Consider the following 56937-nt stretch of genomic DNA (forward strand, 5'->3'; position numbering starts at 1 on the left):
TTTCGTGTCGCCATGGCGACACGAAACCGGCGACGATCACCGGGGATGAGGGCCGAAAACCAACAACGATCACGGGTGTGGGGGGCGAGCCGGAGGACGTCGAGACGTAGGGTTCTTCCCCATGGACAGGTACGTAGCACTGCTCAGGGGCATCGCGCCGAGCCAGCCCAATATGCGCAACGACAAACTTCGCGAGGTCTTCACCGAACTCGGATTCGAGGCTGTGGGGTCGGTACTGTCCAGCGGGAACATCGTCTTCAGCACCTCGGGCGGCACCAGCGCCGCCGCCTTGGAGGACACCATCCAGAACGGGCTTCGGGAACGTCTGGGTATCGCCGGAGGCACCATCGTCCGTAGCCGTGCACAACTGGAGACGTTGTTCACCAGCACCACCGTGTTCGACGGGCTCACCCACGGCAAGGCCACCTATCTCACCGCTACGTTCCTGAAAGAACCGCCGTCCACGACGGTCACCCCCTTGCCCCAGCCACCGGACCCGGCTATGCAGGTTATGGGCTACGACGCATCCGCCAACGTGGTCTTGGCGTCGACCGACACCACCGGCTCCACCACACCCGACTTCATGAGCTGGTTGGAGTCGACCTTCGGCAAAGACATCACCACCCGCACCTGGCTCACCGTAGAGCGGATTCTCAAGAAGCTGTGATTCGGGCGTCTCCAGCAGGTGATCGTTGTTGTACGTACGCCCTGCCCCTCGGTGATCGTTGCCGCGCGATGTCTCAGGCTGGTAACACCCGCAACCATCCGGGCAGCGCCGACCGTCCCATAACACGTGATGATCTTCTGGAGCAGCTCTGGCAGCCATGGACCTTCCGGCCCCGCGGCCCACCGCCGAAGGGCCACGACACTAGTGGGCCTACTTACTGTGCTCCTTGTGGTGCCCGCCTGTACCGGTGGGGGGACGGACGACGACTCGTACGACGCCGACGTCGCGGCTCAGATGAGCGAACACCTCGAAGGTCAGGGCAGCGAGAGCTTTGCCGAGATCCTGCGCTCCGATCAGGAGACGACGATGCACCTGCACGACGTCCCGTACCTCGACGAGTGGGAGATCTATGAGGTCGTTCACCACGGCGAGATTCACACCGAGCAGTGGGACGTCGCCACCAGCGCCGATGCGACTCTCATCCTGACCAGCTTTCCCGAACGCTTCGAGTCCATGCTGACGGCGGATCCGGGGCGTATCTCCGATCCGGAGATGGCGTTGGTCGCGGCTCGGGATTACCTGACGATGACGGCGCAGGGCGGCTCGGACTACGTCACCCATCTCCTCGAGGACGTCGACGACATCGAGTTGTGGCCGGAGTTCGAGGAGGAGATGCGCCGCGTCGAGGACGAGTTCGGTCCCGTTGTTGATCCACCACATGTCGTCGAAGCCGACGGGGATTTCACGGTCACCACGTACGTGCAGTTCAACCTGAGGTTGGAGCGCCGGACCGTCACATTGCACGCCGACGGCAGCATCACCGACGAAACGGAGACCCTGGCCGAGGATCTGCTACAGATCTGAGCTGGCCGTATATCCACACTCTCCGCATGCTTAGAACCCGCGCGTTCTTAGGCAGCGGCCGGCATCCACGGGGGCGGGGGCAGGTGAAACGAAGCGAGGTTCACGAGTGCCAGTCGCGGAACCCGATGACGATCAGCCGCATCTCGCGCCTCGCCCGCTCCCTGATCCGGTGCTCGAGCCCGTCGCTGCTCACCGGAAGTTCGGCGAGTTCCTCGGCGTGGTCGACCATGTTCCGCACGAAGAGCCGGGAGGCCATCCGGACGTCGTCGCTGTGCCAGTTCTCGATGTTGGGAAGTCTGGCGAGTACCACCGCCAGTTCGCTGACGAACAGGTCGAGTTCGTGCCGGATGGCCTCGCGCACCACTGGTGAGCCACCGATACGTTCGCGGGAGACGAAGCCGAAATGGGCCTTGTTCTGTCGCACGGCTTCGACGAGGACCCGTGCGGACTCGTCGATGATGTTGTCCAACACGTGCGGGTCACGTTGTGCGTCCCGGATCATCCGGCGCAACGTGGCGAACGACTGCTCCACCAGCGTTAGGCCGAGCTGCTCCATCGACTCGAAGTGCCGGTAGAACGCGGCCGGCACGATGCCCGCATGCCGGGTCACCTGGCGGATGCTGACTTGAGCGAAGCCGAGTTCCTGGCTCAGTTCGAGCGCGGAGGCAAGGATGGCCTCGCGGGTGCGCTCCTTCTGCTCCTGCCTGGTGACGGAGCGGATGGCCTCGGACATTCCCACAGCATAGAGCTTTCGCCGACGCTATCTCGGGGCCCGCGCTGACCACCAGATATCGTTGTGCTTCGTCAGCCGAGTGAACAGATGCACCAACGTGTCGCATATCACACATACTCCGTGTTGCCTGCTGGACTCCGTATCGCGGACACTTCAAGTGAACGTCTGTTTACTGAATCGATCGGGAGGCCTCCATCGGTATCGTCCGGCGCTTGCTCGGCTCGCGTGCCGTAGCGTCCCTGACGTCGCCCCACTCGATCGACCACTTCCTTGAACAACTGCACCCGATGCTGACCGTGAATCACGTGCGGGCGAGGGTCGTCGAGGTTGTCCGCGAAACCGCCCACGCCACCACCGTCCTTCTGCGCCCCAACGGCGCATGGCGTGGCTTCGTGCCAGGACAACACGTTCAGTTCGGGGTCGAAGTCGACGGAACCCGCAAGATCCGGTGCTTCTCCGTCTCCAGCTCCCGGACCCGCCGGGACGGCCTGTTCGCCGTCTCGGTTAAAGCACATCCCGACGGTTATGTCTCACAGTTCCTCCACAACGAACTGCGGCCGAAGACTCTCGTCTACCTATCCCAGGCCGAGGGCGACTTCGTCCTACCCGACCCGGTGCCAGACTTCCTGCTGCTGATCAGCGGCGGCAGCGGGATCACACCGCTCATGTCGATGCTGCGGACGTTCCGCGACACCGGCCACTCCGGCCGGGTGGTGTTCTTGCACTACGCCCGGTCACGTGCGGACGAAATGTTCACCGACGAACTCGATCAGATCGCCTCGTCCGGGCCGTCCACTCGGGTGCTGCGCGTCTACACCAGAGAGCCCGCGGCCGGTGCCGAACTGGTCGGACGCTTCGACGCCGGGCACCTGGAGTATCTCGGGATCGACCCGGCACGGACACCCACCTATGTGTGCGGCCCGGCGGGGCTGATCGCCACCGTGAACGATCTGTACGACAAACTCGGCGCCACCGAGCAGCTTCGCACGGAGTACTTCAAGGTTCCGGCCATCGACCTCGACGCTGCCGACGCCACCGGCACACTGACGTTCGAGAAGAGCGCGACCGTCGTCGACAACTCTGGCGCGACCATCCTCGAGCAGGCCGAAACAGCCGGGCTCACACCGGAGTTCGGATGCCGGATGGGAGTGTGCAACACCTGCGCCATCCGCAAGAACCACGGTGCCGTCCGGCACGTCGTCAGCGGAGAAGTATCCGCCAACACCGACGAGACCATCAAGATCTGTGTGAACGTGCCGGTTGGCGACGTGAACGTGGCTCTGTGAGTGATTGAGAGACAACCTTGCCCAAGAAACACGCACCCATCGAGCCGCTGAGCGCGGTGAACCACAACGAGGCACCGAAACCGCTCGTCAGCGAGGACGCCGACAAACGCTCCACCATCGGGCTGGAGTACATGACCTACGAGCAGCTCGAAGAGTTCGGGCAGGAGCTCGACGAGGTGCGCCAGCGGGTGCTGAACGATATCGGGCAGGCTGATGCCAACTACATCCGCCGTGTCATCAAAGTGCAGCGCTCGTTCGAGGTTCTGGGCCGGGTCGGGCTCTTCTTCCCGTTCTTCTGGCCGGTCTTCCTGCTCGGCCTCGCCTTCCTTGCCCTCTCCAAGATCATCGAGAACATGGAGATCGGGCACAACGTCATGCACGGCCAGTACGACTGGATGAACGACCCCATGGTGGACGGCAAACGCTACGAGTGGGACATCGTCGCCCCCGCGGAAGACTGGAAGCGTAGCCACAACTACGTCCACCACACCTACACGAATATTCACGGGATGGACCGGGACATCGGCTACGACCTGTTCCGCGTCGACGAAGGCCAGCCGTGGTATCCGCGGCACCGGTTCAACTTGCCGATCGCGTTCATGCTGATGCTCGTCTTCGAGTGGGGTGTGATGCACCACGGCGTCGAACGCAGCGATTATCTCAGCGGCAAGATTTCGAAAGCCGAGTTCGAGGCCCAAAAGAAGCGGGCCTGGCGCAAGATCCGCCGCCAGGTGTTCAAGGACTACCTGCTGTTCCCGGCCCTGGCAGTGCCGCTCATCCCGCTGACGTCGTGGTGGGTACCGCTGGCCGTCCTGGGCGGCAACGTCGTGGCCAACGTCATCCGCAATGTCTGGTCGTTCAACGTGATCTTCTGCGGCCACTTCCCCGCCGACGTGCAAACCTTCACCGAGGAAGAGGCCCAGAACGAGACCCGGGGCCAGTGGTACCTGCGCCAGCTCCTCGGGTCGGCCAACATCAGCGGCACACGACTGTTCCACCTCATGACTGGCAACCTCAGCCACCAGATCGAGCATCACATCTTCCCCGACATTCCGGCCCGCCGGTACCCCGAGGTCGCCAAGGACGTCCGCCGCCTCGTAGAGAAGTACGGACTGCCCTACAACACCGGCCGGCTGTCGAAACAAGTACTCAGCGTCGCCCAGCAGCTGGCCGTGTTCGCGAAGAAGCCAGCTGATCCTTACCAGTGTGGCAACAGCCCCGAGTCGAAGGCGTTGCGCGAGGCCCAACAAGCCGCCGCTGCCCACGCTGACGTCCCGGTGCCGGAGCGGTCAGCGTCGTAGCGGTCAGCGTCGTAGCGGCCAGCGTCGTAGCGGTCAGCGTCGTCGCACCTAGTGTTCGTTGCGGCCCAGGCGGTGCGCGAACGTCGTAGCGCCCCGTGTCGACGCGTGGACGACCACCGTAAGCGTCAGCAGAATGACGGGGACGTACCAGCTCACATCGGCGCGTATGCCGGACAAGGTGTCGACAACGTCGGGGACAACCCCGACGTTGTACGCGACGCCGTGCGCTAAGAACGCGACGGCCACGACGCCGCCGGCAAGTAATGGCGAAATCAGCGCACCCAGGACATAGATCGCGCAGGCTAAGACCAACGAGTCGGCGATGAGCCACCCCCGCGCCATCTCATCCGGCCAGCGGATCAACGGACCGATGGCCGGCGCAAGTGATGCGAGTATCCCCACCACGGCTACCGCGGCAGCGGAGGTACTCGCTCTCCCCCGTGCACCGATCCGCTCCCAGCTGTACAAGCGGGGCCGGGAGATCGTCGCACCACACGCCGCAACCGCCACAGTGATCAGCGCCGAGGCGGGTAACACATGGCTTTCCACCAGCGGGTTCAGATCAATGCGGATCGTGCCGTGCGCCGAGAGCAGACCCAGCCCGGTGCCAACCACGAACAGCACGCCGAGCAGCAGGACCCGGCGGGCGAGCATCACCCGCCGCAGCACCCTCACCGAAGATCGGAATCGGACAGTGCGCACTCGCGAATACGCCCGGCGTTCGCGTCGTACCACTCGCTGAACTCGCGAGCGTTCAGCCCGGCGAAAGGACCTCGTTCGACGCGGTGGTCGTCGGTGTTCTCCGCAGTGGACACACTCACCAACGCGACGTTGAGTTCGTGTGCCAACGACTTGCTCTGGATGGTGGCGCGCTCACTCGTTGGACCTTCGCAGGAGGGAAAGCCGCTCATAAAGTAGGCAGTGTCCTCGGTGCTGCTCTGCTCGGGTGCGACATCTGAGCCCAGGTAGATCCAGACCACGCCACCAGAAGGGTCGTCGTCGGCCGAAGCTAGAGCAGCGTCGACGACGAGGACGCTGTCATCATCCGGAACACCCGTCCAAGCGAGCACACGCTCCGTCCCCGATCGCATGGCCCCGAGCTGCGAGGCCCGCGCAGGGTGAACGCAGTACGTCACCTGTCCGTCCTGTTCGCACACCCCGTCGACCGGACCGGCCCATTCGATCCGGGTGAGATCGACCTGGAACGGCAGCACGATGAACGCGGCGGTCCCGACTGTGAGAAGAGCCGTCAGAGCCGACGGACGCCGCCACCGGTTCACCCGTTTCAGCGCTCTCACCGCGATTCGAGCAGCCAAAAGTCCGATCAGTATCAGGACGGTGAGCCGATAGAGCTGGAACGCCGTGGCCTCCCGCCATTGCAGGCCCAACTCCCACGAGGTCACCGGAACCACCGCCGCCAGCCGCGGCATCTCAGCTGGCATCGCCAACACGACGAAGGCCCCGACGAGCACGAGCGGCCACACCCACGTGGACGAAACAACGATGCCGACCGTATAACCGACCACCACCGCGACGATCATGCCAACAAGGCCGGTCACCATGGGCAGGATGGCTGGGGTCGAGTTCTCCGCCAGCAGCGACGTGCGAACGAGCAACGGCGCCATCCCGACGACGAACGCGCCGACGAACGCCGCACACAACACCAGCAGCGTCCGCAGCAAAACCGAACTACCCGCACGACGTGCATAGGGCTGGCTGGTGATTCGACCCCGGGCGGAGATCCGGGTGGCGACGTAGGTTGCCCCGGCGGCAGCAACCGGCGCCGACAGCAGCAGATGCTCATGCATCAACTGCGCGGTGCTGTGCCACACCAGATGGGGCCAGCTCAGCCGGGCAACTCCGGGTGCGGCCGCCAGCACGGCGATCAACACAGCGGGAACCGCGATGGGCACGATGCCGAGCGGCAGCCAGGTGGATCGGACGATGGGCCGCAACATCAATAGGCTCCAAGTCGGGCCATCAGGGCGTCATAGGCACGCTCGAACGTCGACCCCGGTGAGTCGGCGCCGATCCCTTCCGCGGCCAGCGCGTGGAGTTCCGCCGCACCTCCGGTAAACGCGAGTCGGCCTTCCACGAGCACGCCGACGTGGCCGCAGAGATGTTCGATGTCCTCCATCAAGTGACTCGCGATCACCACCGTGCGCCCCTCGGCCAGATGCGTGATTCGCTCACGTAACCGCAGGCGGTGTCCTGGATCAAGGCCTGCCGTCGGCTCATCCAACAAGATCACCTGAGGATCATGCGCCAGCGCGGCGGCAAGGCCCACCCGCTGGCGTTGCCCACCGGAGAGCGCACGCACCCGGTCCCGGCCGCGATCGCCCAGGCCAACCTCGTCGAGGGCACGCGCGGCAGCCTCGTCACACTCGCGATCCGCTACGCCATGAATCCACGCGGCGTAGGCCACCGTGTCGTGAACCCGCATCTCGGGAGCCAGGGTGAACCGCTGCGGCACTAGCCCGAGAACCCGCCGTGCTGATTGCCGTCCGGAGGGGGTGCTGAGGTCGGCGTCGCCCAGCACGATCCGACCGCGTGACGGCTTCTGCAACGTCGCCATCAGCGACAACAACGTCGACTTTCCCGCTCCGTTCGGCCCAAGAATCCCGGTGACACCAGGTTGGATCGTCCACGTCACATCCGAGAGGACAGATTTTCGCCGATACGCATACGACACACCCTCGATCCGGAGTCCCACACTCACGCCCCTCACCCAGTAGGTCATTCAATGGTCCAGCTTGCGTCGGGTAGTACCTCCTGGCTCAGAGTTGCGAATAGACCCGGCCGACCCGCCGCTATCCGCAACTCTGAGCCAGGAGGCTCACCGGAGCTCTCATCCACACTCCTCGAGCACATCCGCCACCCGCGCCTCTGGCGTCCAGTGGAAGGCACGCCAGCCCACGCGTCGGGCGGCGACGACGTTCGGCTCGCTGTCGTCGACCAGGCAGTGTTCGGCCGGACGCAAGCCGGTACGTGACTCGATGACGCGGTAGAAGGCGGCGTCGGTCTTGCCATACCCGACGTCTGCGGCGTAGTGCATCCGGGTGAAGTGCTCGCGCAGGCTCAGGGTATCCCACAGATACCGCGCCCGGTGGTGCTCCTGGACGGTAGCCAAGTGAAGGTCGAATCCTTGGGCCTTCGCCTGCTCGAGATCACTGAGTAGCTGGTCATCCAGCGTCGCGTCCTGCGTGAACCAATAGTCGACGAGTTCACGGGACGAAACATGGCCGAGCATCGGCATCACCAGGTCGAGCCGCTCGAACAGGTCGGCGCGTCCGCACACGACGTCGTCGAAGTGCTCACCGAAGAAGAGCGTGTTGAGCATGGCTGGATCAATGCCGAGATCGGCCTGCAGGTTCACATACCATGGCCGCCCCTCTGGTCGACGAACCACCACCCCGTCGACATCGATCATGAGCACCCCTATACACATAGCGGCGCACGTTACCGGACCAACGGCGGCGCTACCATTCCCACACCCGGCACTAGAAGGGCAGGTCCATGACACGTCCAGCCACCGTCCCTCACCTCAGGATCGCGCGCCCGTCGCGGGACCTGGCAGTCGCCGAGCACTTCTGGCGGCACGGCGTCGGTATGGACGTTCTGTGGCGGACCACCCACTCCGACGAACCCCGGCCGCCACACGAGCACGACCTGGTGATGCTCGGCCTGCCCGGCGCATCGTGGCACCTCGAACTCGTCGCCGATGCCGATGCCGCGGCCAGCAGCCGGCCGTCGGCGGAGGATCTCCTCGTGCTCTACCTCGGCGACGGCCTCGATGAACGAACCACACAACGGGTCACGGACGCGGGTGGAAAGCGGGTGACGGCGCGAAATCCGTACTGGGAGCAGTGGGGCGCAACGTTCGAGGACCCTGACGGATACCTTCTTGTCCTGAGCCACCGTCAGTGGACCACGTAAACACGCGCAAGGCCCGACCTGCCGGCGGCGGTGCATCGCGGCGGCTACCCCTGACCACCAGGGCCCGCAGATCAGGGACCACTCAGGTGAATTCCTGAGGTGCTGACGGGTGCCCGCGAGGCATGCTGGACACATGAAGAAACTTACCCGTCCCCGAGACGGCCGGATGCTCGCCGGGGTGTGCGCCGCCGTCGCCGACTACTTCAAGATCGATGCCACGCTGGTTCGGTTGGGTGCCGTCGTTCTCGCCATCTGCACGCTGGGAACGGCCGCGGTGGCCTACATCGCTGGATGGCTACTGATCCCGGAGGAGCGAGACTCGTATGCCGCCTGGGACCACTAACCACCGGACGGTGGTCAGCCGCGGCGCATCAACGCGCGGATGCTGACCGCAAGGCCAACAACGCACCACACCAGCAGGACAACCAGGTCGCGCCAGCTCGCCGAGTAGGCGTCCGTCAGCAGGCCGGCACGGAGCAGATCCGCCGCGGGCCGGAACGGCAGCACATCGTGGACCGATTGGAACCAGGTGGGAAGCTGCGCCGCCGGGAACGTCACCGGCGAGAACAACATCACGAAGAAGACCAACACCTGTGAGACGAGCTGGGCCAGCAGCGGCGGCAGGCTCACCGCGATCGCGTAGCCGACCGACGTCGCCATCACCGCGATCAGGACGGCGGCGGCCACGAGCAAGGGCCAGTCGAAGGTGTACCCGAAGCCGTACCGCAACTGCGCAACGATCACCGCGACGGCGATGCTCGGCAAAGCGACCAGCAGCCACACCGTCAGGTCGGCCAGCAGCAGCAATGGGCGGGGCACCGGCAGCATACGCAGATAGGTGTACGTGCCGCTGGTGCGTGCCTGCGCTACACCCTGCGGAACGATGACCAGGCCGACGACCATCAGCAGCACCGTCGGCGCACCCGTGGCGAGGAACTGGGCGGTCGGGGTGTCGATGTCGGGGATGAGCAGCCCGAACCCGACGATGATCCCGGCGGCCAGCAGCGCCTGGACGACGATCACCAGCGGCAGCATCGCTCCGACCTGGGCTGTGGCCCAACGCAGCAAGGTCCGGTAGGTGGTCCAGTGGCCGATCCGCGGCGGAACGCCGGTGGGCACCCGGACCGGTGACGTGGACACGGTCAGCTCAGACATGGGCGGTTTCCTCCGGGGTGGTGGCTGCGTCCGCGGCGTCGCCGGTGGCGGCGAGGTAGGCGTCCTCGAGGGTGACGGGACCCAGCGCGTAGCCTTCGATCCGTCCTTCCGAGGCGAGTGTCGTCGCCCAGGCGACGGCGGCCTCCGCGTGGCGCGCGTCGATGGTGAGTAGTACCCGCCGGCTGGCCCGGACCCGCCGGGTGACCGGCACCGGGATATCAGTGAGCGGGTCGGGGTGGTGCGGATGGAGCGCGAGTTCGAGGCGCAGGTGGTGATCGTTCGCGCCGCGCAGCTGGCTGGGCGACCCGGCGGCGACGACTGTGCCGTGGTCGAGTACGACGAGCTCGTCGACTACCCGTTCGGCCTCGACGACGTTGTGGGTGACGAGCAGCACACCGGCACCGTCGTCACCGAGCCGGCGGACGACGTCCCACAGGCGGCGCCGCCGGGCGGCGTCGACGTCGTTGGTCGGCTCATCGAGGATGACCAAGGGAACGGGCGCGACGGCGGCCATGGCGAAAGCGGTCAGGCGCCGCACCCCGCCCGACAGCCCACCGCCGTCGGGCCGGGCCCGGCGGTCGAACCACTCGTGGATATCCAGCTCGTCGGCGATCTTTTCCGCCGCGCGCCGAGCATCGGCTCGGGACATGCCGCGCAGCCGGCCGGCGATCTCGATGGCGCCCCTGGGGGTCAGGCCGTCGATTGGTGCCTGCGACTGGGCTTGTAGCGCCACGCAGCGGCGCGCGGTAGCCGGATCGGCGATGGCGTCGACCCCCGCCACCTGGATCGAACCGCCGTCGGGGCGGAGCAGTCCGACCACCTGGGAGACCAACGTGGTTTTGCCCGCACCGTTGTGCCCCAGGAGCCCGACGACTTCGCCCGGCCGGATTCTCAGCCCGACCTGGTCGTTCGCAATGACCGAACCGAACCGCCTGGTGAGGTTCTCGACCTCCAACACCGCGCCGTTCACCATGACCTCGGGCCCTCCAGCAGCGTTCATACCGACGTTAGTTAGATACTAACAGTATTCAAATACTATTAGTATCTAGATGCCAACGGTACGTCAAGTTATGCTGGTGGTATGGATCCACACCGCTCGACGTCCACCCCCCGGACCCGGCGCACCCGTACCGAGCGACAACTCGAGACTCGTCATGCGCTCATCGGTGCGGCACTCGCGGCCTTCACCCGCGACGGCTATCACGGCGCGAGCTTGGACGACATCGCCAACGACGCCGGGTACTCCAAGGGCGCGGTCTACTCGAACTTCGGCGGCAAAGCCGAGCTGTTCCTCGCGGTGCTGGACCACAACCTGGAGGCCCTACGCGGCGACAGCTGGGATCCGTTCGAGGCAGTGGATTCGAGGGCCACCGAGCCGTCCGGCGCGCTGCCGCAGAGCACCCGGGAAGCGGCCGCGTACTTACACGGGTTCGGCCTGGCCACCCTGGAATTCATCGCCACCGCCGCCCGCGACGACACCCTCAGCCAGGCACTCCGCGCGCGGGTCCAGGTGATGGTCGACGCCTACCGGCGGGTCGCAGTCTCCGGCCGACGGCCGGACGACCCCCTGCCCGTCGACGACGTCGCACAGCTCATGGCCGCACTCGACCAAGGTGTTTCCATCCTCGCGCTCAGCGGCGCCGGCTCCATCGACGGCCCGCTGATGCGGGCCGGCCTGCGCCGACTCCTCACGGGCACGACGGGCGACGCCGACGAACCACCACCGGCGGGTGCCGATGGCGCCTCCCTGCTCCCGGATGTCGAACGGGTCCGACGGCTGATCAGCGACCTGCCGGAGGCCCCACCCCCGCACCACACCTCGTGACTCTGCCGCCCGCGCGGCGTCCGGGCCAGGTGATTACTCCAGCGGTTCGGCCGGGTCGAACGTGACGGCCAGGTCGAGGTGGCTGGTCTCCGGGTCGCCCGTGTCGGTGATGCCGCGGACCTCATAGGTGAGCGGGCCGTGAGTCACGGTGTCGCCGACGGCGACCTCGTCCTCGAAGGCCCGCTCGACCCGTTCGCTCGTGCCCGCGCCGTCGGCATACCAGAACAAGGTGTACCGGAAGCTAGCCCGGTCGCCATCGACGGTGGTGACACCCGTGCCGATATCCGGCCACATGCCGCGGGCCTGCAACGTGACACGTGGGGTTTCGTCACGGTCCGCCGACGACCTCGCCTGCACCGCGATGTCCTGACCGGCTGGCGGGGTCACATAGACGATGGACAGATTCGTGCCGTCGGGCGCATCGCAGGCGACGAGGGCGAACTCCGACCGGTCCTGGATGGGGTCGTCGGCGAGGTCGGGTTCACACAACTCGATAGCCGTGGTGGCCGTGGTCGGCTCGCCGTCGGGAATCTCGCCGTCGTCCACCGTACTGCCAGCGGTGGGCGCGGGATCGTCGGCGACCGTCGAATCGTCACCGCAGCCGGCCATGATCAGCGCGACGGCGGCCACCGCCGCGGCCACGGCGCCCCGAGGCCGCCCATTCCGCCTGGTCAGGGCGTGTCCTCAGTCAGCGGGATGGTGGGATCGAACCGGATCGCCAGATCGACGTGGCTGGTTGTGACGTCGCCGGTGTCGGTGATTCCGACGACGTCGTAGGTGAGTGGGCCATGCGTCACCGTGTCGCCCACCTTGACCTCGTCGGTGTAGGAAACGGCGACCTTGGAGCCGCGCTGAAGCGACCGCTTGGGGGTGGGGCTCCACGCCAGTCGGTAGGTGATCGTGGCGGTATCACCGGCCACCCGCACGTCGTCCCACAGGCCGGACGTGGTGAGATGCGCCCATGGTGCGGTCTCCCGGTCGGCCGCCGAGCCCACCTGAATCGATGGTTTCTGACTCGGTGGCGCCGTGATGTGGATAATCGACAGATTCGTGCCCTCAGGCGCCCCCGCCGCCACCCGGGCCATGCTGGTACGCGTGTGAACGGTCGGATCATCCACCGGCGGGTCGAGGAGCTCGACTGCCACCGACGGCGCGCCGCCGCCCTCCCGTTGTTGTTCAGCCATCACGTCACCGCCACGTATGTGAAGTCGGGCCATCTGTCGCCTGGTGGAGGGAACTCACCGGAGTTGAACTGTTCTTCCGTTAGCGCGATGACACTGCCATCACCGCCCCACGGGTTCATCACCAACACCCGGCCGTCCTCGAAGCCGACTACAGCATAGGCATGACCGCCACCGCCCATGATGACCGGCTGACCGTTCTCGAACGCCTCCTGCATCTCGCCGAACACCCCGTCGGCGGGCAGGTCGGTACGTTCGTTTCCGTTGCCGACGGTGGTGTTGAGTCGGTCGGGAGTATAGGCGCCGTCGATGCCTTCATAGTGACCACCCTGGTACTGAGCCATTGCCTTCTCGTAGATCGACGCCCAGTTGATCTCGCCATCGAGGCCGCGGCCGTTGTAGATCGGGTTGCCGTTGTCGGCTGGGATGTGACCACTCACGGTGACGTAGACCGGCATGCCGTTCTCGTCGTAGAGCTTCACCGTGTACGTGCCGTTGGCATTCTCGGTGATGTGCCGGTCGACGAACGTCGGATCGGCGGCCACGGCAGCGGCCAGCGACGCCAACGTCGCGCAGTCTCCGAGGCTGCCCTGATCGATCTGCGCGATACCGGAGCCGCCGTCGGTGATGTCGAAGTCCACGCCCATCTCCACCTCGCCATCGACCCAGCCGTTGGCGTCGCCCCAGAGGGTCGGTTCGAGGTTGGGGATGTCGTTGTGGAACTCGTCGATCTGGTCGGCCCGCATGTTCTGCCAGAGGAACGACGTCAACCCCTGAGCCGGCGAGTTCGGGTACGTCGCGTCGTTCTCGAGGTCACCCTTGTTGTCCGCGAGCCACTGATCCAGCGCGGCGCGCTCAGCGGCGTCGAGTTCATCGAGTGCCGCCGCGACCTCTTCCGGCCGGTAGCCGTTCTCTCGGGCCCACGCGTTCCAGTCCTCCGGTGGCTGCTCTCCGTCGGGCAACCCGGTGAAGGCGTCCTTGATCTCCGAGACGTGTTCGGGGTCGATCAAGTGGCCGGTCTCGAAGTATTCGTTCGCCGCGTCATCGTCCAGTTGCTCGCCGAGGTACGGGCCGCCGGGCACCTGAATGGGGCCAAACAGGAAGTCCAGTGGGTCGCCACGGTCGATCACGGGCTGCAAGGAGGATGCCCGGTCGGCCAGAACGGCACGCGCCCTGGCGGTATTGGAGTCGAACTGCTGGCGGACTTCTTCAGCGGCAGCAGCGACGGCCAACCGCGCGAACCCGCTACCCGCCTCGTCCCAGTCATCACCGAGGTCGGCTATCGCGGCAGCAGCCTGGTCAGCCTCATGGGCGATTCGATCAGAGGCCTGAGCCATCTCGGCACAGGCGTCGGCGACACCAAAGGCGTCCCGGGCCTGTTCTTCCATCCGAGCCAGCCGCTCGTCCGGCATCGGCCCTTTCCAGACGGCTTCGCTGGCGGCGGTGTTGGTATCGCGGGCGATCGCCGCCGCGGCATCGGCAGCGCTCACAAATCCGCGCGCCTGTTCTCGCCACACTTCGGGGTCGTGCTCGAACGCTGGTTTTTCGGAAGACAGGCCGAACATCACGTCAAATGTCCTTGTACTGCTCGTACGCGGCCAGGTCGAGTTTGCCCTGGTGTTCAGCTCGGCTGCGGAGAACCTGGAGGACTTCGACGGCTTTGACCCGCCCGTCGATCACGGCCTCATCGCTGTTCATGCCATCCAGGTCGGGTTTGTAGATATCTGGTATCGCGTGCTCGGCCTCTGGGGCGACGCCAGTGAGCCGGGTGCCTGCCGCCTCGATGGTAGGCGGATCGATTTCGTTCGGTGGTGCCACGTCGAAACCCTATCCAGCCGGGACCGGTAAGATCAAATAACAGGTCTAGACCTTTGCGGTGCGACGTGACCGCGCACCCCGGCTCCCCCATAGAGTGTCTCGCACCTGACTCCTAGGCGGGTTGGCGTACCGCCGTGATGGCGCCAAGTGGCGGGATATCCGGCTCGCTGCGAACGTGCCGCTCCCGCACGGAGAAGCCCGCATCCTCGACCCGGTGCGCCAGTTCATCGACCGGCCACCGATAGGCCGTCGTCACCGCATGCGCGAACGGCTCCAGCTGAGGCCATTCGAAGAACCCGAGGAGAAGACCGCCACCCGGGCGCACGCACCGGGCGAACTCCTGGAGCACCGGCCCGACGTGTTCGGGTTCGGTGTGGATCAACGAATACCAGGAGAGCACCCCCGACAGCGCCCCGTCCTCCACCCCCAGCGCCTCCAGCCGGGCCCGCCGAAACGTCGCCTCGGGGAACCTGTCCGTCGCCAGGGCGAGGAACTCCGGGACAACGTCGATCCCTTCGACGTCGACCCCCGAACGCCGCAGAAAGTCGGTCCACTGCCCAGGCCCGCAGCCGGCATCGATCAGCGGCCCTTCACACCCACGCGCCCAGCGCAGCACCAGATCGCGGTCGGCGGCATGCACGACGTCCATAGTCCCTACTTTGTCCCTGTACTCGGCCGCACGTGCACCGTAGGCCGCCTTCACCACATCCGTCGTCACCATGCGCCCACGCTACCCGTGCCGGACCCGCCGCCAGGCGGGCGTCCCGCCCGGGATCCATCACACCGCGACGACGAGCAGGGCACCGGTGAACAGGGCCAGGCAGCCGACCAGGAAGACGTTCAGCCGAACGTGCTCACGCATCACCGCCACGAACTCCCGCAGGAAGGCACTCGGCACGTAATACGCGGCCGTCCGGGCGCCCCGGACGCGGGCGTTGAGGCCCACCGACCGGGTGAGCATCGCGGTGCGGAAGACGTGGTAGCCGGTGGTGACGACCACCGTCGCCGCGTCGGGATCGTCCATCAAGTCCCGGCTGTACAGCAGGTTCTCGCGGGTGTTGCGGGCGTTGTCCTCGATGCGGATCGTGTCGTCCGGTACCCCGTGATTGCGAAGGTAGGCCGCCATGGCCACCCCTTCCGCCACGTCTTCGTCAGCGCCACGCCCCCCGCTCGGGATGATCACCGGGCGCGACGGCTGACTGGCTGCCACCTCGATGGCTTTGTCGAGACGGGCCGCCAGCAGGGGCGGCACCCGTCCCCCGATCAGCCCCGAGCCGAGCACGACGACGTACCTCGGCCGGAAACGTTTGGGCACCCGCCGGTAAGCGATAGCGGCCAACAAGAACGCGAGGAAGCAGAACCCGACATACGCGGTGAAGCTCATGAGGAAGAACACGATGGCCACCCACACCGCCGCACCGGACTCGCCCTGATCGAACCAGCCGCCAAGGCGGATGAGAAAAGGAGGAACGATCAACATCGCCAACCCGAGGGCGAGCGACAGTAGGTTGCCCAGGCTGCGCGACTCCCGCCGCCACATCATGACGCCGTTGGCGATGAGGAAGATCATCAGAACCGGATAACCCAGAAGCAAGATCACCACCGTGCCGGCCACCAGCATCATCGGCGCCGCCCCGAACCAGCCGTTGGCATCGAAGATGATCAGCCCCGACAACGCCGCCAGCCCGAACCCGACCAGGAAGAACACCGTGTTCCGCAGCCGTCGGCGTTCACGGACGAAAGCGACGATTCCTGCCATCATCAAGGTGATGCCAGCAGCGAAGCTGACATAGGTCGGCAACATGAGTTTCTCCCCGTCAACATGTTCATCGAGCCCGCGGGTGTCGAGCCGCCAGCGGCTTTCGCCCAGCCGACAGCTGCAACACGCCCGATGCAATGTATCGGTTTCAGCGCCGATCGGAGGGGCACTTGGCCACGTGGCCACACGCCCCTCTGCCGTCAATCCGAACTCATGGGGAGGGGACCCTGTTGTACCTGACCCGTCGCGCTACAGGCCGACGGCGTCAGCAAGCTTGTCGACCTGATCCGGGTCGGCGTCGTTGCCCATAAAAAGCAGCTCGTCGCATCCGGCCCGCTCGAACTCATCGACGGCGCCGGCAACACGCTGTTCCGTGGTGTAAGCAATGTCGATGCCGTAATCGACGTACTCCTGGCCTCCAAACGCGTAGTAGGCGTTCAGCGCCGTCGCGACCGCGTCGCGCGCCTGCGGCCCGAGCGCGTACATCACCGAGGCGATCACCGTAGGCTCGGCGTCGCGCCCGGCGTCGGCCCAGGCCTTGCCGAGCGTGGGGACGAAACCATCAAGGTCGGCCGTCGTCGCATCACCAGCGATCCACCCATTGCCCCGGGAGACGATCCGGCGCAGCGCCGCGTCTGATGTCCCACCGAACAACAACGGCGGACCACCGGGAGTGGCCGGCGCCGGACCAACACCTTCGGCGGTGGACCACACCTCATCCAAACGCTTGATCAGCGCAACCAACTGCCGGCCGCGGGATCGGTAGTCCACGCCGCTCACCTCGAAGTCATCCTCGCGCAGCCCGGGTGCGAGGCCGAGCCGCAGGCGACCGGCGCCGGCCAGCTGATCCAGGGTGGCCAGTTGTTTGGCAAACAGGGTGTGGTTGGTCCGCAGCGGCGCCAGCATGACACTCGTCAGCAGGCCGATCCGCGAGGTAGCGCCGGCCACCGCGGCCAACGTCACCAGAGGTTCCGGCGTCGCCCACACGAGGCGATCGCTGACGCTGATCGTAGAAAATCCGCGCCGTTCAGCCCGGCGCGCCCATTCCACGATCATCCGCCCAGATACACCCTCGAGGTGGCTCGGCAGGCCGATACCGACATCCATGACCGGCTCCATTTCTTCTCGGAAGTCAACGGCACCCTCAGTCTCGTATGTCAACCGAACTTGAGGTCAAGGCGGACGCAGACCCCTGCGACGCTCCAGGACTTCCTGGCTTCTAATGACGCATCGCCGCACACTTCGGCGCCTTATCCGGCATAGAAAGCCAGGAAGTCCGGTCACCTTCGGGGATCGCGGCTCAGGCGATTTAAACAAGGTTCCTTTGTATATGCCGTTATGATCAAACAGTGAGCCCGACACCGATCGAGGATCAGGCGCGCGGCACCGGGCGTCTTCGACTCATGAACACCCGGCACGTGTTGTGGGCGCTGCGACACGTGGGCCGACCGGCGCGGATCGTCGAGCTCACCGAGCTGACCTCCCTGACCAGGCCGACGGTCGCGCAGATCATCGCCGCTCTCGAAGGCCGTGGCTGGCTGCAACGGTACGAGCCGATCGGCGCCGCCGGCCGGCCCGCGGTCCGCTACGGCATCGCACCGAGCACCTTCGCGGTCTTCGGCGCCGACGCCGGCGGACACCGGGCCGTCGTGGAGATCGCCAGCCTGGACGGCGAAACTCAGGCGAGACGAGAACGGTGGCACGAACAGCCGCTGGGCGAGCGCATGCTGGATCTGCTCGGCACGATGGTGCATGAGTGCCTCGACGAACTAGGCCTCCCGCCAACGGCCGTCGTCACGGGTACCGTGGCGAGCCCGGGAATCGTCGAACCACGGTCCGGGCAGATTACGCTCCGGAGCAGCCTCGGCCGCTGGAACGGCGCGCAGGTCGCCACTGCTCTGAGCGGACATATCGGCGGTGCGGTCGCCGTCGACAACGACGCGAATCTCGCTGCCAGGGCGATGTGCACGGTGGACGACGTGCCACAGACGTTCCTCGGCCTGCAATGGGGTCAGCGGATCGGCGCGGGCATCGTGCTCAACGGTCAGGTGTACCGCGGCCGGACTGGAGCGGCCGGCGAGCTGGGATCACTGCTCCTACCCGATCCTGTCACCGGGGAGATCCGGCAACTGGAAGAGGTGGTGCCGGCCAGCCGGCTGCCGCTGCTCGGAGGTGCGCCCGACGTCTCGACCGAAGAGCTCATCGCCCGGGCCGAAGCCGGCGACGATCGATCCGCCGAAGCCCTCCGACGCGGCGTCGACCCGTTGGCGGCCGCCATCGCCCCGATCTGTGTCGGGCTGGATCTACACACGGTGACGATCTCGGGCGCCATCGCCCGCTCCGGGCCAGCGCTGATCGCCGCGTTCGTCGAACGTCTCGCCGCTCATGGCGCCGTCGACGTCGACTGTAGGCTCTCGCCCTTCCTCGAAGACACGGTCTTGCGAGGTGCGGTGGGCGACGCCGTCGACGCGGGCTGGGAGTGGCTACTCGAAGAGTCCGGGTCGCAAGAGCCGGCGTCCGCGAACCAGCCTTCATAGTCAGCACTCGGCCTACCCGGCCAGATCAGGACTGCCCCCTCCCATGATCATGAACACTTTCCCGGGCGATAGCCCGGGAAAGTGTTCATGATCATGGGAGGGGGAGCCTCTAGAGGAGGGACCCCGCACCGCCTGTCACATCGGCCCAGGTGGCAGCTAGCGCCTGCTGGAAGGCAACAACGGCGTGATTGTCCTCGGAACCGACACGAATGCTTGTTTGCAGCTCGCGGTAGCTCGGCGGTGTGAGATCGTAAAGCTCGACCTGACACGGAATACATGACCAGAGCAGGTCGGGCAAGATGGCCACGATGAGGCCTGCCTCGACAAAACGGGCCTGGGCGATCATGTCGGCAGTGGTCACCACGACGTGCGGCACGAAGCCCGCTTTCCGGCAGGCGTAGCGCACCCAATCGTGCGCCGGCGTTCCTTCAGGCTCGATGCCCCACGACGTGGCGGTGAGGTCGTGCAGGCCGGTGAAACCTCCGGCCGGCAGCAGCGGCTCGGCGATGGCCAGCCGGAGCTGGTCCGTGCCGAACGTCTGCACCGAGACACCAGGTGTCTGGATGTTCGGCCATGAGGGGTACGACTCGTTGATCACCAGGTCGAAGTCGCCCACCAGCAGCCGCGGAATCGCGGTGTCGGGTTCTGCTTGAGTGACCGTCACCGTGAGCTTCGGATGCTCCTGCTTCAAGCGGCCGAGAATGGTCGGGAGGACGGCGAGGGTCATCGTCTGCATCGAAGCCACGTTGAGCGTGCCGGTTACCTCGTCGTACGTGGAACTGATCTCCGCCTCGGCCTGTTCGAGTTCACCGAGGATACGTTCCGTGTGTTTGACGATGATCAGTGCTTCGCGCGTCAGCCGGACGCGCCGTCCGTCCCGCACGAAGAGCGACACGCCAAGCTCATTCTCCAGGGTGGCCAACTGCTGGGACACCGCCGACGTGCTGTAAGACAGCGCCTCGGCGACAGCGGCCATCGTGCCGCGATGGTGTAGCTCTCGCAGAACACGCATCCGCTGGAGGTCGAATCGCACGATAGTCCACCTCTGCTTAACTATATTGTCCTATTCTCTTCGCTTTACCTGAGCGTTTCAATGTTCCACGCTTGTCACGCATGGAGGCGTCTCCGGACAACGCACAGTGCCCCATGCCACTCACGACCTCCGAGAACCCACGCCAGGATCGTCGCTGGCCGGCCCGCAACGCCACCCCGGGAGTGGTGGAGGACCGGCGCCGGAACCGCTGCTCTGACCCAAGGAGTCGCCATGCGTATCACGTCGATGATCGGAACTACCGGCATGCTGGCCTTGTTGCTCGTCTCGGCATGTGCCTCAGCCGCTGGCGACGGCGGAGACGGGAACGGGGGCGCCACTCATGACGGCGAGTTCGTCGTCAACGGAACCTTCACCACGTCGGTCGCGGGTGATGCGGGCAACCTGCATCCGCACCTCACCACGGACTCGAACTCACGAACGGTGATCGCCTTCGCACACGACAAGCTGGTGTACTTCACCCAGGATGGAGACGCGCTGCCCTGGCTCGCCGACTCGTGGGACGTCACGCCCACATCGGTCACCTATACCATCCGCGACGGCGTGACCTGTTCGGATGGCACGGCGCTGGCGGCCAGCCAGGTGGCCGCGAACTTCGAGTTCATCGTCGACCCCGCCAATGGATCCCCCATTCGCGGCGTGTTCGTTCCGCACGACCTGGAAGTCACCGCCGACGACGACGCCCGGACGGTCACCATCACCGTGGAGCAGCCCGACCCTTTCCTGTTCCACAGCACCGGAGAACTGTTCATCGCGTGTGAAGCCGGTCTGACCGACCCGGAACTCCTGACCAGCGCATCGATCAGCTCCGGCATGTATCAGGTGGCCGACGTCGCGACGGGCGACTCCTACACCTTGGAACGGCGCGACGATTACGCGTGGGGGCCGGAGGAGACCACCGCTTCCGTACCCGGAACACCAAAAACAATCGTCCTGCGCGTCGTCGAGGACGAAGCTACCGCCGTCAACCTGTTTCTCGCTGGTGAGCTTGACGCGGTGACGGTCACCGGGGTCGACCGCCAGCGGTTCGAGTCGCAGGACTTCGACCAGCTGACGAGTCGGGGTGTCGTCGGTGAGCTGTATTTCAATCAAACAAGCGGAGAGCCCGGCGCTGATCAAGAGGTCCGGCGCGCGCTGACGCAGGCGTTGGACGTCCATGAGCTGATGGCGGTGATGACGAGTGGCACCGGCGAGATGTCGCGATCGGTATCGGCGCTCGAACCGGCCGCGTGTGACTACGACGCGGTCAGCGACTATCTCCTGGAACGCGACGTCGAGGCCGCACGCCGAACGTTGGACGCGGCCGGATGGACCGAAGGCACCGACGGTGTCCGGCAGAAAGACGGGCGGCGGCTGGAAATGACCGTGATTCATCAGAACACCCCGCCGGGCAACACGTCCGCGGCAGAGCTGATCACCCAGCAATGGCGCGAGGTCGGGGTAGACGCGACCAGCAGGAGCACGACTCCCGTCGCGTTCAACTCGGTGGTGTTCGACACGGGCGGCACCTGGCACGCCGCACTCGTCTCGCTGAACACCCGGATGCCCAGCCAACTCGTCCCCTTCTTCTCCGGCGCCACACCTCCGGACGGCACCAACTTCTCCCACATCGACAACGACGCCTATCTCTCAGCCGTCGCCGAAGCGATGCAACTGCCCGGTACCGACAGTTGCCCGAAGTGGAAAGAAGCGGAACAAGCCCTGTTCGCCGCGTATGACGTCGTCATGTTCGCCGACGACTACGTGCCGACATACCTCGACGGGGTGTCCGCCGCGCGCGGCCAGGACGGAATCGTCGCCCCCACCATTCGCCTCCGCGCAAACTGACCTGCCGGCCGCTCAACATCATCGCCACCCGAAGGAGACGATATGAGCGTAGCGACGCTCGACCAGCGGCATTGGCAGCATCGGCTGGCCGACTTGGCTCGGAGATACGCCGTCCCCGGCTCCGTGCTCGGCATCGCGTACGGAGATCAGACCGTGACGGCGGTCCACGGAGTCACGAACGTCCACACCGGCGTCGAGGTCACCACCGACACTCTGTTCCAGATCGGATCGATCACCAAAGTGTTGACGGCGTCACTGGTCATGACCCTGGTCGACGAGGGCACCCTCGATCTCGACGAACCAGTGATGACGTACCTACCCGAGCTCAGGCTCAGTGATGCCGAGGCGACCGCCCGGATCACGATGCGGCACCTCCTGACCCATACCAGTGGGATCGCCGGTGACTTCTTCCACGACACCGGCCGCGGCGACGACTGCGTCGAACGTTATGTGTCCGCCCTCGCCGGGCTGCCGATGACCCACCCACCCGCCGCGACATGGTCCTACAGCAACGGCGGATTCGTCGTCGCCGGCCGCGTCATCGAAAAGCTCACCGGCCGGTGCTGGGACGATGCGATGCGACAGCGGTTGCTGGGCCCGGCCGGACTCGCCGACACCGTCACGCTGCCCGAAGATGCCCTGCTGCGCCGCGCGGCGGTCGGACATGTCCACATGGGCGACGAAGATCCACGCCCGACCGAGGTGTGGCTGATGCCACGGTCGATCGGCCCCGCGGGGGCGACGATGTGCTCGACCGCCCGCGACCTCCTCACCTTCGCGCGGCTTCAGTCGGCGCGGGGCCTGGCCGTCGACGGCACTCCCCTGCTCACCGCGGACTCCGTCGCGTCAATGCACCAAGAACAGGCCAAGCTGCCGGATCCGCATTCGAAGACCCCCTCCATCGGCATCGCCTGGTTCCTGGACGACTGGAATGGACGACGGGTGATCGGGCACGACGGCGGAACCATCGGCCAATCGGCGTTCCTGCGATGCCTGCCCGACCTGGAGCTGGCCGTGGTCCTCCTCACCAACGGTGGGCGGACGCTGGAGCTCGACGACACCATCACCCGCGAGGTGTTCCGGGAGGTCGCCGGGCTCGACATGCCGCCCAAACTCACGCCGCCGGCACAACCCGCCGACGTCGACGTCGCCCCGCACGTGGGGACATACCAACGAAGCGGTGCTCGAGTGGAGATCATGAATGGTGCGCCGGGACCGCGGCTACGGCTCACGGACACCCAGCAGGTGCCCGGGCTGGCTCATGAACCCGTCGAACTCGATCTCGTGCCGGTCACCGACGACCTGTTCGTCGTCCGGATCCCGGGTATGGACGCGTGGGCCCCGGTCACCTTCTATTCGTTGCCGGACGGCACGCCGTATCTGCACTTCGGAATCCGCGCGACGCCCCGGGTCGCCTAACAACACCATCCTGTGTGAAGGACGAAGAGATGCTGATTCTGGACGCCGACGACATCAACCGCACCTTGAGCTGGACAACCGCGATCGACGCCATGGACGACGCGTTCCGCGCCTACGCGGCGGGTCGGATACCCCCGCCGGAACGGCTCGACAGCTATCTGCCGGACGGTGAGTTCCACGTCAAAGCCGGGCACACCGCTGGGTTCTTCGCCGTCAAGGCGAACAGTGCGTTCTTCGCCAACCCGCCGGTTAGGCCGGCCATCCAAGGCGTCATAGTGCTGTTCGACAGCTCCAGCGGCGAACCGGTGGCCGCACTCGACTCCAGCGCTCTCACCGCGGTGCGTACGGCGGCCGCGAGTGCGGTCGCCACGGGCCTGCTCGCACCGCCCGACGCGCACACAATCGGTCTCGTGGGTGCTGGTGCACAGGCGTGGCACCATGCCCGGGCACTCGCGGCGATTCGTCCGTTGTCCCAGTTCGTGGTGTGGAGCCGTACCCGAGCCGCCAGCCGGCGGCTGGCCCATCGGATCGAGAGCGAACTTGCCCGCCGATGTGCCGTCGTCGACCGGCCACGCGACGTGTGCCGGGCCGAGATCGTCGTCACCTGTACCCCATCGACGTCGCCCATTCTCGAGGTGGGCGACGTCGAGCCAGGTACGCTCATCGTCGCCGTCGGCTGCGACAGCCCGCACAAACAGGAGTTGTCGAGCGCGTTGACGGCCAGCAGCGTCGTCGTCCCCGATGTCCTCGATCAGTGTCTGACCGCTGGCGAGCTACACCACGCCGTACGGGACGAGCTGATGAGCGTCGCCGACGTAGGCGACGACCTGGGCACCCTTCTGTTGCGCGACGCCCCACCGGTGTCCGGCGGCGGCCGGCCAGTGGTCTTCGACTCCACCGGCACCGGTTTCCAGGATGCCGCCGCGGCCAAGGCCGTCTACAGCGCTACCCTGCCGTCGCCCTCCCCCGGCATCGCCAGCGCACGATGACGTCCTCCACTCCACCCGAGCTGACGCTCGATCTCATCCGCTCGGCCGCCGCCGGGCTGGCCGGCGTGGCACATCACACCCCTACCGTGCGCTCGCGCACGTTGGACGCCCAGGTTTCGGCTGAGGTGTTGGTCAAGTGCGAGTCCTTCCAGCGTGGCGGCTCGTTCAAGTTTCGCGGCGCCTACACCTATGTCGCGGCGCATCTCGACGAGGTCCGACAACGCGGAGTCTGCACCGTCAGCTCCGGCAACCACGCACAGGCTGTCGCCATCACCGCCCGCAATCTGGGACTACGGTGCGCCGTGCTGATGCCGCATGACGCGCCCGCAGCCAAGCTGGAAGCCACGAGATCATACGGCGCCCAGGTCGAGCAGTATGATCGTTTCTCCATGCCGCAGGCCCAGGCTGGCGCGGCGTTCGCCGAGCGTACCGGGCTGACCATGGTGCCCGCGTACAACCATCCACTCATCGCCGCCGGTGCTGGCACGGCGGTACTCGAGGTCGCCGGGCAGTCATCCGCCGTGGATGTGCTGCTCGCACCGATCGGGGGTGGTGGCCTGATCAGCGGATGCGGTACCGCGGTGAAAGCGCTGTCGCCCACGGCGACCGTCATCGGCGTCGAGGCTGCCGCGTCCGCGGTGACCCAACGGTCGCTGCGGGCCGGCCAGCGCGTGGAGATCGAGCTGACTCCACACCTGGCCGACGGCCAGATGCTCACCACCCCCGGGTCCTGGACCTTCGGCATCATGCAACGTGTCGTCGACGACGTGGTGCTGGTCACCGACGACGAGATCCGGGCAGCGATGCGGTTTCTGTTCGACCGGATGAAACTCGTCGTCGAGCCGAGTGGAGCGGCCGCGTGCGCCGCACTCCTGGCGGGGAAGGTCGACGTCGCCGGCCAGCGGGTCGCGGTGATCGTGAGCGGCGGCAACATCGGCGTCGACAGGTTCGGTGACCTCATGACCGAGGAGGCCAGCGCGGCCGTCCGGGGTGTGCCTCGCCCACACCTCCGCTGACCCCTAAGCCCGGCCGCCGGGCAGTGCCTTCCCAGCACGAAGGATGACGGCGTTCCGGTGGACGCCGGTCCGCGTGGTTGAAGATCAATTGCTCCTTCGGGTAATACTTGTAGGAAAAGTATCCCTCGTAGGAGGTGTGGATGAACGTTGAGGATCTTCCACCGGCGCCAGGCAAGTTCGCCAGCACGGTCAAGGTCGGAGAGAAGGGACAGATCGTGATCCCCAAGGGGGCCCGGGATCTGTTCAACATCCGACCGGGAGACACATTGCTGCTACTCGCCGATGTCGAGCAGGGCATCGCGATCGTCCGCCAAGACCTATTCGACCGATTCATCGCCCAAGCAATGGGTCCTGCTCCGGAACCACCACCAGCTCCGGAGCGAGACACCGAACAAGAGGAGGATCGGCCGTGAACGTCGTCGTTTGCGAGGACGTCACCCGCCGGTTCGAGGACGTCACCGCGGTGGATAACGTGTCATTGCAGGTCGAGCAGGGCGAGATCTTCGGCCTGATCGGGCCCAATGGGGCAGGCAAGACGACCCTGCTGAACTGCATCGAAGGCCTGGACCGCCCAACGTCGGGAGACATCTCGGTCCTTGGCCGGCACCCCATCACCGACCGACACGAACTGACGCTCCGTACCGGTGTGCAACTGCAAAGCGCGGCACTACCGCCACGGGTCACCGTCGCCGAGGCGATGCGCCTGTATTCGGCCTTCTACGCCGACCCCACCCCCTGGCCGGACCTCCTCACCACGTTGGGTATCGCCGGCAAACAGCAGACCAGAGTCGAGCGTCTGTCCGGAGGCGAGCGCCAGCGCGTGTTCATCGCTCTTGCGCTACTGCACAACCCGGAGGTCGTCTTCCTCGACGAGCTGACCACCGCGCTGGATCCACAGGCACGCCTCGCCATGTGGGAGGTCGTGGCGGGGATCCGCGATCAAGGAACCACCGTCGTGCTGACCACGCACTACATGGAGGAAGCGGAGCATTTGTGTGACCGGGTAGGCATCATCGACCACGGTCAGATCATCGCACTCGATACCGTGCCCGCACTCGTGCGTGATCACGCCGGCGACACCACGGCACGTCTCACCCTCACCCAGCGTTCCCCTGCCGACCTGGATTTGACGACGATCGACGAGGTGACTACCGCCCAGCCGGATGGCGTGCACCTGACCGTCCAAGGTACCGGTGGCTTCCTCCAGGACGTCATGACCGAACTGACCAGCCGTGATCTGCGGGTAGCCGATCTGCGAGCCACCTCGCCGAGCCTCGAGGATGTGTTCTTGAATCTGACCGGGCGCGCCATGCGAATCGAGGAGCCAGCATGACCGGCTACCGAGTGCTTACCGTGACCTTGTTTCGTTCCCTGACGCGTGAGCCGGTCGGACTATTCTTCTCGTTCATCTTCGCTCCAGTACTGGTCCTCATCCTGGGCGGAATCTTCGGCAACGACCCCCGTCCGGAGTTCGACGGGCAAGGCTATATCGAAGCCAACCTTCCCGCGTTCACCTCCTTGGTGCTGGCCATCATCGGCGTCATGGTGCTACCGGTGAACCAGCTGACCTTGCGCGAAAGCGGCGCTCTGCGCCGGCTGCGGCTCACCCCCATGCGACCAGCGACCTTCGTCGCCGCCGATCTCACCGTCAATTTCCTGGTCGGTTTCGCCGGCATGATCGCCGCCTTGACCGTCGGGTGGCTGGCCTTCGGTGTCACGCCGTCAGGCAACGTCGTCATGGTCATGCTGGCCGCGGCCCTTGGACTCGTCGCGTTCTTAGCGCTGGGCTATACACTTGCCGGCCTGTATCCGTCCGCGGGTGCGGCCACCGGCATTGGCAATGTGCTGATGATCCTGTTGATGCTCACCTCAGGAGCCTTCGTCCCGTTGAGCGCCATGCCCGACGGTGTACGTACAGCGACGGACTTTTCGCCGATCCGGCAGTTCGTCGAACTCGTGGAAGGTCTGTGGGAGGGCGATGCGTGGTCGTCGCTGCTCCTGCCCACCGGGGTGCTCGTCGCCATGATCATCGTCTTTGGCGCCCTTGGTTCCAGACTGTTGCGATGGGAACGCACCTGAGGTGATCATGGATGCCACCGCGGCACCGCAGCCGGACGGGCCAGAGCCGGAGGTTCGTGTGACGTCGTCGAAGCTCCCCCGATGACCGGTCGGTCATGCTGCTAGAGCAACTACTCCCGCATGGTGTCTACGCCGCCGAACGCCGCGTGGACGATACCCCTGAGCCTCTGTTTCCGGAGGAACTAGCACACATAGCCCGTGCTGTGCCGAAGCGGCGCGACGAGTTCACGACGGTCCGGTACTGCGCGCGCCTCGCCCTACGTCAGCTGGGGATGGATCGCCCACCACTGGTGCCCGGCGAGGGCGGTGCGCCGACGTGGCCGCGTGGCGTCGTCGGCAGCATGACCCATTGCACCGGCTATCGCGCCGCGGTCGTCGCCGACGGTGCGAACGTAGTGTCGATCGGCATAGACGCCGAGCCCGACGAACCTCTGCCCGAGGGCGTCGAGCAGGCCGTCATGCTGCCGACCGAACGTCGACATGTTGCCGAGCTGGCGGTGGCCGAGCCTGGCCCACACTGGGACCGCCTCCTCTTCAGCGCCAAGGAGAGCGTCTACAAGACCTGGTATCCGCTCGCCGGCACCTGGCTGGACTTCGAGGATGCCGAGGTCCGGTTCCATCCCGACGGGACGTTCGCCGTCAAGCTGCTCATCGACCACCCGCCGGCCGCCAGCCAGCCGCTCACACAGGTGGAGGGCCGCTGGCTCAGCGCCGACGGGTTACTGCTGACTGTTGTGGTCCTGAACGCCCACGCGAATGGTGGCGCCGGATAGTCAGCGGGGTCAGGCGTCAGCCCCACACCTCGTCGATCGACACCGGGCGGATCTCCGCCTCCGCAGGCAGCAGCCGCGGGCCTCGCCATTCACGACCAGCCTTGCCGTCGGTCGGGTAATGCACGCAGAACGCCTCCATGTCCTCGCCGACGTCGAAGGCGCCGCGCACCCCGGCGGGCATGTACAGCGACTCACCGACCTTCGCCGTCATGACCGCGGCCCCGAACCGCACGGTCAGGCTCCCCCTCGTCACGACGGCCACCTCGTCGTAGGCCCACAGGAAGTCGAAAGCCACACCCTTACGGAAGCGGATGTAAGCCAAGCCGAGGTTGGAGCCCTCCTCCTCGTCGGCGATGTAACCGACGTAGGCCTCGTGGTCACCAACCTGAAGCCAGTCGGACACATCTCGGGCGCTGAACGTCTGGATGGCCGTGGGCTCGAATGTCATCGCGGTGCCTCCGTTGTCTCTGGTCACGGCACTAGGCTGCCCGCGGACACTTACCGCTTTCTTACGGCACTCTGCCGGCCGACCTATGCTGCTCTTAGCCGAGCAGCGGTGTCTCCCGACGACCGCCGCGAGAGGAGAACGCAGGTGACGGACGCCGCCACGGTCGAGTCGGCCATCGTCTGCGTTCATCGTGAGGAGTGGGCCCGGGTGGTGGCCTTGCTGGCGCGCCGGTTCGGCGATCTCGACCTGGCGGAGGAGATGGCCGCCGAGGCGTTCGCGACCGCCGTCGAGCGGTGGCCCCACGACGGCGTGCCTCCGAATCCGGGCGCGTGGCTCACCACTACCGCCACCCGCAAAACGATCGATCGGCTACGACGGGAAGCACGGCGCGCCCCAAAACAGCAGGAAGCGCTCCGGCTCTACGACAACAGCCCACCCGAGCCGATCGGCGTGGTCGAAGACGACCGGCTCCGGCTGCTCTTCACCTGCTGCCATCCGGCGCTCTCCATGGAGGCTCGGGTGGCCCTGACCTTGCGCATGGTCGGCGGCCTCAGCCTTCCCGAGATCGCCGACGCCTTCCTGGTGCAGGAAGCTACGATGGGCCGGCGCATCACCCGTGCGAAGAGCAAGATCAAGGCCGCGAGGATCCCCTACCGGATGCCGGAGGCCGAGGATCTGCCCGCCCGGGTAGCTGGAGTGCTCGCGGTGCTCTACCTCGTCTTCAATGAGGGTTATCTCGCCTCGCGCGAGGATTCCGAGCCGATCCGTCGCGACCTCACCTCCGAGGCGATCCGACTGACACGCCTGGTCAAGAACCTGATGCCGCACGATGGCGAGGTGGCCGGCCTGCTCGCCCTCATGCTGCTCACCGAGGCACGAGCCGCCGCGCGTGTCTCGCCATCGGGTGAGCTGATGCGGTTCGACGAGCAGGACCGAGGCGTATGGGACCAGGCACTGATCGCCGAGGGCTTGGCACTCGTGCGCCAGCGTCTGGCCGTGGTCGCCCGCGGCGACGCCGTACCCGGCCGTTACCAGATTCTCGCCGCCATCAGCGCCGTCCACACATCCGCGCCCGACGCGCACGCCACCGACTGGTCGCAGGTCGTCGCCCTCTACGACCAGCTGGCTGCGATCGACCCGAGCCCGATCGTCGCGCTGAACCGGGCGGTCGCCGTCGCCAAACTCCACGGCCCCGACGTCGGCCTGGATGCGGTCGAGCGGTTCGGCGAAGCGCTGGCTGACTACCACGCCTTCCACGCCACCCGTGCCGACCTGTTGCGGCAGCTCGGCCGCTCGGCCGACGCCCGGGCGGCGTACGACCGGGCGATCGAGCTGGCCGGTAACTCCGCCGAGATCGCGTATCTCACCCGGTGCCGCGGCCAGCTCGACGACTGACGATCAGCAGCCGGCACCGCGTTGTCAATCTGCGGTGACGACGGCGCTCGCTCCTATGCTCAGGTCGCATACCGCGGGCGTCCGGCCGGCCGGTAGGTCTGGAGCGTGATGCCGTCGGTGAAGGCTCGGAAGTCGGCCAGGTCGAGCGCGGTGTCCGGGCCGGCGTCGGGGAACAGGCGGGTGCCCTGGCCGACGACGACGGGAAAGGTGAACAGCGTGATTTCATCGACCAGGTGATGCTCCAGGAGCCAGCGCACCAGGGTGCCGCTCCCGTGAACCTGCAGCTCACCCTCTCGGTTGGCCTTCAACTCGCTGACGGCGGCCGCTAGGTCGCCGGCGAGGACGGTGGTGCCGTCCCATTGCGGGTCGGTGAGCGTGGCCGATGCCACGTACTTGGGGCGGGCGTTCAAGGCACGTCCGATGGGCGCGTTCGCCATCTCGTCGATCGCGCCCCACGAGCGGGCGAAAATCTCATAGGTCCGCCGGCCGAACAGGAACGCGTCGGCACGCTGATAGACCTGACCAAGGAACGTCTCCACGTCTGCGCCCCACAGCGGCAAGGCCCAGCCGCCGCGCTCGAACCCGCCTCGGCGGTCCTCGTCCGACCCGCCGAGGCCCTGCATCACTCCGTCGACGGAAACGTTCGTGACCGTGGTCAGTTTCATGATCCTGTTGCCTTTCGTCCGGGGCGCCCCTGGTGGGCGGCCTTACCCCCACAACGAACACCTCTGCCCTGATCCGACACTTCCTCTCGGATTCCATCGGTGGAAAAATCTATGCGTTTTGCATATATTTTTGGGATGGAGTCAACCCTGGAAGCAGCGATCAACGAGTGGCACACGAGCGTGAACGACGGCGACCTGGTCCGGTCAGCGAGCGCAGTCGGTGATCCGATCGTTGTTATGGGCCCGAAAGGCGCCGGCCCGATCACACCCGCACAATTCGCGGACTGGGTGAAACGCTCGGGGATCACGTTGACGCCCCGGTCGTGGCATCCGGTCAGTGAGCGCCTGATGGTCGTCGAACAAGACGCCACCTGGCCAGCGAGTGCGGAGCCTACCCGGGTCGCCACGGTGTTCCGGGTGGCCGGAGGGAAGGTCACTGCCGCTCTCCGACTACCCGACCTGACCTCGGCGCTGGAGCTGGCATACGTCTACGGCGAGATGGCAGCCACCGAATGAGCCACCCGGGACCAGGCCAGGCCCTGTTCGCGTTCGTCCGGCACTGGGCACGTAGAACGTCACCCAGCGACGACACCATCGCTGAGCAAGGTCGGCTCGTGCTCGCCACCGAGGCCGTCCACTCCCTCACCCGGCGCGGGGTAGCGGCGACGGTCAACGCCATCGCGCACGAGATCGGCATCGACCAGAGCGGAGCATCACGACTGGTCAAGAACGCGGCGGAGGCCGGGTACCTCACCTTGCAGGCATCGGAAACAGACGGACGCCGACGCCAGGCAGCAGTCACCGCATCCGGGCACACCATGCTCGAACAAGCACATGACTGGCAAGAGCAGGTCTTCGAACGGTTGACGGAAGGCTGGACCGAGCAGCAGCGCCGCGACTTCCAGCAGTCGATCACTGATCTGATCGACCGGTCGTACGCCTTGGACTCATGACCCGCTCGCCGTTCCGCGCCGCCCGGAGCCGACCGGCCCCACCCGCCGCGGCATCATCAACTTGGCCTAGTCGTCGCTGGCCCGACGCCTTCGTTTCGTCTCGCCGCGGCGGCGCTTGGCCGCAAGCCGGCGTTCGACCGAACCACGGCTGGGTTTGGTTGGCCGGCGCACCCGCGGCCCAGGCGCGATGGCCTTCTCCAATAGCTGGACGAGACGTGCCTCGGCCGCTTCCCTGTTGCGCAACTGGGAACGATGCTCCGAAGCAGCCACCGTGACCACACCACCAGTGAGGCGGCCAGCCAACCGCCGCAACACCCGGTCCTTCAGCGCTGGACTCAGGGCCGTCGATGCGGCCACGTCATAGCTTAGTTCGACCCTGCTGTCCGTCGTGTTCACCGACTGGCCACCAGGCCCCGCCGACCGAGAGAAACGCCAACGCAGCTCGGCCTCCGGAATAACAACCGATCCACCCACACGCAATGGACCCGGCATGTCACTCATTTTGCCAGATCGCAATAGGAGGCCCAGGGCCGTCCTAGCGTCGTGCACCCGGATCATCCGGTCCGGCAAGGATCAGTCCACTTTGACCACCGGCACCAAGAGGTCTATGGCCTCAGCCGTGAGGGCCGCGCTGTGGCTGGGTCAAGTCCCCGGTAGTGGTGTAGCGCGGTGTCCTTCGATCTGGTGTTGGTCGCTGAGAACTCGAGGGCGAGTTCGGTGGCCAACTTGGGCGGAAGATCCATCCGAGCCTGTGGCCAACCGCGCCCTCGGGAAGCAGCAACCTCGTTCGACGGTCACGACCAGTACGACAACGACTGGATACCCAACCCCACGACCGGTCGCCCCGGGGCTAGGTCGGCGGTAATTCACCGGCCCCGCGGGCGGGCCAGCCCTTCACCACAGCACCGGACCGGGTCACACTCTGGGCATGGCTATGTCGCGCAAGTCCGCGTCGTACCGTGAGGTCTTCGCGGTCGTTGAGTTCCGGCGGCTCTGGACGGCCCATGCGCTCTCCGTCATCGGTGACCAGCTCGCGCGGGTCGCGATCACGCTCCTGGTCTACGACCGGACCAAATCCGCTGGGCTCACCGCCTTGACTTATGCGCTGACCTTCGTTCCCGATCTGCTCGGCGGTGCCGCGCTTGCCGGGTTTGCTGATCGCTGGCCGCGGCGCCGGGTCATGGTGGTAAGCGACCTGGCCCGGGCAGGATTGGTCGCAGTCATGGCTATCCCCGGCATCCCGCTGGCTGTGCAGGCCGGGCTGTTGTTCCTGGTACAGCTCCTGGTGTCGCCGTTCGGTGCGGCACGGCAGACGATCCTGGCCGATATCCTCCCCGGCGATCAGCTGACACTCGGGCTCTCCGCTATCTCGACGACGTATCAAGGCGCATTGGTGATCGGGTTCGGCGCAGGAGCTGCCCTGGTTGCGCAGCTCGGGGTGACTAGCGCGCTACTCGTCGACGTAGTCACCTTCCTGGTGTCCGCAGCCATCATCCAACACGGCATCCGCCTACATCGGCCAGCGGCGTCGGCTGCGGGTGCCCAGCCACCGGGGCAGTGGGAGACCATCCGAGCAGGCTGCTCCATCGTGGCCAGAAACCCGATGCTGCGGATCACGCTGGCGATTGCCTGCTGCTCCGGGTTCTACGTCGTCCCCGAGGGGCTAGCCGTCCCGTATGCGGCCGAGACGGACATGCGCACCGCAGCCGTCGGACTGTTGCTGGCCGCCGGCCCAGCCGGCACGGTGGCCGGGATGTTACTGATCCGCGTCCTGGGACCCGAACGCCGCCTCGCGCTACTCGGCCCGGCAGCCGTCGCATCAAGTCTGGTGCTCATCCCGACTGGCTGGGCCCCAGGCCTAGCGATCATCCTGGTGCTCTGGACACTGAGTGGGCTGTTCTCAGCGCATCAGGTCGTCGCTCAGGCCACGTATGTGCGGGCTGCACCCCCACCTCACCGAGGTCAGGCAGTCGGCGTCGCAATGGCAGCGATGCGGGCGGCGCAAGGCGCGGGCATCATCGCGGCGGGTCTGCTCGCTCAGGTGCTCACGCCTGCGCTGATTATCGCCCTCGCCGCCGCGGTGGGGACGCTCGTCACTGCCTGGGCAGCACGACGCTGGGCACGGACGGTCTCATCCCGCCCTGATCCCCTAAGGCCAGGATGAGACCGACAACGCCTAGACGCTAGCGGCTACAATCGCTTCAGATTCTATTTGCTACCAGTTCCAGTGAGCGTCACGCATCACAGGCACCCCCTCTCGGTGTGACAAGCGCGGACGGGTAAACGACATTGATCATGATTCCCAGTGCGCGTCACGCATGGCTCGGCCCTCCTTTCGCAGCACCAGCGGAATCCGACAGGACAGCCGATCCGGGAGGCATGGCCAAGTCGTACGACTTGGGTGTAGTGCACACGCATAGAAACGACCCCCGCAGGTCAGCGACCGCGCGCTTCGTTCTGCTGAAAGGCCGCGCGGCTGATTCGATCCTATTGTCCCTCTTTATGTGCTTGTGCTTGCCTAAATGATTGCCCTGAGCGACACTTGCTAACCAGGCGAGTGGGGGAGGGCTGGATTCCACCGGCGGAGGCCAACCAATGCAACTCACGCGATGGGTTCAGGGGTGGGCGTTATGGCGGCTACCCCGTCCAGTCCTTGTCCTAGTCCTGACTGTTGAGGCTCTCGCTGTCGGCGTCGCCAGCGCCACAGCGGCCCTCGTGGAGATCACAACCGATGATCTGGCGCGTTTCAGCGCACTCATCGTTAGTGCATGGCTAGCGATCGAGCTGACGCGCCAGGCCGAGCGGCGGCGTGCGAGCGCGCGCCCCAGCGCCCATACTGCGTACTTCGACGCGACGACGACTTGGTCCATCGCCGCAATCATCATCCTGCCGCCAGCGTTGGCAACCGTCACCGTGGTCACCATTCACCTCCTGCTGTGGTTTCGCGTCAAACTACGCCAAGCCGTGCCCTACCGCTGGGTGTACTCCGGCGCAGCTGCGTTATTGGCCACGCAAGTCGCCGTCCTTGTGCTAGCCGCCTCAGTGCCGCACTACCCTGGGCTACCAGACGTCACCAGCGGACGAGGACTACTGGCACTGGGCGCCATCATCCTGGCCGGCGCGCTGCGGTGGGCGATCGACGTTGGCCTCGTCATGCTTGCTATTGCGTTGTTCACTCCCACTCAACAAATCAGGAAACTGTTCGCGGGTTTCTGCGATAATTTGCTGGAAGCCGCCGGAGTGGGTCTGGGACTCGTGGCCGCAGCTCTGCTCGTCCACTACCCGGCGGCACTCCCGGGGCTCGTCATCGCCATGATCGTGGTTCAGCGCAGCCTCATGGTCAGCTACTACGAGCACGCAGCCCGCATCGACACGAAGACGGGACTCACCTCCGCCGGCCGATGGCACGAATTCGCCACCGACATGCTCACCCGGAGCCGCCACCAGCGCACCAACATCGGTCTACTCATGCTAGATCTGGACCACTTCAAAATCATCAATGACACACACGGGCACGTCTTCGGCGACGAGGTCCTCCGAGCGGTCGCCAATGAGTTACGCGCCGAAATCCGCGATGAGGACGCCTGCGGACGCTGGGGCGGCGAGGAGTTTTCGATCGTGCTATCCGACCTGGATAGCTCCCAAGACCTGAGCCGAGTAGCCGACCGGCTTCGGTTGCGGATCCAATCCATCGTCATGAAACCCCCCAACGGCTCCGGCGAGTCCATAAGAATCAGCACCTCGGTCGGCGGCGTCTACTACCAACCGAACAACGAGGACGACACCATCACTCTCGATGACCTCACCGTCACCGCCGACGCCGCCCTCTACGCGGCAAAACACGCCGGCCGAAACACAATCCGCATCACTACATTAGAGGGCCAAACCCAAGACGACAGCACACCAACAACTCCGAACCGTCCAACACCAGAGTCGACACAGCAGCCCGGGCGGACCAAGAGACTCGGCCAGTAGAGGGCTCAAGGGGGTGGCCGTGCGGGTCGGCTACACGGCGGAATTCGCGTTCGCCAAGGCGTTCAAACGCGGGTGCGGCATAGCCCCCGGCCGGTACCGGCGTGAACCGCAGGAGGCGATGTCATCCACGCAGGCAGCAGCGCCAAACACACCATTGTGACGACGCGGAAGGGAGCGACGAGCAAGGATTAGGGCCATGCTGGGTGGGGATAGGTCAGGCGGATCTCGCCGAGCCACGAGTAACACGCGTTCCCCCGTGGCTGACCATCGCCAGCTAGATTTTGCGCATACGCTCACGATCGACATCGGAGACGTTGATGAAGCGTGCGGAGGTACTCGACCGCACTCGCCGACGTCGCGTCCGGTCAGCATGGCTGTCCACCCGCGGCCGGGCCATCTCCGTTGGGGTCACCGACCAAATCCTTGCTACTTCCTTCGGGTCGGCGATCTCGAACGCGCGGCCAGGGACGTCTACCGATTCCGCTGCGACCTCCCAGATCCGCACGACGATGTGTGGGCGGCATGGCTGCCCGGCTTTTCGAGACGTCGCGTAATGGTTAGTGCAGTAGCCATAAGCGGGATATATTGGGCACTGCGATGACCATTAACTGCTGGAGGTCAGGATCTCGGATGCCGACTCGTCCCGTATCCAGCCGCTCTCGTCGAGCCGCACACACGCTCGGCGAGTACATCACGACGTTCCGCAAGCTGCAGGGCCTGACAGCCGCGCAGGTAGCCGACCGTGCGGGGATCACTCGCACCACGCTACGCCGCTTAGAACGTGGCGAGCCCAACGTCGGTCTCGACGTCTTCCTGGAGGTGTGCCGCGTCCTCGGCATCCTCGACTTCGTCCTAGAAGGCATGAACCCCTACGAAACCGCGCTGGGCCAGTCTCTGGCTGAACAGAACCTCACGTTGCCCAAACGGGTGCGCCAATGAGCCGCGCGGTTGACGTCTTCCTGAGCACGGCCGGAGCCGATGTCCTGGTCGGTCGGGCGTTCTTCGCCACCAACCGGCGCGGAATCTCAACCACTTTCCGCTACGACGACGCATACCTGACCCGCCGCGCCGCCTACGCCCTAGATCCGGCACTCCCCCTGTTCAAAGGCAACCACGCGATCGCCGACGGCCTACCGTACTCCTTCGCCGACTGCACGCCGGACCGTTGGGGCCGAAACCTGATCAAGAAACGCCTTCAGGCACTCGATGTGGCCGAGAGACGCACTCGCCGCGAGGTCACCGACATCGACTTCCTCCTCGGCGTTACCGACCTAACCCGGCAAGGCGCGCTCCGGTTTACCGAGCCGGACGCCGGGTGCGATGGCCCCTTCCTGGCCGTCGATCCCAACGTGCCGAAAGTGCTCGAACTGCCGCGACTACTACGCGCTGCCGAGCAGGTCGTCCGCGACGAGAATGACATGGGTGCGATCAAGGAACTACTCGACGCCGGCACCGGCTCTCTGGGCGGCGCCCGGCCGAAGGCCTCGGTACGGGACGGCAACCGGCTCCTGATCGCCAAGTTCGCCAGTCCTCGGGACGAGTGGGACGTGATTGCCTGGGAGAAAACCGCCCTCGACCTCGCCGAGAGGGCCGGAATCCACGTCCCTACACGTCGCCTAGAGCGCATCGACGGCAAAGCCGTGCTGCTGATGGATCGGTTCGACCGGGCAGCCGATGGTTCCCGCATCGCCTATATTTCTGCGATGACGTTGCTGACCACTCGCGACGGCGGCGACGAAACCTTCGATTACACCGACCTGGCCGAGACCCTGCCCGAACACGGGAACGTCACCATCAAGGCCGACCTGATCGAACTGTGGCGGCGGATCGCGTTCTCGGTAGCCATCCACAACACCGATGACCACCTTCGCAACCACGGGTTTCTGCGCGGCAAAGCCGGCTGGGGGCTCTCACCGCTCTTCGACGTAAACCCGAACCCCGACGTATCAGTCAAGCGGGAAACGACCATTGGATTCGCCGACGGACGCGACGACGAGATCAGCGGCCTCATGGACTCCGCCCCAGTGTTCGGACTCGACGCCGACCAGGCCAAGAGAATCCTGACTGACGTGTTCTCCGCGACCGAGGCCTGGCGGCGAGTCGCGAAGGCCAACGGCATCACCGAGCGGCAGGTTGGCCACATGAAGGACGCTTTCGAAGGGCTGCGCCACGAGATCGGCTGACCAGCATGCCTCCGCAACCCTGCACACTGCGATCACTTCCGATCCGCCGACGCCGTTGGCTCGGATCTACCAACCGTCGCAACCACTCTTGAGGCCAGCGCCTGCGGCCCAGAGGAGCCCCGGCGTCGTCTACCAGGCATCGGACGCCTACGCCAACACCTACCAGGGATTCGACTCCAGCCACGAAAAGGAGTCTGAGACTAGTCGTAGGATGAAATCGGAGCTTGTATGCTCCGCCGAGACCTCCAAGAGTCCAATGTCGTCGGGACCAATCCACCGGTAGTCATCATGTTTCTCTGATTCCAGCCGGGGGTTATCTAAGTCGCCAGCAACACGCACGATGAAATCCGCTTCCACGTGAGTTCGAGACCCGCCAGACCACTCCCTGGCGGAGAATTCATGAAGCACCTCGGCCAAGGTCCACCCTGTCTCTTCTACGATTTCACGGCTCAGAGCATCTATAGCGCTCTCGCCCTCTTCAACCGCTCCCCCAGCAATGTCCCAAGCGCCCGGGAACAATCCCCGGGACTTGGAGCGTCGTTGGACGAACACCCGTCCGTCATCATTAACGATCAGCGCACCAACCTCGGTCAAGGTGGAATTTCTGTTCCTGTCAAAGATGGCTTCGCTTGCCATGTATCACCCTCCATGATTCGAGGCCGGCCGCAGCCGAGCGAGCCTCGATCCGGCGCCACTGACCCAGGCCTTACTGGCCTGATTCGACGGGCCCGCCTTCGACGGCAAACTCACCACAACCGAAACCGCCACCATCTGCCACTAGCGGCTTCATGTGGCGCCCGACTCACCTGCGGTCAAGAAACCTGGTTTACGGGACACTAGCCTCATACGACTGAGTTCGTCACCTCTGCTTCCACCGCCCAGGAACACTAGCGCTCACCTACACGCGGGTGGGTTCAAGGATAGAAGAGAAGCACGCTCTCCCAGAGAGTAACGAACCTGCATCACACCAACCGGAAACTGGCCGATGCCAAGACCGGATCCACCGTTAATCTGACATACCCCCAGGGAATCAGTTGTCAAAGGCTGCGTATCGAGGAGTGTGGTCGGACTTCCCAGGTCGGCCGGTGGAGCTGATCGTTGTACACGATGATGTCGGCGAGATCGGTTGGGCCGACAGTGTCGAAGTAGAGCTGTTGGGAGGGGATATAGCGGTTGCGCCAGACCCGTTCGATGTCGGCGGCGTCGGCGATGGATCCGGCCAGCGCTGTGCCTCGGCCCCGAGCGCGATCTACCGTCCGCTCGAGTGGGACGGACACGAAGATGCGCAGGTCCCACCGGTCGATGAGTTCTGGGCGCAGGAGGAAGACGCCGTCGAAGAGCAGTACGGCGTCTGCGGGGGCGGTCGTGGCCGGCGGCGAGAACGAGGTGTCGGTGGCTCTGTCGTAGACCGTGTGTTGGAACCGCCGATCTCCGCCTGGGCCCAGCGGATCGAGCAGGACCCGGCACATCGCGCCGCGATCATGGGCGTCGAAGTAGCACCCTTCGGCTGAGTACTGGCCGCGTCGGTAGCGCTGTGCACGGGGGAACAGGAAGTCGTCGATGCTCGCCCGGATGACGTCGCGACCCTGCGCACGCAGGACAACGGCGAGTTCGTCGGCCAGCGTGGTTTTGCCGGCAGCGGGCGGCCCGTCGATGGCGACCCGTAGCGGGTGCGCGGCCGTGGCGCACCTGATCGCCTCGGCCAGCCGACTGATGAGCTCGCCGCGGGTGCCTCGACCCATCTCTGCCTCTTTCACGGTGTCTCTATTTAGCATCACGCCAGTCTGCGGTGGTCGCCGGCTCGCGTTCGACCAGGACACCGCAGAAGGACGTCGACAAGCTGATGGGAGGGGGTTTAAGCACGCCTACCAGCATTTACCGTCGCCACGATCGGTGGTCCAGCTGCCGTCGGCCCTGGTCATCATCCGCGCCTGGAGGGTTCTGGACTCGGGCCCGGCCGTCCATCGGGCACTCCGGGCGCTGTAGTGGCGGCCCCTCGCGATGCCGCGCCAGGAGCGGTACTCATCAACAGACTCGGTGAGGCCGTAATACCTCCACCCAACAACCCTGGCGAAGCTCGTCGTACTCTGGCTCCAGTCGTGTGAGACGTTGCGCACCGTCGAGCCGTTACCTTGCCAGTACTTTTCGACAGTTAGTCGGAAGAGCCGATGTCCGAACACATTGTTGTAGTCCCGCCGAGCCGTCAGCGTGCATCCCCGGAACGCCGCAGCCGTACTTGGCGATTCGACGGTCTCGCTTTCCACAGTGTCTTCAGCGACGACCTCCACCGGCACCGTCAGCACCACGTCGGGATCGTGGAAGGCATCACGAGCATCAGCCTCGGACAGACCACCGACCTCCATGGCCCCAGCGACGAACTCTTCTTCACTCACCGGAAGTTGCGGCTCAGCAACATCGCCGCCTTCAACCCCCGTACTAGAGGTCGCGAGGGCAAGCACACAGGTCAAGGCCAGCAACGACGTCAACGCACTTCGTGTTATCGCGTGGGCTTTCAAGTCATCTCCATTCAACGGGATACACCGCGACCGCAAAGATGCGACCACCAACTCGGCCTCACGGGCTTCTCCACGCCAACCTTGCGTTGCTGGAGCCCTACCACCGTGCGAGCCACAACCGCCTGACTCGCCTGAAGCCTCAGTCTGCGACAAGATCAACAACGCCGCATCCGTCACGTGACTAGGGTCTGCCTTGCGGATCTTGCGGTTGCGGACGGCGATGTCGGGCGGCAACCGGCCTGGTGCGGTGAATCCTCGCTCGCTCGACCCAGATACCGGTTTCCAGCGAGCGTTCAGCGCACCACGACCCCGCTGAGATCTACCAGCGCCGCTGCCCGACGCTCCGGGATGTCTCGATCACCACGGTGGCGAGATCTCCGTCCGCCTCGGGCAGTACGGTCCGCAGATCCAACACACAGTGGCCCTGCTCGATACGTCCGAGCACTGGCATTCGTGCTGCCCGCAGTGCACCCGCGTACGCCTCGGGAAGTCTGATGGCGACGCTGGGCAGGATGACGTTGGGCGCCCCTCCCCCTCCGACTCGGGCTTCGCTGTCGATGACGGTGGCTGGGACATCGCTGCCGGTCAGCACGCGGTGCAGTCGCCCTGCTCGTTCACGCAACGACTTGTACGGTGCTTGGAGCGCGGCCACTACCGGAGGCGTCGGCCCGGTCATGGTTGCCTCCAGCGCCGCGAGGGTGAGCTTGTCGACCCGGAGGGCACGCGCCAGCGGGTGCCGGCGAAGGCTTTGGACCAGCTCCGCCCGGCCGAGGATCAAGCCGGCCTGAGGCCCGCCGAGGAGCTTGTCGCCGCTCGCGGTCACGAGCGCGGCACCAGCATCGAGGGTGCTTGACGCATCTGGCTCGTCCGGCAAGAGCGGGTGCGGCCGCAGGAGGCCGGAGCCGATGTCGACGACGACAGGAACTGGTAGGCCAGCGAGATCCCGGACCGGAACGCTCGCGGTGAATCCCGACACGACGAAGTTCGACGGATGGACCTTCAGCACGAACGCGGTGTCGGCACCGATGGCGGCCTCGTAGTCGCGCAATGCCGTGCGGTTGGTCGTCCCGACCTCGCGGATCGATGCGCCGGCGGCTTCGAGCACTTCGGGGATCCGGAAGCGGTCACCGATCTCGACCAGCTCTCCTCTGCTGACAACGATCTCGCGCCCTGCGGCGAACGTCGCTGCGCACAGCACGATCGCAGCCGCGCCGTTGTTGACGATGTGAGCGGCCTCCGCGGCCGGCACGGCGCGCGTCAGAGCGCCTACGGCGCCCAGTCCGCGGGGTCCCCGTCGCCCGGTATCCAGGTCCAGCTCCACATCGGTCGTCCCAGCGGCGAGAAGCATCGCGTCACACGCTGCGCGCGAGAGCGGGGCCCGTCCCAGGTTGGTGTGGACCACGATGCCGGTGGCGTTGATGACGGGTCGCATCGACGTCGGCGCATCCGGCAGCTCGTCGATGACCGCCGCGACGACGCACTCCGCCGAGACCTCGCCGGTGCGCACGGCCTGCAAGACGCTCCGGACGACGTCTTTGACCCGAGCCCGGCCCAAACGCTCGATCGCATCGGTGAGCCGAGGGTCGTCGAGTACGGAGTCGGTGCGCGGCACGCTGCGTGGATTCACGTCATCCATCGACGTCTGCCAACTTCCTCAGCTCGGGTGTAAGCCGGATCGTCCGGCGTCGCCGGTCGAGGTGCTCTAGGAGCGGGACGGCGACCCGCCTGGTCGTGTCCAGCGCCTGCCTCGCCGCGGACAACGTGAACGGCGCCGGCAACCGCGCCAGGACCCGAACGGCGGCGTCCTCGGCGTCCGGAGGCAGTACGACGCCGCGAGTGACGACGAGTAGGCGACCGGCCCGCGCGGCGGCCGCGATCTCATGGGTACCGATACCGAGCTCGTCGAGCTCTCGCGCCTTCGGAGCGTGGAAGGGGTGGTCGGCCCACCCGACGGCCAGCGTGCTGATCGCGTCGAGTACATGGTCCGGCAACGCGACCCTACCGGGGGAGTCGATTCTCCCGCCCGCCACGATCAGCGAGGTCCGCCGGGCCGCTGCCTCGACGATGGCAGGAGAGGGGACGTCCAGCATGCGGCAAGCCGCGCGCACCGGAACGCCGGCCTCGAGCGGGCGCTGGCGGAGCCACTCCGACGCTGCCGCTTCGAGACGAGCTGGCAATGCCTCCCAAACGTCGGCGTCGACATACCAGCCACCCGTGATCGTCTCGACAGCCGGATCCAGTCGCGGCCGATCAACCTCCGACTCATGGATGAACTGCCGTCTCCGCAGTTCAGCGCGCCAGCGCCGACCGGCGGAGTGCTCCTCGATTTCCTCTGCCCGGGACCGCGCCGCCCCACGACCGGCGAGCGGGGGTGGGCAGGCGTCGAGGACTAGCAGACCGGTGAGGATCGCGTGTTCGTCGGGTCGTCGAAGCAGGCCGACGTCGCCCTCCGCCAACGGCAGCGGACGACCAAGCGTCAGCCGGACGATGTGGGGTGCCAGGATGCGCACCCGTGCCGGCACGGCAGCCGATCCGAAGTGCACCGTGGCGTGGCCCGGCGCACGCGCCGGAAGCTGTGACGTCGCCCGCACGTCGATCTCGGCGGTGGGCCGCCACGGACCGTCGCCGACCAAGGCATCACCGCGTCGAACGTCCTCGCGCGGAACGCGCCGCAGGTTCACCGCAACCCGCGCCACCCCACTGACCGACATCACCTGGCGTTTGAGGGTCTGCAACGACCGCACTCGAACGATCGGGCCCGAGCCGTTGATGGCCAACTGGTCACCGACTCGGAGGGTTCCCTGCGTCAGCGTGCCGGTCACCACGGTTCCGGCGCCTCGTATCACGAACGATCGGTCGATCCACAAACGCACGGGGGCATCGGTCGCCGGCGCAGGCAACGTCCTGACCATCGCCTCGAGTTCACCTCGGAGCCGGTCCATGCCCAATCCCCGCGCCGCGCTTACCTCGACCAGTGCTGCACCGGCCAGGGACGTGCCGGCGAGCCGCCGCTGCGTGTCGGTGACGACGGCGCCGGGGTCGGCGAGGTCACACCGGGTGACGGCCACCACGCCGTGCCGGATCTCCAGGGCGTCGATTGCGGCGAGGTGCTCTTCGGACTGCGGCATCCACCCGCCGTCAGCCGCCACGACGAAGAGAACAGCTGGGACAGGCCCCACCCCGGCGAGCATGTTGGTCACGAACCGTTCGTGGCCCGGGACGTCCACGAACGCGACCTCGGTGCCGGACGGCAGCGTCGCCCAGGCGAATCCGAGGTCGATCGTCAGACCTCGATCCTTCTCCTCCGCCCATCGATCCGGATCCGTGCCGGTGAGCTCACGGACTACGGTGGATTTGCCGTGGTCGACGTGTCCGGCGGTGGCGATGACGTGCACCTGCGTTCCTCGACTCAGCGCACGACGATGGGCGCGTCGCCGCAGGCGACGAGGTGCCCGATGACAGGTGCACCCGGGACCTCACCGGCAACGAGCAAGCCGCCGGAGGTCTGGGCATCGGCCAAGAGGAGTCGATCCTCGGCCGAGATGCCGCTCAGGTCGGCGTGCGGCAGAACCCAATCAAGGTTGCGACGGGTTCCGCCGCTCACGAAGCCCTGCTCCACAGATTCGCGCGCTCCCTCCAGATACGGCACCGCGGAGGAGTCGATGATCGCGGAGACACCGCTGGCTTGCACCAGCTTGAGCAGGTGCCCGAGCAGACCGAACCCGGTGACGTCGGTTGCGCACTCTACGCCCGCCGAGACCGCGGCGATCGACGCCTCACGGTTCAACGCGGCCATGGTCTCAACCGCCTCCGCGAACACCTCGCCGGTGCGTTTGTGCCGGGCGTTCAGGACACCGGAGCCCAGCGGTTTGGTCAGCGACAGCGGCAAGCCGGGTTTGCCGGCGCTGTTCCGCATCAGTCGTGTGGGGTCGATGACGCCGGTGACGGCCATGCCGTACTTCGGTGAGTCATCGTCGATGCTGTGCCCGCCGGCGAGATGGCATCCGGCCTCGGTGGCCGCCTGGAGTCCACCGCGCAACACCTCTGCGGCGAGGTCGGCCGGAAGGACGTCGACGGGCCAGGCGAGAAGATTGACGGCCACGACGGGTGTGCCGCCCATGGCGTAGACGTCGGACAACGCATTCGCTCCCGCGATCCGGCCCCAGTCGAACGCGTCATCCACCACCGGGGTGAAGAAGTCGGCCGTCGCGACGACGGCTATCGACTCGGCGATCCGCACGACTGCGGCATCGTCGCCACCCTCCAACCCCACCAGGAGATCAGGGTCGCGCTGCTCCGGGGCAGGCAGGAGGGTCGACACGAGAGTGTCAAGCAATCCGGGCGGAATCTTGCACGCGCAGCCACCGCCACGAGCGTGTTCGGTCAATCGGGTTACCGGCATTCAGGCGTTCCTCTGTTGACATGGCGGAGGCGGACAGGAATCGAACCCGCCAGACCCGAAGATTCGGGTCTCTACGGTTTTGAAGACCGCGCCGGCCACCAGACCGGATACGCCTCCCCGACGGCCGACCAAGCATGAGCTCGACCTTCGTCAACCGCCCGCCCATTCGGGCCGGACCCCAACTGGGTGTGCTCCACAGTATGGGTGCACCGCTGACGAAGATCAAGACCGCGACGGGACTCACGAAAATGCCCGCGTAACGGTGAGGGACAGATGACCCGTTCAAATCGGCTCGGGCTGATTCAGTATTCCTGACTCTGCGATCTGGTAGCCGAGCTGAGCACGGCTGGTGGTTCCGAGGCGCTTTGAGAGTTTGGCAATGTGCGCGCGGCAGGCGCGCACGCTCAACCCGATCCGCCGCGCTATTGCCTCATCCAAATATCCCGCAACCAACAGTCGGGCAATGGCCAGTTCGGTTTGCGAGGCGGGTGCCTCGTGTGATCCGCGCGACACACCTGGAGTAGATCGGTCCCATACCTCGACGAAAACCTGCTCCATTGCGGAGAGCAGCGTCGGGTCGTGAATCTCGATCGCCGAATGCTCGTCAACCGGGCTGCTGATGTACGCACGCACGGAATCAATGATGATCAGGCGAAGCCCGACTGTGGTCGTGGTGCGTATCTCCACCCCCGCCTCTGCGAGTGCGCTGACGTGTGGCCGCACGGCCATGTCAGCCCGGATTTTGTGAGAGCAGATCATCTTTATGAGGACGCCGCTCTTGGGAGTCAGTGTGATCCATCGAAGCCAATCCTCGAATGTCGGCTCGGCCACCTGACCGCCCGGATGCATGACACGCACCTCGGAATTGGCAGCTGCATAGGCGCGTTCAGCCGCGGACTTCAGGGAGGAGAACGTCTTCATCGGTGCCGTTCTATTGTCGTCGCCTGGCGACTCCGGCCAGGGGATGTCCATGAGGGGCTCGAGGACTCGCAACATTGCACGAATCTCTCGCTGTGCTGGTTCGGCGAGCCGGGCGAAGGCCACCTCTGGATGCACCGGACGCATAAGTTCCCCCTCGTCTGGGGAACGGAGTAGCCCGAGATCGATGAGGCACCGTCCAGCAGCTTCGCGGGGCACGGCGCCTCGACGCAACGCTACGAGATAGGTCTGTTCGCAGCGTAAACACAGTTGACGAGGCAACAACTCTGCGGCGGCATGGCCGCAGAGTTCAGTGTCGGCTCTCATGTGGTCCTTTCGTCAACGAGGCGTTGAAGTCATCTATAGCCCATGATCGTTCCTCTTTGTATCCCTTCGGAGGGCAAGCAAGGAGACCGTGGCCACCCTCCTGGCCTCAACCAACGCGACAACGTCCGTGGGGCCAACTATTTGGCTACAAGATCCTGCACTCGCAGGACCTGTAGCAGCCGATCGATTGAACGGCCCGGCGCGCGATGCGATCTTCAAGATCAATCCCTCGCAGGTCAGATTCGAGGGGGTCGAGCGAAGGAGAAGCCGGGTGGAAACGGTACGCATCGCGCCGGACGGCGCTCATGTCACGTTCGTTACACCCGAGCGAGAGCAGGCCGTGGTGTGGTCTGGGGGCGTCAAAATCATGGGCCACAACGTCAACATGCACATCGACCTGGCGCCAGTCGGCGAGCACGAGTTCGTCGTCAAGCACGAGATACCCGGTGCGCACATACAGACCTTCCGCCGCAGCGGCTTCGACCTCAAGCTGATTGAGGCCGCGGACAGGTCGGACAGTCGTTTGTTTTGGGCCGGTCCGTTCAATGAGGCGAGCACGAGCTTCCCCGGGCCCGCACCGCGTGAGCAGGTGCTGAACCGAGTGGTGTCGATGGTCACGTTCAAGGATTCCCCCGACGGCGCTACGGTCATACCAGTAGAGGGCGCCAACCTGCAGCAAGTCGACACGATGGTGGTCGCAGCGACCGATAACATGGTGATCTTCGCCCGCAGCGCGGCCGGCGCGCCCGGCCAGCTGCCCCACTGGCGAGGCACCTCCCGCGGCGCTGAGGAGGTCTGGAAACAAGCCCTCGACCTGGACGAAGAGCAGGCGCAGCGGCTGTCGGGGACGCCGCATCAGTGGCGCTACACCTTCGCCAATGACACCACACTGTTCGACGTGGTCTTCCCCGACCAAGCTGTGGGGCTAGAGGCGAGGAACGCTCGCTCGCTCGAGTGGGCCGAAGACATTCTGTCCACTGTCCGCGTCACCTGGGCTGGTTGAGTAGAAGTGACGACAGCTTCGGCGATCGCGCTGCTTTCCCTCCTGGTGTCGGTGCTTGCGCTCGCCACTGCGGTGGCCGTATACGCCAGGCTGAGGCTCCTGGAGCGAACAGCGCTCGCGCCGGGGGCGGTGGCGATGACCGACGAGCAGATTCTCGCTCCGGCCCAGTTGTGGCCGGGCGACGCCGGCCGAGTATCGCGGGTTCTCCTGCTCGACGGCACGTGCCCGATCTGCCGGGCGCTAGCGGAAGCTGGCGCCCAGCACCCCGTCGACACGGTACGCACAGTGGCCCTCTTCGCGACGGCGGAGGCCGCCGACACCATAAGCGACCTCACGGAGCTGGAAGCGCTTGTCGACCCGGACGCGTGGGCTGCGCTGTCCGAAGGCTACAGCCCATGTTTGTTCATCGTCGGTGACGACGGCCGCGTGCTGGAGCGCCGATTCGTCTACGCCGACACCGACATGCCGGAAATGCTGGCCGAACTGACTCCATCCAATCTGACCCGCTAGGCCAACGTCAGGAGCACCACGTGCGCATCGCCGAGATCACCTCGTTCGACCAAGCCCCGACTGACGCAGAGCCGACCAAGATCCGTCCACGCAAAACGTCCACGTCGTCTATGTCTCGCCGGGCCGTGGTCAAGGCGTTGGCAGTCGGAGCGGTTGCGGCCACTCTGGTGCCCCTCGACTGGGCGCTGGCCCGACGCGAAGCGGCGGCGGCCGGTCCGACGTCGTCATGGAACCATCCGCGGTGTGGCGATTACATGAGCTACACCACCGAAGCTAACAACTGGCCATCGTCCGGTTACCGGGCATGTTATGGCGGCAGTTTGCGCGGCACGTTTCCATGTAACTCCAACAAGTTCCATTTCGAGGGATGGAAGCAGCAAGGCTCGACAAGTAAGCACTACTCGTACCGCGTGGCGACGTGCAAGGGAAAGAATGCGTGGCGGTGGACCACCCAGGGCAATGTCTACCGTTGCTCAGACGCGCGGACCCAGAGCTGCTATTGGGAGCCTCACTACGGCTGGTCCTGTAATAATACGTACCGTCTCACGATCGCGCGTTGCTACCTGTGGAAGGCATGATCAACCGTCTTCGGCGGCTGCTGCATCCGCTTGCGGCAACGGCGCCAGTACTCGTCGCCGCGGCCGTCATCGCGGTACTCAGCGTCGGGATAGCAGGCGAGCCTGGTTGGCCGGTTGCTGTGGCCGCGCTGGTGTGGGCGGGGTTTGCCGCAGGTTTCGCCAACTCCGGTTCCACTTGAAGTAACAACTCGGCGTTTCTGCTGAGCGCGCCAGTTTGGCGCGGCCTCAAACCACTGTTGAGCTTTGGGCTGGGTTTACAAATCGGCGCGGTTCTCGTTGCCCTCGTCGCGGCGGTCATCGGGGCGGTGGTCCAGGTGTTCCTTCCACTGTGGATTCGGCTGCCCGTGTTCGGCGTACTGGCGATCTCCGTCGTCCTGCGCGAACTGGGGCTGATCAAGCTCCCAGTGCCAGAAAACCGTCGGCTGGTTCCCGAGGACGTTCAGAAGCGTGGCCGGGTATGGGGGCCCGTGCAATTCGGCTTTGAGATGGGTACCGGGATGCGCACGTATTCGCCGTCTGCTCAGCCACATCTAGCGCTGCTGGCGATCGTCTTGGTCGTCCCCTTTGCTGGCTCTCTGGCTATGGGCGTGGGATTCGGCGCTGCCCGCCTACTCATGCCAGTGATCAACAACGCCTACAGCGACGACGGCGCGTGGGGCGACGCATGGGCAGCACATGCACGGCTGCTGGCGGCGTTGACCTGCTTCTCGACGATGGCCGCCCTGACCGCCGGGCTGATCGCATGGTGAGCCGGGTGATCGTAATCTACGACGGCGCATGTGGCTCTTGCTCCGCGATCGCCGCGCGCCTGAACGTCGTGCTAACACCGGAGGTCGTGACCCGATCGTGCCGCGATCCGCACCTTCAGCGTGAGTTCGCGGAGCTAGCTGGCCACCTCGAGGCCCAGCCGTGCCGGCATCCCCGCATGGTTGTCATGGAGCCGGACGGGCCAGTCGTCCTTTCCGGTATCGCCATGATGGTGCGGGCCGCTCGACTGATAGGTCCAGGTCAACGCCGCGCAGCCATACATCTCGGGTTCCGGCTGGTATGGCGTCGAGTGGTCGGGCGCCGACCCTGATCTACGTGGCCAGGCAGGTCACCGCCGGTCATCATCCAGTGCGTCCCCGAGAAGCGTCCGGAAGATTCGCGGGTAGGCATTGAGTACATCGTGCAGCGGCAGCATCATGAGGTTGCCTGGCCGAGCTCCTCTGCCCAGCGGCGCCAATTGTCGGTGTCGCCGACAACCCCTCGCGTTGACTCATCTGAGGATGCCCGCGTGGGATCTGTGATGGATGGAGCTCACGTTGGGTGCGCGGAAGCAGATCACGAAGGCTCAGTTGGATCGGTGGAAGAAGGCCACTCGCGCGGAGAAGACGGCGATTGTGGACGCGGTCTGTGAGGTGACGGGCCGGCATCGTGATCACCCGCGTAAGGCGATCCGGACCGCGGTGGCGCAGCGCGCCAGTGGCGGCCCGCGGCCACGAAAGCAGCGCAGCCCCGTCCGGATGTACGGCGACGAAGCGGTCGAGCTGTTGACTCGCTGTTGGGCGGTGCTGGACGGCCCGACCGGGAAACGGCTGCACTCCGCGATCAGCGACGTACTGGACAACCTGGCCCGTCACGGCCATCTCGATGATGTCGATCCCGCGATCATCGATCTGGTCGGCCACGAAGGCGGCGACAACAACGGCGCCTTCTACTACACCCTGGACGCCACCGACGTGGCCACCGGCTGGACCGAAACCATCACCGCGCGTCCAAGGTCGAACGGATCGCCGCCGCCGGGCTCGAACAGGTACAACCGAGGTTCCCATTCCACATCGCCGGCATCCACTCCGACAACGGCTCGGAGTTCATCAACCACCACCTCGCCCGCTGGTACAACGCACGCAAGATCACCTTCACCCGCGGCCGCGCCAGCCACAAGAACGACCAAACCCACGTCGAACCTCCAAGCCCTCCGCCGGGCGTTCAAGATCGAGACCAAGATCCACCACGTTTCCGGACAGACCAGGCTCAGAACGTTCCGCCCTTGCCTGCCCTCCCTATACGGCCCGCACTATATGGGCCGTTACGCCGTTTCTTGTCAATTCAGATAACTGTTCCTGTCTTTTGCGTCGCGGCCCTATCTTCCGGCCATGGAAACCGTCACTTCCGGCAAAATTCTAGCCACTAGAGCGCCTGTGACGCCCGCGGCAAGAATCATGGCCATCTGCGCCGAGCTTGGAACAAACTCGGCGACCGAAATAACCGGAACACCCACGGTAGTTACTATCGCCATGACCGCTGTTCTGCCAATTGACACCCTAGTAACTGGAACATCTCGGCCGAAACATCCACACGAATAGCCACGGCGCTTCCGATAAAGTATCGTTTCGTAAATCAAGAAGATCCACAACATAGCCGCTAGCAGTGCGCCAAACAGAGCTAAGATCCCTCGCCCGGCCAACAGCGCCGTTATGACACCGCAACTAACCCCTATCTGGGACAACAAGAGTACATGCGGCATGACCCGACGCCAGCGCTGGGGCACGAGCGCATGCCTCGCAATTGTCGCCCGCAAGTCCGCGAATCTGCGGACATGACCGGAACCCGCACTCAACACGAACAAGGCCGCACTCATGACCCACGCCGAAAAGACAACAGTTGCCGTACCCATAATCCGGCCATGCTGCCTATAGCGGGTATATACACGTACTCTTGAAGGAGTAGCGGGACCAGATACAGCCAGATTCGGGAATCATGTAAATCCTCCCGTCTGAGCACGACACATCAGGCTTGACTCCGCCCAGTTGCCCGCGCCTCCAGCGCCAGGCATTAATGGTTGTACCAGAATTTCCTGTGCACCTATTGTCTCGCCTGTAGTCGCGCACATAACGACACTCACCCCGAAACGTCTCGTCGTCGGTACGATGCCGCCACTTATTGGTCGAAGATACCTCGGCTCGGCAATGCTTGGACCTTACACTCGCCTTATCAGGGTTACATACCCTCCACGCATCGCCCCGTCTGGTGTAGTCGCCGCAGGCACTCCAGTATTGCCACGGCGACGTACCCCTCAGCGCTGCCGAAGCGTTCCTCGCGGTACCGAGAAGGCCTAATGCGCTGAGCCCTAGGACCATCCCCGTGCCGGCAACGAGCTTAAAAATGCTACGCCTTGAAATGAAACGCTTTTCCAGTAGCCGCCGACCATGGCTGACTTTCGCACGCTCAGGTCGAACGCTTGTATTAGGAATGTTGTTTATCGACAATGCCATTGCCACTACCCCCTCATCCATCAACCGATGCCGCTGAAGCCGAACTCCAAGAGACTCTCGTGATCTTCTCGACAAATGGAAGGACCGCTTCGTTGCCATCCATGCCAGAACCACAAACCCTTGTCACCGCCGTCTCGCTTACATGCAGGACAGTTAGTTTGTCGTCATCATCGATGGGCTCATCCTCGATCCATACCTCACCCGAGGCCACCGGGGCGCCGGACCAGCGCGGAACGAGGTCTATTCCACTCGTGGGCGGCATGATCGTTAGATACCCGGCGCCAGGCACATATGTGTCAACGTCTGCGACTTCCACCTTGTCGACGGCAGGTCGTGTGCTTTCAATCAGTAGTCCGCCGGCGGTATCCGTAAATCGCAGGTTCTCAAACCGCCGCGCAGCTAGCTCCGGCGCCATCTTCGGGTCTGCGAGCCACGTCGCAACCTCGTGCCACCTGCCGCGCCAAATAGCGATTCCTTGATCTGCGGAGTCCGCGTGCCCAATCATGAGATGCCCGCCTTGCGCCTCCAAGGTGTACGCCCAGTATCCGTTGAGCTCATGCCGCAAAACAAGGTCGTAGTTGCCTTTTGGCGTGACGTGCAACTCGCGTCGGCCTGGCCCCTCGGCCACCCCAGCGTATGGTCGTTGCCGAGTGACTACGACGGAGGCGGTCCAGTGCCGCCCTGCTGGGTAGTCTGGAGCCTCAACTGTCACAACGCTGCCATCCGGTGCAGTGAAGGACGTTACCCCGGTATTCGCTTTCTCTGACGTACTCATCTTCTCTCCTACGAGCGAGACTTTAGGCGAGCATCCGGTTGATAATCGCCACAACGCAGACTGCGGTGCTCGCCAGAGCTATGATCTTTATCCTCCTTTCTGCCTGTGCCAAGTTCGAGTCCCATGCCATGTCGTCTGCCCTGGCTCGTCGGCTTGCAGGCATCAAGGATCGGCCGGCGCCGAATGCTAGTCCGGCAACCAGCGCATCTGGCCACGAAGCAGCAAGAAGAATGCCAGCAGCCAGGGCATGGGGAAGGCTGGTCGTCATGTATGTGCGCACGCCTGTACCCATTTCGAAGCCAAAGTGCAAGGCACCATAAGTGGGACCATCGTTAACTATCGACTCGGGTACCTGACGAGCATTCTGCGGTAACGGCAGCCGAACTATCCCTAGTTCGTGACCGGCAGCGATCGAATAGGTGACGATAAGCACCGTCACCACAACAGTGCTGGGCGCGAACGGATCGACAAGAAGACCACCGACCGCCTGAACGACAATTGCGATCGCCACTCCACCGAGCAACAAGCCCAGCGTGAACCACCAGAACGACTTTCCTCGCCAGACCGACGAGATCAGCATCGCTGAGTTGAAACTTCAAACGGATCCAGAGATGGAGTAGCCGGCGGACATGGCGATCACCACCCACGCCAAGATGATCGGCATTGTTCCCCACAACGACCAACCCGCAACCACAACAGCGCAGGTCCCGATAGCCGCGACCGGCACCTCAGGATGGCCGGCAACCCGCCGCACGCTGGCCACTGGGCGCACCATACTCACACGCCGTGCGGCGCCAGAGCGCTGACGTGTTCAACAGCAACTCGAGCGGCCTCGAACGAGTCGGCAGGCTTGATAGCTACCGCTCGCCCCGACCTGTTCACGGCGATTATCGCCGGACTCCAGCCAGGATCGAGGAGGTGATATGCTCCAGCGTCAACCACATACTCAGGACCGTCAAACATCTCGACCTGATCGTCGACGCTAAGGACAACGAAGTTAAGGGTGTCCGTGCCGTGCTCAAGTGCCAACGCCGCGAACGCAGGGGCGACCTCGGTACACAGCGGGCACGATGCAGATGCCAAAAAAACCACCGAGTGTGTCGCAACGTCGCCAGGACGTACGCTCGATGGCAGGCCCCCATCTGGCTCTAACACATTCATCGCACCACTAATTGCACCGCCCTGCGCGCTTTGCAGATCACGTAGCTGGCGCACGAGACCAGCTACGGCGAATGCCAGCAATATCAGGACGATCCAAGCGAGCACTAGACCTGCTGTCAGAACTTCCATGTACGACACCCTCCGGACAAGGACGACATTTCGGCGTCCAAGTGTTGCTGACGATCGCAACACAGGGCATCGGTCGAGACAAGGCGCGTGTGGTAGCAGATTCCTGCACAGTCAGGAACTGGCCGTCATTTCAACAGCGGATTCCAGCGCGACTCAGCGGAGGCTCGATGCGTCGAGGGCCGATAGTGTCGTATTGTCGCGCCGGCCGGGTGCCTAGGCACGTGGACTGGTCATGTCACTTCCCGTTCAGTTGCATCGTTGTCCGGTATCAGGGAGGGCGCGAGACAGCGAATCCGTTTGAGGGCGTCGAACGATTGCCGTTTGACCGTGCCGGGTGAGCAGTTCAGCAGACCTGCTGTGTCGGCCACGGAGAGGTCTTCGTAATACCGCAGGTAGACGATGGCGCGTTGACGCGGGGTCAGATGTTTGAGGATGGTGGCCATGTCGATCCGGTCGGCCACACCGAGTTCGGTGCCGTCGGTCGCCGCTGGTTCCGGCACCTCGTCCGTGATCACTTCATGCCGCCGGCTACGCCGGCGCCACTGCGATCGGGTCTCGTTGAGCATGACCGCGCGGAGGTATTTCTCGGGGTCGCCGTCGCGGACGAGTTTGGTCCAGCGGCTCACCGCCCGGGTCAGCGCCTCCTGAACAAGATCTTCGGCCAACCCGCGGTCTGCGGTCAGCGCCAGCGCCATCCGTAGCAAGCTTGGCCCGCGGCTTGCTACAAACTCGGTAAACCCGTCCGCGTCCACCCGCGTCAACCGCCCGTTCACTGGTCGCTCACAACAGTGCCGGGCATGATGACCTGAGCGTCAACCGGCAGCGAATGCAGCAACCGAGGCTCGCCGCCGTCAGCGGGCAGAACGAACACATCGGTGGCATCCTCGATCACGGACGTTCTGGCAACGGCAGCCCCGTCATGAGTCAGGGCCAGATACTCCCACGTCTCCTCCGACGTCGACTTGGGCAGATCAAACCGCGTGTATTCCGGCCCCAAGTGGTAACCACGCGCGATCACCCCGGTCATTCTCAGCTCACCACCATGCGGGCTGAAAACCTCAAAGCCAAACCGTGCGAGGTGATCGTCGTCGGCAAAAGAACCTGGATGCCAGACGTCTTCGTGGACCCCACGCGGACCAGCGAGAGTCTCACGCTCGCGCAGAGCCTCAGTGGTCTCCCAATCGAAATCGCCCTGGTCATACACCGTCCCTGGCGGCGCGTTGTCTACCACTTCGTTGACTGCAACCCAAATGGTGCCGAGCGGTTCAGTGATGCGCTGCCGCTTTTCAGGCGGAACAGACGTGTCGATCGGCTCGGTGAGCTCCCCACACCCTGCGGCCACCGGCGGCAGGCCGGCGTCGTCTTCAATCTCATAGAGAATTCTCGTCTGGCTGAACGCGGTCGTCTTCCCGTCAACTGTCTGAGCGACGCATAACTGCGCTGACCCCACACCCCACGACATGACCTCCCATCGTGAACCGGCCGGACCAGGCGGAAGCGTGTAAAGCGGGCTGTTAAACCCGAACTTGAACACCTCGAATCCCGTGCCAACCCGGATCCCCATCTCCTTGCCGTCGTGAGAGAGGGCCGCCCCGTCGAGCCCGTATTGCTCAATCTTCGCCACCAGGTCCGGGTTGATCTCCACCAGCGGATACTCCGCCCCGTCCGGCGTAACCAAGTTGACCACGCAGTCACCGTCGGCGCACGTACGGTAGATCAACGTGCCCACCTCCGGCGGCGTGCCCCGCATGGGCACCTCGGGCAACCAGTCCGTCACGCTGAACGACGCACCCGGCTTGGTCTCCGTCGGCACCGGCGCCGGCTCTTCGAACCCGGCAGGCCTGGGATCAGCCGAAGGTGAATCCCCACCAAAACCAACCACAGCGCCGGTCACCGCCACCCCACCCACCACCAACAACGCGGCGGCACCAGCCACCGCGACCACGCGGCGAGCACGGCGACGCCGAGCCAGAGCGATCGCCAGGCCGGCATCAACGTTGCCCAACGGCTGATCTAAGAAGCTCTCGAACTCTCGCCGAAACCGATCCATCCGCCCCACCTACCCTCCTCCGATGCGCATTCGTTCCCCTAACACGCTCCAGCGCCCCAACCCGGTTGTGTCAGCCCGAATAACGATTCGGCATCCCCCACCGCAACGGCCGGCATAGTCGGCCCTAGCTTCGATCTGGTGAGGCCGCCCGGTCGCTGCATGCCGACCTGCTAGAAGTTTGCGTCCTAGGGCCGAAGATGCCTCTGGCCTGCCACCGCCAGGAATCCTGCCCATCATGCCTTGGGCGAGTTGTTGATCATCAGCATCACCGTCTACCTCCCCCCGAATCAGGGGCATGACCACTTCTGTTCCTCGGACCCTAGCGCCGCCCCAGCGCCGCGATCCATTACCCACCCGAGGCGCCATCCTGGTGAATCTGGCACGCCCAACGCCAAAGGCAGCACAGATGCGCAGCCACAGGTCGCCATAAGTGCGACGATCTCGGCCATGCGGGACCTCGGCCGACTGCCGAACGTGGGCACCAGTAGTGGTCGAAGCATGGGCGCTGGTTGGCAACGCTCCGCCGATGTTCTTGTGCTTCTCGAGGTATATCGTATGGCCAACTGCCGCTGTGTCATCAAGCTCTCCGCCAATTGATGCCTTGCAGAATGTTGCCGTGTGGACGTGTAGACATCGGAGGCAAGTTGCCCGCAGTCTTAGTACTACACCACTGAGAGTTCGGGACTGTCATGCCCAAGAATATCGATGAACTGTTGACTCAAGCACGTCAGGCATTGTCACGTTTAGATGCCCGTGTCGCACATGAACACATCAGAGGAGGCTCAGTCATCGTCGATATTCGTTCGATGGAACAGTGTGTTCAAGACGGATTCATACCAGGCGCAGTGTGGGTCGAACGAAATGTACTTGAATGGCGCGCTGATCCGACGAGTCGTTGGAACGACCCGCGAATTGCTCGCCGCGATGTACCAGTAATCATCATGTGCAACGAGGGATATCAGTCAAGCCTCTGTGCGGCAACGTTGCGAGAATTTGGACTGCCCGCTACTGACGTCATCGGCGGGTTCCAAGCATGGATCGCCTATGGCCTGCCCACCCTACCTCGCCAGTCAACGTTTATCGGGTGAGGCAACGGGCGGTGCGCTCGGCGACATAGCAATGTCCCGTCGCCATATCGCCTTGTCGATCAAGAGGACCAAACCGCGACCATGCGGCCCGTTCAGCTACCCTGGCCTGATCTGTGCGCACACAGGTGTGCCAGCAGGTGCAGGTCGGCCTTGCTCGTCACCTCGCCTTCTGCCTGGCAGGGCATAGCGCCCGATTGCCCCCACAGCACGCCCGATTGCCTCCACAGCAGATGGCATGAAGCTGCATCGCGACTTCTTGCAGCGCCAGTTTCGACACTCTCTGCTACCATATGGGTAATTTGTGGCCCAACTCCTGTTGTCATGAGGGGATGCAGCAGTTTAGCCACAATGGGGGTGGGGAGCTGCGACTTGCTGGAACCAATCGGTC

62 protein-coding genes and 1 tRNA gene (1 of these 63 only partly in view) are annotated in these 56937 nt (G+C 65.0%); 31 read left to right on the plus strand and 32 right to left on the minus strand.

All coding sequences use genetic code 11. The annotated features are described in order from the left end of the window. Positions 1–121 precede the first annotated feature (121 nt). The gene (locus G8760_RS17045) at positions 122–667 is read left to right on the plus strand and encodes a DUF1697 domain-containing protein (protein WP_166353369.1); all 546 of its coding nucleotides are present in this window, start codon (positions 122–124) and stop codon (positions 665–667) included. 228 nt (positions 668–895) lie between these two features. After that, entirely contained in the window at positions 896–1531 is a 636-nt protein-coding gene (locus G8760_RS17050) for a hypothetical protein (protein ID WP_166353371.1), read from the plus strand. Positions 1532–1631: 100 nt separating this feature from the next. Here G8760_RS17050 and G8760_RS17055 read toward each other — a convergent pair whose 3' ends face one another. Next, the gene (locus tag G8760_RS17055; RefSeq protein ID WP_166353373.1) at positions 1632–2264 is read right to left on the minus strand and encodes a TetR family transcriptional regulator; all 633 of its coding nucleotides are present in this window, start codon (positions 2262–2264) and stop codon (positions 1632–1634) included. Positions 2265–2476: 212 nt separating this feature from the next. Here G8760_RS17055 and G8760_RS17060 point away from each other — a divergent pair, with 212 nt between their 5' ends. Further along, complete coding sequence (locus G8760_RS17060; protein WP_207782452.1) at positions 2477–3550, plus strand: ferredoxin reductase; 1074 nt, start codon at positions 2477–2479, stop codon at positions 3548–3550. Positions 3551–3681: 131 nt separating this feature from the next. Continuing rightward, entirely contained in the window at positions 3682–4851 is a 1170-nt protein-coding gene (locus G8760_RS17065; protein WP_425502350.1) for a fatty acid desaturase family protein, read from the plus strand. Positions 4852–4899: 48 nt separating this feature from the next. Here G8760_RS17065 and G8760_RS17070 read toward each other — a convergent pair whose 3' ends face one another. The 4 genes from G8760_RS17070 to G8760_RS17085 form a co-directional block, all read right to left on the minus strand. Then, the gene (locus tag G8760_RS17070; RefSeq protein ID WP_166353377.1) at positions 4900–5526 is read right to left on the minus strand and encodes a hypothetical protein; all 627 of its coding nucleotides are present in this window, start codon (positions 5524–5526) and stop codon (positions 4900–4902) included. Further along, positions 5523–6809, minus strand: coding sequence for a hypothetical protein (locus G8760_RS17075; RefSeq protein ID WP_166353379.1), 1287 nt, complete (start codon positions 6807–6809; stop codon positions 5523–5525). Before G8760_RS17075 ends, G8760_RS17070 begins: the two co-directional genes overlap by 4 nt. After that, positions 6809–7570: an ATP-binding cassette domain-containing protein gene (locus tag G8760_RS17080; protein ID WP_207782453.1), complete on the minus strand. Its 762-nt coding sequence runs from the start codon at positions 7568–7570 to the stop codon at positions 6809–6811. Before G8760_RS17080 ends, G8760_RS17075 begins: the two co-directional genes overlap by 1 nt. Before the next feature lie 129 nt (positions 7571–7699). After that, on the minus strand, positions 7700–8299 hold the full coding sequence (locus G8760_RS17085) for an HAD family hydrolase (RefSeq protein ID WP_166353381.1): 600 nt from the start codon (positions 8297–8299) through the stop codon (positions 7700–7702). A gap of 68 nt (positions 8300–8367) precedes the next feature. On the opposite strand from G8760_RS17085, the gene G8760_RS17090 reads away from it, so the two are divergent. Beyond that, positions 8368–8787: a VOC family protein gene (locus tag G8760_RS17090; RefSeq protein WP_166353383.1), complete on the plus strand. Its 420-nt coding sequence runs from the start codon at positions 8368–8370 to the stop codon at positions 8785–8787. Positions 8788–8920: 133 nt separating this feature from the next. Next, entirely contained in the window at positions 8921–9130 is a 210-nt protein-coding gene (locus tag G8760_RS17095) for a PspC domain-containing protein (RefSeq protein ID WP_166353385.1), read from the plus strand. Between the two features lie 14 nt (positions 9131–9144). Here G8760_RS17095 and G8760_RS17100 read toward each other — a convergent pair whose 3' ends face one another. Together G8760_RS17100 and G8760_RS17105 are read right to left on the minus strand one after the other, a co-directional pair. Further along, complete coding sequence (locus G8760_RS17100) at positions 9145–9942, minus strand: ABC transporter permease (RefSeq protein WP_166353387.1); 798 nt, start codon at positions 9940–9942, stop codon at positions 9145–9147. Further along, the gene (locus G8760_RS17105) at positions 9935–10942 is read right to left on the minus strand and encodes an ABC transporter ATP-binding protein (RefSeq protein ID WP_207782454.1); all 1008 of its coding nucleotides are present in this window, start codon (positions 10940–10942) and stop codon (positions 9935–9937) included. Before G8760_RS17105 ends, G8760_RS17100 begins: the two co-directional genes overlap by 8 nt. Positions 10943–11023: 81 nt before the next feature. Between G8760_RS17105 and G8760_RS17110 the strand changes: the two genes are divergently transcribed. After that, positions 11024–11767, plus strand: coding sequence for a TetR/AcrR family transcriptional regulator (locus G8760_RS17110; protein WP_166353389.1), 744 nt, complete (start codon positions 11024–11026; stop codon positions 11765–11767). 33 nt (positions 11768–11800) lie between these two features. On the opposite strand, the gene G8760_RS17115 is transcribed toward G8760_RS17110, so the two are convergent. The 7 genes from G8760_RS17115 to G8760_RS17145 all read right to left on the minus strand — a co-directional run bounded on the left by G8760_RS17115 (position 11801) and on the right by G8760_RS17145 (position 17632). Further along, on the minus strand, positions 11801–12409 hold the full coding sequence (locus G8760_RS17115; RefSeq protein WP_166353391.1) for a hypothetical protein: 609 nt from the start codon (positions 12407–12409) through the stop codon (positions 11801–11803). Positions 12410–12438: 29 nt separating this feature from the next. Continuing rightward, complete coding sequence (locus G8760_RS17120) at positions 12439–12951, minus strand: hypothetical protein (RefSeq protein WP_166353393.1); 513 nt, start codon at positions 12949–12951, stop codon at positions 12439–12441. Continuing rightward, positions 12951–14438: a C2 family cysteine protease gene (locus G8760_RS17125; protein WP_166353395.1), complete on the minus strand. Its 1488-nt coding sequence runs from the start codon at positions 14436–14438 to the stop codon at positions 12951–12953. Before G8760_RS17125 ends, G8760_RS17120 begins: the two co-directional genes overlap by 1 nt. Positions 14439–14517: 79 nt before the next feature. Further along, positions 14518–14766 carry a hypothetical protein gene (locus G8760_RS17130; protein WP_166353397.1) on the minus strand — a complete coding sequence of 83 codons (249 nt, stop codon included), beginning with the start codon at positions 14764–14766 and terminating at the stop codon, positions 14518–14520. Positions 14767–14878: 112 nt separating this feature from the next. Continuing rightward, a complete protein-coding gene (locus tag G8760_RS17135) occupies positions 14879–15487 on the minus strand; it encodes a class I SAM-dependent methyltransferase (protein ID WP_166353399.1) in 609 nt (202 codons plus the stop codon). Between the two features lie 57 nt (positions 15488–15544). Further along, positions 15545–16570 carry a YdcF family protein gene (locus G8760_RS17140; RefSeq protein ID WP_166353401.1) on the minus strand — a complete coding sequence of 342 codons (1026 nt, stop codon included), beginning with the start codon at positions 16568–16570 and terminating at the stop codon, positions 15545–15547. Between the two features lie 204 nt (positions 16571–16774). Then, complete coding sequence (locus tag G8760_RS17145) at positions 16775–17632, minus strand: LLM class flavin-dependent oxidoreductase (protein WP_166353403.1); 858 nt, start codon at positions 17630–17632, stop codon at positions 16775–16777. A 242-nt stretch (positions 17633–17874) separates the two neighbouring features. Here G8760_RS17145 and G8760_RS17150 point away from each other — a divergent pair, with 242 nt between their 5' ends. Continuing rightward, on the plus strand, positions 17875–19062 hold the full coding sequence (locus G8760_RS17150; protein ID WP_166353405.1) for an ROK family transcriptional regulator: 1188 nt from the start codon (positions 17875–17877) through the stop codon (positions 19060–19062). A gap of 109 nt (positions 19063–19171) precedes the next feature. Here G8760_RS17150 and G8760_RS17155 read toward each other — a convergent pair whose 3' ends face one another. Next, complete coding sequence (locus tag G8760_RS17155) at positions 19172–20095, minus strand: LysR family transcriptional regulator (RefSeq protein WP_166353407.1); 924 nt, start codon at positions 20093–20095, stop codon at positions 19172–19174. Positions 20096–20326: 231 nt separating this feature from the next. Between G8760_RS17155 and G8760_RS17160 the strand changes: the two genes are divergently transcribed. The 8 genes from G8760_RS17160 (at position 20327) to G8760_RS17195 (ending at position 28216) form a co-directional block, all read left to right on the plus strand. Then, positions 20327–21940, plus strand: a complete 1614-nt coding sequence (locus tag G8760_RS17160) for an ABC transporter substrate-binding protein (protein ID WP_166353409.1) — start codon at positions 20327–20329, stop codon at positions 21938–21940. A gap of 42 nt (positions 21941–21982) precedes the next feature. Continuing rightward, positions 21983–23359, plus strand: coding sequence for a serine hydrolase domain-containing protein (locus G8760_RS17165; protein WP_166353411.1), 1377 nt, complete (start codon positions 21983–21985; stop codon positions 23357–23359). A 29-nt stretch (positions 23360–23388) separates the two neighbouring features. Further along, a complete protein-coding gene (locus G8760_RS17170; protein WP_166353413.1) occupies positions 23389–24348 on the plus strand; it encodes an ornithine cyclodeaminase family protein in 960 nt (319 codons plus the stop codon). Further along, positions 24345–25364, plus strand: a complete 1020-nt coding sequence (locus tag G8760_RS17175) for a pyridoxal-phosphate dependent enzyme (protein ID WP_166353415.1) — start codon at positions 24345–24347, stop codon at positions 25362–25364. Before G8760_RS17170 ends, G8760_RS17175 begins: the two co-directional genes overlap by 4 nt. Positions 25365–25504: 140 nt before the next feature. Further along, positions 25505–25777: an AbrB/MazE/SpoVT family DNA-binding domain-containing protein gene (locus G8760_RS17180; protein WP_166353417.1), complete on the plus strand. Its 273-nt coding sequence runs from the start codon at positions 25505–25507 to the stop codon at positions 25775–25777. Next, positions 25774–26697 carry an ABC transporter ATP-binding protein gene (locus tag G8760_RS17185; protein ID WP_166353419.1) on the plus strand — a complete coding sequence of 308 codons (924 nt, stop codon included), beginning with the start codon at positions 25774–25776 and terminating at the stop codon, positions 26695–26697. The genes G8760_RS17180 and G8760_RS17185 overlap by 4 nt, the downstream gene beginning before the upstream one ends. Then, positions 26694–27443 (plus strand): ABC transporter permease, encoded by a 750-nt coding sequence (locus G8760_RS17190; RefSeq protein ID WP_166353421.1) that lies wholly within the window; start codon positions 26694–26696, stop codon positions 27441–27443. The genes G8760_RS17185 and G8760_RS17190 overlap by 4 nt, the downstream gene beginning before the upstream one ends. Before the next feature lie 95 nt (positions 27444–27538). Beyond that, positions 27539–28216: a 4'-phosphopantetheinyl transferase family protein gene (locus tag G8760_RS17195; protein WP_166353423.1), complete on the plus strand. Its 678-nt coding sequence runs from the start codon at positions 27539–27541 to the stop codon at positions 28214–28216. 16 nt (positions 28217–28232) lie between these two features. Here G8760_RS17195 and G8760_RS17200 read toward each other — a convergent pair whose 3' ends face one another. Continuing rightward, positions 28233–28691: a hypothetical protein gene (locus tag G8760_RS17200; RefSeq protein WP_166353425.1), complete on the minus strand. Its 459-nt coding sequence runs from the start codon at positions 28689–28691 to the stop codon at positions 28233–28235. Between the two features lie 117 nt (positions 28692–28808). Here G8760_RS17200 and G8760_RS17205 point away from each other — a divergent pair, with 117 nt between their 5' ends. Then, positions 28809–30059, plus strand: coding sequence for an RNA polymerase sigma factor (locus tag G8760_RS17205; protein WP_166353427.1), 1251 nt, complete (start codon positions 28809–28811; stop codon positions 30057–30059). Between the two features lie 59 nt (positions 30060–30118). Here the strand turns inward: G8760_RS17205 and G8760_RS17210 are convergent, their stop codons facing one another. Beyond that, positions 30119–30724, minus strand: a complete 606-nt coding sequence (locus G8760_RS17210; RefSeq protein ID WP_166353429.1) for a dihydrofolate reductase family protein — start codon at positions 30722–30724, stop codon at positions 30119–30121. A gap of 135 nt (positions 30725–30859) precedes the next feature. Here G8760_RS17210 and G8760_RS17215 point away from each other — a divergent pair, with 135 nt between their 5' ends. Together G8760_RS17215 and G8760_RS17220 are read left to right on the plus strand one after the other, a co-directional pair. After that, positions 30860–31240: a hypothetical protein gene (locus G8760_RS17215; protein ID WP_166353431.1), complete on the plus strand. Its 381-nt coding sequence runs from the start codon at positions 30860–30862 to the stop codon at positions 31238–31240. Then, positions 31237–31677 carry a MarR family winged helix-turn-helix transcriptional regulator gene (locus G8760_RS17220; protein ID WP_166353433.1) on the plus strand — a complete coding sequence of 147 codons (441 nt, stop codon included), beginning with the start codon at positions 31237–31239 and terminating at the stop codon, positions 31675–31677. Before G8760_RS17215 ends, G8760_RS17220 begins: the two co-directional genes overlap by 4 nt. A gap of 66 nt (positions 31678–31743) precedes the next feature. Here the strand turns inward: G8760_RS17220 and arfB are convergent, their stop codons facing one another. Next, the gene (gene arfB, locus G8760_RS17225; RefSeq protein ID WP_166353435.1) at positions 31744–32169 is read right to left on the minus strand and encodes an alternative ribosome rescue aminoacyl-tRNA hydrolase ArfB; all 426 of its coding nucleotides are present in this window, start codon (positions 32167–32169) and stop codon (positions 31744–31746) included. Positions 32170–32605: 436 nt separating this feature from the next. On the opposite strand from arfB, the gene G8760_RS17230 reads away from it, so the two are divergent. The 4 genes from G8760_RS17230 (at position 32606) to G8760_RS17245 (ending at position 37835) form a co-directional block, all read left to right on the plus strand. After that, positions 32606–33841 (plus strand): MFS transporter, encoded by a 1236-nt coding sequence (locus G8760_RS17230; protein WP_166353437.1) that lies wholly within the window; start codon positions 32606–32608, stop codon positions 33839–33841. A gap of 431 nt (positions 33842–34272) precedes the next feature. Further along, entirely contained in the window at positions 34273–35652 is a 1380-nt protein-coding gene (locus G8760_RS17235; RefSeq protein ID WP_166353439.1) for a GGDEF domain-containing protein, read from the plus strand. A gap of 630 nt (positions 35653–36282) precedes the next feature. Next, positions 36283–36591 carry a helix-turn-helix domain-containing protein gene (locus G8760_RS17240; RefSeq protein WP_166353441.1) on the plus strand — a complete coding sequence of 103 codons (309 nt, stop codon included), beginning with the start codon at positions 36283–36285 and terminating at the stop codon, positions 36589–36591. Then, positions 36588–37835, plus strand: coding sequence for a type II toxin-antitoxin system HipA family toxin (locus G8760_RS17245; protein ID WP_166353443.1), 1248 nt, complete (start codon positions 36588–36590; stop codon positions 37833–37835). The genes G8760_RS17240 and G8760_RS17245 overlap by 4 nt, the downstream gene beginning before the upstream one ends. A 159-nt stretch (positions 37836–37994) precedes the next feature. Here G8760_RS17245 and G8760_RS17250 read toward each other — a convergent pair whose 3' ends face one another. The 8 genes from G8760_RS17250 to G8760_RS17285 all read right to left on the minus strand — a co-directional run bounded on the left by G8760_RS17250 (position 37995) and on the right by G8760_RS17285 (position 45674). Next, on the minus strand, positions 37995–38471 hold the full coding sequence (locus G8760_RS17250; protein WP_166353445.1) for an NUDIX hydrolase: 477 nt from the start codon (positions 38469–38471) through the stop codon (positions 37995–37997). 401 nt (positions 38472–38872) lie between these two features. Further along, entirely contained in the window at positions 38873–39577 is a 705-nt protein-coding gene (locus G8760_RS17255; protein WP_166353447.1) for a cytidylate kinase family protein, read from the minus strand. 123 nt (positions 39578–39700) lie between these two features. Continuing rightward, positions 39701–40351 carry a hypothetical protein gene (locus G8760_RS17260; protein WP_166353449.1) on the minus strand — a complete coding sequence of 217 codons (651 nt, stop codon included), beginning with the start codon at positions 40349–40351 and terminating at the stop codon, positions 39701–39703. Positions 40352–40670: 319 nt separating this feature from the next. Continuing rightward, a complete protein-coding gene (selA, locus tag G8760_RS17265; protein ID WP_166353451.1) occupies positions 40671–41987 on the minus strand; it encodes an L-seryl-tRNA(Sec) selenium transferase in 1317 nt (438 codons plus the stop codon). After that, on the minus strand, positions 41980–43746 hold the full coding sequence (selB, locus tag G8760_RS17270) for a selenocysteine-specific translation elongation factor (protein WP_166353454.1): 1767 nt from the start codon (positions 43744–43746) through the stop codon (positions 41980–41982). Before selB ends, selA begins: the two co-directional genes overlap by 8 nt. Before the next feature lie 14 nt (positions 43747–43760). Further along, positions 43761–44753: a selenide, water dikinase SelD gene (gene selD / locus G8760_RS17275; protein ID WP_166353457.1), complete on the minus strand. Its 993-nt coding sequence runs from the start codon at positions 44751–44753 to the stop codon at positions 43761–43763. Between the two features lie 21 nt (positions 44754–44774). Beyond that, positions 44775–44870: transfer RNA gene (locus G8760_RS17280), tRNA-Sec, on the minus strand. Between the two features lie 165 nt (positions 44871–45035). Further along, complete coding sequence (locus tag G8760_RS17285; RefSeq protein WP_166353459.1) at positions 45036–45674, minus strand: helix-turn-helix transcriptional regulator; 639 nt, start codon at positions 45672–45674, stop codon at positions 45036–45038. Positions 45675–46185: 511 nt separating this feature from the next. On the opposite strand from G8760_RS17285, the gene G8760_RS17290 reads away from it, so the two are divergent. From G8760_RS17290 to G8760_RS17315, 6 genes are all read left to right on the plus strand, one after another. Next, entirely contained in the window at positions 46186–47001 is an 816-nt protein-coding gene (locus G8760_RS17290; protein ID WP_166353462.1) for a hypothetical protein, read from the plus strand. 6 nt (positions 47002–47007) lie between these two features. Further along, a complete protein-coding gene (locus tag G8760_RS17295; protein WP_166353465.1) occupies positions 47008–47511 on the plus strand; it encodes a hypothetical protein in 504 nt (167 codons plus the stop codon). 20 nt (positions 47512–47531) lie between these two features. Further along, positions 47532–48089, plus strand: coding sequence for a hypothetical protein (locus G8760_RS17300; RefSeq protein WP_166353467.1), 558 nt, complete (start codon positions 47532–47534; stop codon positions 48087–48089). Next, positions 48086–48268 carry a hypothetical protein gene (locus G8760_RS17305; RefSeq protein WP_166353470.1) on the plus strand — a complete coding sequence of 61 codons (183 nt, stop codon included), beginning with the start codon at positions 48086–48088 and terminating at the stop codon, positions 48266–48268. Before G8760_RS17300 ends, G8760_RS17305 begins: the two co-directional genes overlap by 4 nt. Before the next feature lie 57 nt (positions 48269–48325). Continuing rightward, positions 48326–48838: a hypothetical protein gene (locus tag G8760_RS17310; protein WP_166353472.1), complete on the plus strand. Its 513-nt coding sequence runs from the start codon at positions 48326–48328 to the stop codon at positions 48836–48838. 756 nt (positions 48839–49594) lie between these two features. Then, positions 49595–50188, plus strand: a complete 594-nt coding sequence (locus G8760_RS17315) for a hypothetical protein (RefSeq protein ID WP_166353474.1) — start codon at positions 49595–49597, stop codon at positions 50186–50188. A 26-nt stretch (positions 50189–50214) separates the two neighbouring features. Here the strand turns inward: G8760_RS17315 and G8760_RS31150 are convergent, their stop codons facing one another. The 6 genes from G8760_RS31150 to G8760_RS17340 form a co-directional block, all read right to left on the minus strand. After that, positions 50215–50748, minus strand: coding sequence for a MauE/DoxX family redox-associated membrane protein (locus tag G8760_RS31150; protein ID WP_425502345.1), 534 nt, complete (start codon positions 50746–50748; stop codon positions 50215–50217). A gap of 611 nt (positions 50749–51359) precedes the next feature. Continuing rightward, the gene (locus tag G8760_RS17320) at positions 51360–51974 is read right to left on the minus strand and encodes a hypothetical protein (protein ID WP_166353476.1); all 615 of its coding nucleotides are present in this window, start codon (positions 51972–51974) and stop codon (positions 51360–51362) included. Between the two features lie 169 nt (positions 51975–52143). After that, positions 52144–52701, minus strand: a complete 558-nt coding sequence (locus G8760_RS17325; RefSeq protein ID WP_166353478.1) for a hypothetical protein — start codon at positions 52699–52701, stop codon at positions 52144–52146. A gap of 197 nt (positions 52702–52898) precedes the next feature. Beyond that, complete coding sequence (locus tag G8760_RS17330; RefSeq protein ID WP_166353480.1) at positions 52899–53411, minus strand: conjugal transfer protein TraF; 513 nt, start codon at positions 53409–53411, stop codon at positions 52899–52901. Between the two features lie 230 nt (positions 53412–53641). After that, entirely contained in the window at positions 53642–54184 is a 543-nt protein-coding gene (locus tag G8760_RS17335) for a SigE family RNA polymerase sigma factor (protein WP_207782455.1), read from the minus strand. After that, complete coding sequence (locus tag G8760_RS17340) at positions 54181–55311, minus strand: hypothetical protein (protein WP_166353482.1); 1131 nt, start codon at positions 55309–55311, stop codon at positions 54181–54183. Before G8760_RS17340 ends, G8760_RS17335 begins: the two co-directional genes overlap by 4 nt. Positions 55312–56150: 839 nt before the next feature. On the opposite strand from G8760_RS17340, the gene G8760_RS17345 reads away from it, so the two are divergent. Together G8760_RS17345 and G8760_RS17350 are read left to right on the plus strand one after the other, a co-directional pair. Beyond that, entirely contained in the window at positions 56151–56549 is a 399-nt protein-coding gene (locus G8760_RS17345; protein ID WP_166353484.1) for a rhodanese-like domain-containing protein, read from the plus strand. A gap of 369 nt (positions 56550–56918) precedes the next feature. Next, on the plus strand, positions 56919–56937 hold the start of the coding sequence (locus G8760_RS17350) for a helix-turn-helix transcriptional regulator (RefSeq protein ID WP_166353364.1). 962 nt of this gene lie beyond the right edge of the window; 19 of the gene's 981 nt are visible here — the first part of the coding sequence; its start codon is at positions 56919–56921; the stop codon falls past the right edge of the window.

The sequence above is a fragment of the Phytoactinopolyspora limicola genome, assembly GCF_011320225.1.
GTDB lineage: Bacteria > Actinomycetota > Actinomycetes > Jiangellales > Jiangellaceae > Phytoactinopolyspora > Phytoactinopolyspora limicola.

Excerpts from the sequence above, each read along its gene's own strand:
- G8760_RS17325 (WP_166353478.1), bottom strand. The coding sequence starts at position 52,701 with ATGCTGATCTCGTCGGTCTGGCGAGGAAAGTCGTTCTGGTGGTTCACG.
- G8760_RS17180 (WP_166353417.1), top strand. The coding sequence starts at position 25,505 with ATGAACGTTGAGGATCTTCCACCGGCGCCAGGCAAGTTCGCCAGCACG.
- G8760_RS17230 (WP_166353437.1), top strand. The coding sequence starts at position 32,606 with ATGGCTATGTCGCGCAAGTCCGCGTCGTACCGTGAGGTCTTCGCGGTC.
- G8760_RS17160 (WP_166353409.1), top strand. The coding sequence starts at position 20,327 with ATGCGTATCACGTCGATGATCGGAACTACCGGCATGCTGGCCTTGTTG.
- G8760_RS17140 (WP_166353401.1), bottom strand. The coding sequence starts at position 16,570 with ATGTTGCCGACCTATGTCAGCTTCGCTGCTGGCATCACCTTGATGATG.
- G8760_RS17090 (WP_166353383.1), top strand. The coding sequence starts at position 8,368 with ATGACACGTCCAGCCACCGTCCCTCACCTCAGGATCGCGCGCCCGTCG.
- G8760_RS17245 (WP_166353443.1), top strand. The coding sequence starts at position 36,588 with ATGAGCCGCGCGGTTGACGTCTTCCTGAGCACGGCCGGAGCCGATGTC.
- G8760_RS17165 (WP_166353411.1), top strand. The coding sequence starts at position 21,983 with ATGAGCGTAGCGACGCTCGACCAGCGGCATTGGCAGCATCGGCTGGCC.
- G8760_RS17315 (WP_166353474.1), top strand. The coding sequence starts at position 49,595 with ATGTACGGCGACGAAGCGGTCGAGCTGTTGACTCGCTGTTGGGCGGTG.
- G8760_RS17210 (WP_166353429.1), bottom strand. The coding sequence starts at position 30,724 with ATGAAACTGACCACGGTCACGAACGTTTCCGTCGACGGAGTGATGCAG.
- G8760_RS17330 (WP_166353480.1), bottom strand. The coding sequence starts at position 53,411 with ATGGAAGTTCTGACAGCAGGTCTAGTGCTCGCTTGGATCGTCCTGATA.
- G8760_RS17045 (WP_166353369.1), top strand. The coding sequence starts at position 122 with ATGGACAGGTACGTAGCACTGCTCAGGGGCATCGCGCCGAGCCAGCCC.
- G8760_RS17100 (WP_166353387.1), bottom strand. The coding sequence starts at position 9,942 with ATGTCTGAGCTGACCGTGTCCACGTCACCGGTCCGGGTGCCCACCGGC.
- G8760_RS17220 (WP_166353433.1), top strand. The coding sequence starts at position 31,237 with ATGAGCCACCCGGGACCAGGCCAGGCCCTGTTCGCGTTCGTCCGGCAC.
- G8760_RS17235 (WP_166353439.1), top strand. The coding sequence starts at position 34,273 with ATGCAACTCACGCGATGGGTTCAGGGGTGGGCGTTATGGCGGCTACCC.
- G8760_RS17305 (WP_166353470.1), top strand. The coding sequence starts at position 48,086 with ATGATCAACCGTCTTCGGCGGCTGCTGCATCCGCTTGCGGCAACGGCG.
- G8760_RS17085 (WP_166353381.1), bottom strand. The coding sequence starts at position 8,299 with ATGTGTATAGGGGTGCTCATGATCGATGTCGACGGGGTGGTGGTTCGT.
- G8760_RS17065 (WP_425502350.1), top strand. The coding sequence starts at position 3,682 with ATGACCTACGAGCAGCTCGAAGAGTTCGGGCAGGAGCTCGACGAGGTG.
- selD (WP_166353457.1), bottom strand. The coding sequence starts at position 44,753 with ATGCCGGTAACCCGATTGACCGAACACGCTCGTGGCGGTGGCTGCGCG.
- G8760_RS17190 (WP_166353421.1), top strand. The coding sequence starts at position 26,694 with ATGACCGGCTACCGAGTGCTTACCGTGACCTTGTTTCGTTCCCTGACG.
- G8760_RS17285 (WP_166353459.1), bottom strand. The coding sequence starts at position 45,674 with ATGAAGACGTTCTCCTCCCTGAAGTCCGCGGCTGAACGCGCCTATGCA.
- G8760_RS17345 (WP_166353484.1), top strand. The coding sequence starts at position 56,151 with ATGCCCAAGAATATCGATGAACTGTTGACTCAAGCACGTCAGGCATTG.
- G8760_RS17120 (WP_166353393.1), bottom strand. The coding sequence starts at position 12,951 with ATGGCTGAACAACAACGGGAGGGCGGCGGCGCGCCGTCGGTGGCAGTC.
- arfB (WP_166353435.1), bottom strand. The coding sequence starts at position 32,169 with ATGCCGGGTCCATTGCGTGTGGGTGGATCGGTTGTTATTCCGGAGGCC.
- G8760_RS17250 (WP_166353445.1), bottom strand. The coding sequence starts at position 38,471 with ATGGCAAGCGAAGCCATCTTTGACAGGAACAGAAATTCCACCTTGACC.
- G8760_RS17255 (WP_166353447.1), bottom strand. The coding sequence starts at position 39,577 with ATGGGTCGAGGCACCCGCGGCGAGCTCATCAGTCGGCTGGCCGAGGCG.
- selA (WP_166353451.1), bottom strand. The coding sequence starts at position 41,987 with ATGGATGACGTGAATCCACGCAGCGTGCCGCGCACCGACTCCGTACTC.
- G8760_RS17075 (WP_166353379.1), bottom strand. The coding sequence starts at position 6,809 with ATGTTGCGGCCCATCGTCCGATCCACCTGGCTGCCGCTCGGCATCGTG.
- G8760_RS17135 (WP_166353399.1), bottom strand. The coding sequence starts at position 15,487 with ATGGTGACGACGGATGTGGTGAAGGCGGCCTACGGTGCACGTGCGGCC.
- G8760_RS17145 (WP_166353403.1), bottom strand. The coding sequence starts at position 17,632 with ATGGATGTCGGTATCGGCCTGCCGAGCCACCTCGAGGGTGTATCTGGG.
- G8760_RS17055 (WP_166353373.1), bottom strand. The coding sequence starts at position 2,264 with ATGTCCGAGGCCATCCGCTCCGTCACCAGGCAGGAGCAGAAGGAGCGC.
- G8760_RS17240 (WP_166353441.1), top strand. The coding sequence starts at position 36,283 with ATGCCGACTCGTCCCGTATCCAGCCGCTCTCGTCGAGCCGCACACACG.
- G8760_RS17105 (WP_207782454.1), bottom strand. The coding sequence starts at position 10,942 with ATGAACGCTGCTGGAGGGCCCGAGGTCATGGTGAACGGCGCGGTGTTG.
- G8760_RS17215 (WP_166353431.1), top strand. The coding sequence starts at position 30,860 with ATGGAGTCAACCCTGGAAGCAGCGATCAACGAGTGGCACACGAGCGTG.
- G8760_RS17195 (WP_166353423.1), top strand. The coding sequence starts at position 27,539 with ATGCTGCTAGAGCAACTACTCCCGCATGGTGTCTACGCCGCCGAACGC.
- G8760_RS17110 (WP_166353389.1), top strand. The coding sequence starts at position 11,024 with ATGGATCCACACCGCTCGACGTCCACCCCCCGGACCCGGCGCACCCGT.
- G8760_RS17095 (WP_166353385.1), top strand. The coding sequence starts at position 8,921 with ATGAAGAAACTTACCCGTCCCCGAGACGGCCGGATGCTCGCCGGGGTG.
- G8760_RS17175 (WP_166353415.1), top strand. The coding sequence starts at position 24,345 with ATGACGTCCTCCACTCCACCCGAGCTGACGCTCGATCTCATCCGCTCG.
- G8760_RS31150 (WP_425502345.1), bottom strand. The coding sequence starts at position 50,748 with ATGGGTACGGCAACTGTTGTCTTTTCGGCGTGGGTCATGAGTGCGGCC.
- G8760_RS17170 (WP_166353413.1), top strand. The coding sequence starts at position 23,389 with ATGCTGATTCTGGACGCCGACGACATCAACCGCACCTTGAGCTGGACA.